This is a genomic window from Winogradskyella psychrotolerans (assembly GCF_018860545.1).
Taxonomy (GTDB): domain Bacteria; phylum Bacteroidota; class Bacteroidia; order Flavobacteriales; family Flavobacteriaceae; genus Winogradskyella; species Winogradskyella psychrotolerans_A.
Map to the genome: position 1 here is coordinate 576,714 of NZ_JAHKPN010000011.1, position 57,671 is coordinate 634,384.

Here is a 57,671-nt window from a genome sequence, read left to right on the forward strand (position 1 = left end):
CCCGTTTGCCAACGTTATTGTAATAACTATTAAAGTAATAGGCGAAATCATCGTTAAACACTTTATAATCTGCTTTATATTCAGAAAGTATAAATTGCTCAAAAAACCAAGTCGTATGTGCCAAATGCCATTTGGGTGGTGACACAAATTCTGCGGGTTGGATGGATACATCTTCCGCCTGAAGCGATTTACAAATCAGTTCTGTTTGATGCCTAACGTCTAAGAAGCGTTCTTTAGTTATGGTATGGTTTGTTATTGTTTCCACGTCTAATCTATAGTATTTCAGTTTCAAAAATGACTTCGCTTGCAATGGTTTTGTGCACAGGGCAACGCGAGGAAATTCCTTTTAAACGGTCTTTTTGTTCAGTTGTTAAATCACCAATCAGTTTTAATTTTTTGCTAATGTGGTCTAAGTATTTAGGCTGCTCTGTAACAAGATTTAAATCATCACTATGTTTTCTTGAGTGTGAGATATAAACATAGACCTCTCTTAAATCCCATTTTTTTCGTTCGGCATACATTTTCAAGGTCATTACCGTACAAGCTGCTAATGCGGCATTGAGATATTCGTATGGTGAGGGACCAAAATCACTTCCACCAACACTTGCAGGTTCATCGGCAATAAAGGCGTGATTTTTAGTTTGGATTTCCGTGGTAAAGTTGTTTTCAACAATGTTTAAGTGTCCAACGAGTTGCTCACCTTCGGTACTTAACATTTTATTTTTAGCCTTAGGAAAATAACGCTTTGCCCACGTGCCTATAAGTTCACCAACATATTGGCTATCTTCTTCTTTAGTTAATAAATGATCCGCATTATCTAAAGTTACAAAACTCTTTGGATGGTGTGCCTTTTTGTATAATTGCTCAGCGTTTTCAATACCCACTATTTTATCGAAAGGCGCATGCATAATCAATAAAGGTTTACGCAAATCTTTAACTACGGTAGGCAAGTCCGTTTTATCAAATTCTTCAACAAAATCTTGGTTGATAACAAATGGACGACCACCAATATTTACTTCTACATCTCCTTTTTCTGCAGAGTCCTCAACCTGATGCGAAAATAAATGCTTTACATGATTTACTGCTGATGGCGCACCTACAGTAGCAACTGCTTTTACTGTTTCAAGCTTTGAAGCCGCCACTAATACGGCTGCTCCGCCTAAAGAATGTCCAACAAGTAAACTTGGCGCTTGATAGTGTTGTTCCATATATTCATGAACATCTAATAAGTCATCTACATTTGCAGAAAAATGACTGTCCGCAAATTCGCCTTCACTTCGACCTAAACCTGTAAAATCGAAACGCAACACCGCAAATCCGTTTTGAGTTAATGCTCTACTCACATTTCTTACAGCACTTAGACTGCTGCTGCAGGTAAAACAATGTGCGAAAATGGCATAGTAATTTGGTTTTTGATTGGCTGGCAATTCTAAATTGGCATTGAGAGTAATTCCTTTTCGATTTTTTATCTTGAGTTTTGTGCTTTTCATAACCTAATTTTAATCTTCAATTGTTACACCTCTCCAAAAAGCAACATGGTTTTTAATCCCTTTTGCTAATTCTGACACTTCTGGATAAAACCAAGCAGCATCTTTATTTTCCTTACCATCAACCTCTATAGTATAGTACGACGCTGTGCCTTTCCATGGGCATACAGAGTTTAAGTCACTTGGTTTAAAAAATTCCTTTTTTATACTTTCGTGAGGAAAATAATGATTTCTTTCTATGACTATAGTGTCATTACTTTCTGCTATGACTTTATTATTCCAAATTGCTTTCATCTTTATTGTTTTTTATCAAACAGAAACTTTAATCTCGCTCCATTTGTGGATGCTTAATTTCTATCTATATTCCGGATTTTCAAAAGACCAATGTGTACCACTGTCCCATGCTTCTCGAGAATTACCGTAATTACTATAGCCTTTATTTTCTTTCAATAGCTTTGCCAAGTGTAAAAGATTATAAGTCATAAATGTGGTGTTTCTATTGGTGAATTCAGAATCAAAACCTACGGGTGGATTAATGCTTTTATCTTTCCATTTGGTATCGCCATAACTTGGTCCAGGTCCTACTTCTCCAATCCAACCACAATCGGCTTGCGGTGGAATAGAATAACCGACATGCTGCAGCGAATACAATATTCCCATAGCACAGTGTTTTACGCCATCTTCATTACCCGTTACCATACATCCTCCTACTTTACCGTAAAACACATATTGGCCTTTATCATTCGTTTCTCCACTCATGGCGTACAAACGTTCAATTAACTTTTGCGCTTCAGAAGATTTTTCTCCTAACCAAATTGGTGTTCCTACGATTAAAACATCGGCTTCACTCACTTTTTCGTAAATACTTGGCCAGTCATCTTTCTCCCAACCATGCTCCGTCATATCTGGATACACACCAACGGCTACATCTAAATCTATAAGTCGAACCGTTTCAAAAGATACGTTCTCCTTTTTTAAAATATTTTGAGAGACCTCCATCAGCGTTTCGGTGTGGCTTACCGCAGGTGATTTCTTTAATGTGCAATTGATGTATAATACTTTAAGTTTTGAAAAATCCATAGTTCTGTTTTTTTAAATTAAAAATTAAGAGCTGCAACTCAGCATAGAGCAACCTACTTTATGTCGTGCCCATTCTGGCCGTTTAGTAAACCATTTTTCGTGCTGTGGTTGCTCATCATATGGTTTTTTTAGTAATTGAAACAATTCATCTACCATACTATAATCCTCTTTATCTGCTTGGTCGATGGCTAACTGCGCCATATAATTTCTAAGCACATATTTTGGGTTTACAGCATTCATGTTTTGTTGGCGTTCTGAATCTGTAATTGTATCCTTCTCTAAGCGTTGGTCGTAAGCTTTGAACCAAACTTTCCATGTCATGAGGTTGTCACCCTTTATTTCTTCGGGCTTATAAAATGCTTTTTCAATGATTTCAACACCGTTTTCAGGATTGCCTTTCTTATAGTTCGCTAATAATCGGAATGCTATCGTCATATCGGTTTCAGACAACAATAAACAATCTTCAAAATTTTGTATCAATTTTGCATCGTCCTCAAGTTCTACTTGCAACCCTAATTTAGAGCGCATCATTTGAAGGGATTGCTTTTCAAAATCAACTTGATACTGATTTAAAATAGCTTCAATCGGTTCGGCTTCTTCAATTAACGGATATAAGGCGTTAGCGAGTTGTAATAAATTCCAAAGCCCAATGTTGGGCTGATTCCCAAAACGGTACCGTTTGTTTTGTTTATCTGTGGTGTTTGGTGTCCAGCCAAAATCAAAATCTTCGAGCCAACCATAAGGGCCGTAATCTATAGTTAAACCAAGAATGGACATGTTATCGGTATTCATCACTCCATGCACAAAACCAACGCGTTGCCAATGGATAATCATATCTAACGTGCGTTGTGTCACGGCTTCAAAAAGTTTGATATAGGTTTCTTTTGAAGGTTTACCCAATTCTGGATAAAAGTATTTTATAGTGTAATCGGTTAGTTTTTTGAGGTTTTTAATATCGTTTCGAGCCGCAAACAATTCAAAATTACCAAACCGAATAAAAGTCGGTGCAACTCTAGCGACGATAGCGCCTTTTTCGTAATCGGCATTACCGTTATAAAGCATATCGCGTAACACGTCATCACCAGACAACATTAAACTTAACGCTCTTGTAGTGGGCACACCCAAATGATACATAGCCTCGCTACATAAATACTCACGAATGGAAGAACGTAAAACCGCCAATCCATCACCTTGTCTTGAATAGGGTGTTTCACCAGACCCTTTTAGTTGAATTGCCCAACGTTTATTGTCTTGCTCAACTTCGAATAAATTAATTGCTCTACCATCTCCCAATTGCCCTGCCCAATTGCCAAACTGGTGCCCTGCATAGGCCATAGCATAAGGTTTTGTTTTTGGATAAACTTTAGAGCCCGAAAAAACCTCTAAAAAGTCTTTTGAATTGATATCTTCTTCCTCTAAACCAATGGCATTTGCCATCTCTTTTGACGCATGAATTAATTGAGGATATGAAGGTACTTTTGGATTAACATAAGAGTGTGTGGCTTCTGATACTTGACGTCTGCTATTATCCGTATTAGAATCTGAAGGTAACTCTTTACTAAAGGTGTCTTTTATGTGTAACTTCATCTATCTAATTTAGCATTTGAGTGACTTAAATATGGTACGTAATTTTAGCATTGCAATAAACCATTTAATATTACAATTGTTTATAAAAATACGATTTCATATTAACTCAAATGCTAATTCAACGGATTGAGCACTGTAATTTTTTAGTTAAAATTCTAAAATTATGAAGCAAAAAAGCCTCTAATGAGAGCGTTAGTTACACTACAAAACGATTAAAATATTGAACAACAGTATAGCTCCGATTTCAAATTACTTTTTCATAAGACTAATTGCAAATCCACCACCTTCGGCTAATTGTACGCTTAATGTCGAACCCTTTTTAACTTCAATTTTTTCAATAGAAATATCTAATGGATTGTTATCCCAATGCGCGTTTTCGCCATCTTTGTAGATAATCACTTCGTAGTCTTGGTTCTCATCTAAAAAGTTGAAATCTATATCTAAGGTTCTTGCATTTTCATCGGTGATACCTCCAACAAACCAATTGCCTGTTTCACGTTCTTTTCTAGCAATGGTTACATAATCGCCTACTTCGCCGTTGAGTACTTTAGTAGTTTCCCAATCGACACCAACAGCTTTAATAAACTGAAGTGGTTCAGGGTTTGCCTCATAATGCTCTACTAAATCCGCAGCCATTTGTACTGGACTATAAATCACCACATACAAGGCTAATTGTTGTGCAATCGTGGTGTTGACTTGATTGTCTTTTTTGTACTCGTCAAATTTTATATTGAAAATACCTGGTGTAAAATCTATTGGTCCTGATAACATTCTTGTAAAGGCTACAATCGGTAAATGCTCTGGTGGATTACCGCCATCATTTGCCCAAGCGTTAAATTCTTGCCCTCTTAACCCTTCTCTCGAAATTGTATTAGGATACGTACGTCTTAAACCTGTAGCTTTAATAGGTTCGTGAGCATTAATAGCCACTTCATATTTCGCTGCTTTTTCAACGGTATTATTATAATGATTCACCATATATTGGCCATGGTGATACTCCCCTTTTGGAAGAATTTTACCCACATAACCTGTTTTAACCGTATGCATCCCGTACTTCTGCATCAATGCAAAAGCGGTATCTTGTTGCTTGGTGTAAGTTTCAGTAGCTGCAGACGTTTCGTGATGCATAATAATATCAACTCCTTTTTCCTTTCCGTAACGGACTACTTCATCAATATCATAATCCGGATAGGTAGTTACAAAATCGAAAACACCTTCGCGGTCTTCAAAACCAATCCAATGTTCCCAACCGGTATTCCAGCCTTCAACTAACACACCGCCCATATTATTTTTTGCTGAAAAATCTATAAATCGCTTTACGTTTTCGGTATTGGCGCCATGGGTGCCATTAGAGGTCCCTCCGTCTGTCCAAGTACTCATATCTTGAGTCATGCCATAATCCCAAGAAGATTTACCTAAGTGCATTTCCCACCAAACACCTGTATATTTCATAGGTTTAAACCAAGACACATCACCTAGTTTATTCGGTTCGTTTAAATTAACGATGAGTTTAGATTCAATTAAATCTGGTGCATTGTCTGCAATTTGAATCGTACGCCAAGGTGTATTAAATGGCATGGTACGTTTCACTTTATAATCGGTATTTTCTGAACCTACAAGGTTACTAACTAAGTTTAAATTTTCGATATCAACCTTTAAGGTCATGCCCGAATAATCTACTAAAGCGGCTTCATGAAAACTTAAATGTGTGCCATCAGAACCAACCATCGTTACAGGTGTATTCACGGCATTTTCAGGAATATAAGTTTGGGCTAAATTTTCATGGTTAGCGAATTGTAAAGCGTCAATTTCAGACAACTTCGAGGTGTTGTATAAATGTTCGTAGATATCCCAATCGCCAGGAATCCAAAAGGTTTTATAATCTTCAGTCAGATTAAATTCGGTATGTTCTTCTGTAATAAAAACATCGCCTTTTAAGTTGGGTTGTTCAGGGAATTCATATCGAAATCCGATACCATCATCGTACACTTTAAAAACGATATTTAGTTGTCGGTTTTGTTCAGAAGTTTCTTCGAGTTCAATCTTTAATTCGTTGTAATTATTGAACACATCTATCTGCTCTCCCCAAGGCATTTGCCAAGTTTCGTTAAACGTTGATGTACTTGTATTTTTAATACTAAAATTCTTATTAAAGGCTGGTGCATCTTTAAATTCGAAACCTAAATAAGAGGTGTCAACAACCGTTTTGTTATTGAATTTCACGAGATAATAGGGTTGACCTTCTTTATTAACATTAAAATCTACTATCACTTTTTCGTTAGGTGATTTGATTTCTGTGGTTTGTTTTTCTTCGGAATTGCATGAGACTAATGCTAATGCCATTACTAAAATTGAAATGTAGATTTTCATGTATATATATTTTTAGTCCTATTAGATTTTGCGATGACTGAGCGTCGTCGAAGTCAAAACCTAATAGGTTAAATTTAGCTTATTTATTCATTTTTATATTAGACCTGCTAGGTTTGAAAAACCTGCTAGGTCTGTAGTTTACACCTACACGGTTTTTGAAACCTTGTAGGCTATTATATTCACTATTGTCTTTCTAATAGAATGATTTCAAACTCTGTATTTAAAGTAACTGTTCCATTTTCTACGGTTGCTATTTCTCCAGAATAGGCATCACGGAGCATGACGCGTTCTTCAAAAACTTTAGAGACATCGATTACTTTTTTACCTTTTTCAAGATCTAAACCTATAACGACTTTATCTTTAAAATCTTCGTTTTCGTAGCTTCTATTGAAGTAATATGGTTGTTCAGTTATCATTTGATGGGTTCCTGCACCAATTGCAGGATGCTTAGCTCTAAATTGACCTAATTTTTGCCAATGCGATAAGACTTCTTTTGGTCTTTTTCGTTTGGCAATAGAATCCCAATTCATCATAGAACGCAACGTCGCATCACCTTCTGTTCCTGGCACAACAAGTGAACGCGATGATTCATCTCCATAATACACTTGAGACGTTCCTGGTGACAACAATAGTTTATTAGCCGTTTCAAATGGTTTTTTTCTTTGGGCATCAAAAGGTTGACCATCATCATGCGAGCTTAAATAGTTTACGGTGCCGTAACCTTTTAATTCATCATGTAAAATGGCATTATAATGCGTGAATAAATCTTCATAACCTTTGTCTTTTGAGTTGTATTTAAATTCAAAATTAATTAAACTTTGAAAACTTGGTGGATCAAAATAATTGACTTTTCTGTCCCCAAAATCAAATTCCTGACCTGTACTAACTCCATAATTATAGACTTCACCAAGCAGATAAAAATTGTTATCATCCAATACTTGTTCAGGATTGTTCTTTTTGTATTCGGCAAAGGCAAAATCACATTCCACTTTAAATTCCGTCCAAACATATTCTTCTACATGTTTTACCGTATCTACTCTGTAACCATCAACCCCAAATTCTGTGATGTAATCCGTTAGCCATTTCATGATGTAAAAACGAGGTGCTCTTGGGTGACCAGTTCTTTCAAAAAATGCATCGAGTTCTTTTACTTCTTGTTCGTAACGACCCTCTGCTTTCCATTTTTCTACTAATTGTGGTGGTAAGTCTACATTGGCATTACTTTCCGTTCTAATATCTGGAAGATTAGCAACTAAGGTACAACTTACTGTATTTTCATAATTATCGTAAGAACATTGTTTATCTGTTCTCACCCATTCTTCTGGCCAAACCGGATCATTATTAGTTACAGGTCCTGTATGATTGATAACGGCATCTAATACAATTCTAATACCTTTAGCATGTGCTTCTTTCACCAATTCATGTAAATCTGCTTTGGTTCCAAAGTTGGGATCAATCACTGTCCAATCTTTAGTCCAATAGCCATGAAAACCATAAGTCACTCCTGTACCTTCATCAGTACCTCCGTGGATTTGTTCAACAATTGGTGTCATCCAAATGGCATTGATACCTAAATCGGTAAAGTATCCTTCCTTTACCTTTTGAGTAATCCCTTTTATGTCTCCTCCTTTAAAACCTCTTAACTTTCCTGTTTCTTTGGTTCTATCGAAATTAACATCATTAGACGTATCTCCGTTATTAAACCGATCCGTTAATAAAAAATAAAGGTTAGCACCTTCCCAAACAAAAGGTGTTTCAATAGTGTGTTTTGGCTCTGCAACTGCAACCTTTTGTTCCGTATCGGTGTTTTTACAACTCAAAGTGATTAGGATTAAGGTTAATAAAAATAGTTTTTTCATATGTATTTTGCCCACATAATTAGGGATCTTTTTTGGTTAAATCAACTTTTTAAAACCTACAAGGGTTTTGAAATCTTACAGGTTGGATAATATATTAGACCTCTCAGCTTTTCACAACCTAAAAAATCTTGTATGTTTTCTTAATGACTTCTCGATACAAATTTGCTCATACTTTACAAATTCACACGAAGTGACGATTGCTTATTTCTTATTTTATTATCGTACGTCCTGCAAGGTTTTTTAAACCTCCGAGGACTAGAACCTGCTAAGACTTTATTTAATTTTTAATATAAACGACTCTAGAGGTTTAAGATCTATTCTGACTTCTGCTTTACCGTTTTCAACTTTTAAGGTTGACGTATATTGATTATACAATTGGTCCTTTACCTCATAGTCTCCGTCTTGAAGTTCTAATTTCGGAACTAAATCTTCAGGTAATTGCAATTCGAAGCCATAGGTGTTTTCTGCATTGAAATTTGAAATAATAATCAGTTTTTCATCAGCACTCCAACGGACAAATGATAACACTTTATCATTATACCATTCCGTATGTTGTTGGTTGTAATGCTGAATATCTTGATAGTCGCCCATTAAAGCCGAACTATTGATGGTGAAATTCAACAGGCGTTTGTAAAAATCACGAAGTTCTTTTTCGGCTTCAGTTAATTGGCCGCCATCAAACTTTTTATCGTTAACCCAACGCACCTGACTTGGCACTGAGCCATAATCGAAAATAGACGTTCTTGTTGGATCTCCAAATCCTAAATCTTCAGCGCCTGGCTCACCGAACTCTTGACCGAAATAAATCATGGTTGGTGCTGTTGATGACGTTGCAGAAACCACCATGGCAGGTTTTCCTTTAACTGCGTTTCCAGCAAAGTCTGGACTTGCAATACGTTGCTCATCATGATTTTCTAAGAAATGAAGCATATTGTGCTCAATATCCCGTAAATCATCTAAAATTGGTGGCACATTATCTGTACTTCCATGCCCTTGCATCACGTGTTTTAAAGTGTCGTATAACTGAACTTTATCGTAGAGATAATCCATTTTTCCTTTTCTGATATAATCGCGGTACAAGCTTGGATTGTACACCTCAGCTAATAAAAAGGCATCTGGATTTTCCATTTTTATAGCTGAATTCATATAACTCCAAAATTCAACTGGCACCATTTCTGCCATATCATAACGGAAACCATCCACACCTTTAGCCGTCCAATACAACGCGATATCCTTGAATTTCATCCAAGAACTTGGAACGGTTTTATCTTTCCAGAATTCAAAGTGCTTTTTGTAATCTTCATTATCAAAACCTTCTGGTAACTCGTCAAAATCTTTTCTTCCGTCAGGACTTACTCCATAATTAACTTTTACCGTTTCGTACCAATCGTTAATATCTGGTTGCGATGCTCGCGAGCCATTTCCTGTCCATTTTGCAGGAATTTCTTCAAACTTACTATCTGCCATTGGATGCTGTTCTCCACCTAAAGGTTGGTAGCCATTCTTCCATTCTGGTACTTTAAAGGCTTCACCCGGATTGTAGTAAAAATTGTTATTAACGTCGTAGGTTTTTGTTTTATCATCTTCTGCTCCAAAATCGGTAGTTCCTTCCGGATTAGTGATACTATGGTAATTACGAGCGACGTGATTAGGAACGATATCTATAATGACATTTAAACCTGCGTTGTGAGAACGCTCAATTAAGGCTTCAAACTCTTCTAATCGGTTGTCTACATTGACTGCTAAATCTGGATTCACATTATAATAATCCTTAACCGCATATGGTGAACCTGCACGACCTTTTACGATATCAGGGTCATCGTTAGAAATGCCAAATTCGGTATAATCTGTAATGACATCGTGATGCGGCACTCCTGTATACCAAATATGTGTTACACCTAAGTCCTTGATTTCGTTTAAGGCTTTGTCTGTGAAATCATTGAATTTACCAACACCGTTTTCTTCCAAAGTTCCCCAAGGTTTATTTGTAGTATTGGTGTTTCCGAATAAACGTGTAAAAACTTGATAAACGACTTCTTTTTTCTTCATTTCTGGTATAATTTCTTTTGATTTAGGCAACTCTTTTATGTCGTTTTTACAACCCACAAACACCATAAAAACTAAAACAATTAAGATAAGATTTTTTATATGCATTGCATTATTTTTTTAATTTGATTTTGATTTCTTTTTCAGTTGAAGCTTTCCATGCTATAGGAATATTTAAAGTTTTGGTTTCTGAATTCCAGTTTACTTCAACTTTTTTACCGTCTACTTTAATATTTTTTGGTTCTTTTAGGATGTTGTGAACCACTACTTCAACTGATTTATTTCCAGATTTTAAAATAATACCAGAACCATTTTCTTTATTAATTTGAAAATCATATTCCTCTTTGTAATCCAGTTTCAATTCTAGATTATTTCTATTAAATTCAGATTCGAATTCTAATATTTCAAACGCGTTTTTTTGAAATACATTTGAGGTTTTTCCATCATCTAGATAAATATCTCTTTCTCCTCCTTGCACAGTTGAGTCATGATAATAGTGCAAATCCATATCATTATTTTTATAATCTGATGTCGTTTGCATCGATTTAGCCATTGGAATAAATGCACCAGCTCTAACATACGTCGGAATAGAATTTTCTTTTAGTTGAACCGTTTTTGTTTGTCCGCCTTCAATCTTTTTATCAGTATAAAAATCAAACCACACATTATCCTTTGGAAAATAAACCTCCTGCTCTTTTTTACCAGCTTCCAAAACAGGTGATACCAAAATATCATTTCCCCATAAATAGGTTTTTGAGTAATTGAATAATTCAGGATTATCAGATTCTTCAAAAAATAATGGTCGCATCAACGGTTTCCCGAATTGGTTATTTTCATAAACCAAATTGTAATTGTAGGGCAGCAATTTATAACGCAACTCAATCGCTTCTTTAGCTAAAGCTTTTGCTTTCTCGTTTCTAAAAACAGGCTCACTTGGCACATCTTCTTGAGCATGTGGTCTAAAAATCGGGTTGAACACACCGTATTGCAACCAACGTACATACAATTCATCATCTAAATTATCTCCTGCAAATCCACCTAAATCCGAATGCATATAAGCTAATCCTTGCATGCCCATTTGTAGGGCAATTTCTGGTTGAGATTGTAAACCACCCCAAGTTCTATTCACGTCGCCAGACCATGGAATCATACCATAGCGTTGCGAGCCCGAATAACCTGCACGCATTAAAATGAAGGGTCTTGTATTTAGGAAATCACGCTGATAACCTTCGTGAATTAACCGTGCCCAATCGTGACCGTAGATATTATGAACTTCGTCTGCAGAACCTGTGTGATGTTGTACCCAACTTGGATGCACTTCGGGTTCTCCTAAATCTCCCCAAATGCCTGCAACTCCCATATTGGCGATGTCTTTATAAATATTCCAGAACCACTGTTCGCCTTCGGGTTTGTAAATATCTATGAGTCCGGTGTTACCAAAATAGAAATCGTATTTGGCCGGATTCCCAACAGAATCTTTAGCCAACACATCTTTTTCAACAGCTTCATCCCATTTTTTAGACGTGGTTAAAACAAACGGTTCAGTAATCGTAATGGTTTTTACACCTTTATCATTTAGCCGTTTTACCATGCCTTCAAAATCTGGAAACGAATCTCTAAACACTTCCAGATTTCCCATGGTGCCTTTTAGGTCTTTTCCGAACCAATATAAATCGAGAATAATAGCATCCACGGGAATTTCTTCTTCTTTGAATTTAGCAATGGTCATTTCTACTTCTTCCTGAGAATGGTAGCCAAAACGACTTGAGAAATTCCCTAAAGCCCAACGTGGTAACATGGGTTGCTTCCCAGTTAAGTCGGTGTAATTATTAGTAATGTCGTACCAAGAATCACCGACAATCACTTGATATGTTTTTCGTCCTGAAATGGTTTCGTACTTCAACGTATTATCTCCTTTGCTATCCAAGTCTAAAAAGCCGATAGGTGCGTTGTCAAAGTGAATCATGTATTGTTTTGAGGATAATACGATGGGCATGGTAAAGTTCATTAATTCACTATGGGTTTCGTAACCGTAATGTGCTCTGTTGTAGAGTTGCAGTCGATGTCCACGACGATTCATACCCAAAGCTCTTGCGCCTCCTCCGTAAAGCACCTCGTCTTTTGTAAGGTTGAATTCTATAGTTTCTAGACTGTCGTTTTTAACGTAACCTGCTTTTTCGGAAATGATTAGTTTGTCTTTGTAATAATAGGAAATTTGAAATGGGGTTTTGGTGATGGTAATGTTCACACCAGAAGTTTTCACTTGAATATCTTGAACACTTTCTATTACCTCGTAATTTGAATATTTTGGTTTTTTGACTACTGCATGCGAAATAGTGTCATAGGGATTTTTATCCCATTTAGGTCGAAAAATTGTTTCCACAATTTCTGAACTATAAAATCTAAAAATATAAATACCGTCATTTACCATAACAACAAAATTGTTGTCTTGTTTAGCAGTTTCAATAAATTGTCTTTCTACATTTTGAGCCGTAATTGAAACCGTGAAAAATAGACTTAGGATTAAGAAAATATATGTTTTCATATTTAGCTTTTATACCTACAAGATTTTGGAAACCTTGCAGGATATGTTTCTGTGATACTATTTTAGATCTGCTAGGTTTTAAAAACCTGCTAGATCAGGTCTAATTAATTTAATTAGTTTTTACTTATCTAATAAAAATGTTAACGGTTGATCTAATCGTTTATTCCACGAATTTTCAGAATGATCTGTACCTTCAAAAAATAAATTTTTAGAATCCTTATCTGTATAGCCTTTGGCTTTTAAAATGGCATCAATTCGTGGTGCGTATTGCGGATAATGTTCGTCTAAGGTTTTGTTACCATAATCGAAATATAATTTATGAGAACTAGCCTGTGGTAAGTTGGCCTCCATGTATTTAAAAATAGCTTCAGGAAAAGGGTTATTTTCTCTTGGTGCTGCACCAACCCAATGAGTTGATAAACAGGCTGCACCACCAAAAATTTCAGGATATTCTGAAACGGCATACATTGACATTAGACCTCCCATACTAGAACCCATTACAAACGTATTGTTCTTGTCTGTAGCTACGGGATAGGATTTATCAATAGCGGGTTTTAGTTCTTCGACAATAAATTTTAGATAGTTATCACCATTAAATTTTGAATCTGCATTAGCATTCACAGCCTCCTTTAATAAGTTTTCTTGAACAGATTCATCTAACATTTCAAATGCCTTTTCTGGAAACAAATCTTGCCAGCGAATTTTAGGAATATTATGGATTCCAACCACGATAAAATCCTTTACGCTTCCTTCGGCCATTAACTTTGATGCCCACTCATCTACTTTCCATTCTTGCTTATTCCAAGTGGTGGTAGCATCGAATAAATTCTGACCATCATGCATGTACAACACGGCGTATTTTTTAGTTTCAACATAACTTTCAGGAATCCAAATATCTACTGCTCTGGGTTGAATATATTTTGAAGGAAAACTATCAACACGTAAAATATCTCCTTTAAAAAGAGAAGCACTCTTTACGTGTATAAAGTTGGGAGTTGGTTTAGCCACTACAATTTCAGGTTCAGTGTCATTGACCTCAATAGTTTTTGTGTCTTCTTTGCATGAAACCATGAACAAACAATACAGCAAAAATGATAATACGATTCTCATTCTAATTAGTTTTGGTGGTTAAAATTACACTTCCCTTTTGATTTAATTCTAATGTTGTACCCCAAATTATTTCTTCATCGGAAATAATATTTTTTAAGGTTTTTCCTTGGAGTTCTAATTCTTCAAACCGTTCCAAACTGAGTTCTATCGGATTCTCATTTTTATTAATCACATGAACAATAGTTTCATTTTCAAAAATCCTGGCCAAAACATAAACTCCATCTTGTGGTGCAAAATGTATAGTTTTTCCATTGTGAATGGCTTCACTCGTTTTTCTGTAATTCAGTATTTTTTTGAGAAAAGATTGCATCTCTTTTTGAGCATCTGAAAGTCCTTCCCCTGTAAAAGCATTAATTGTATCACCTTCCCATCCGCCAGGGAAATCAGTTCTTATTAAACCATGGTCTCCGGGATTATCAAAATCGTCCATTAAGATTTCAGTTCCGTAATAAATTTGTGGAATTCTTGGTAGCATTAATAAATAACTTAACGCCATTTTGGTGTTCGCTACATCACCATTAAATTCTGTAAACACACGACTTTTATCATGATTATCTAAAAATGCCATAATAGCTTTTGGCGACGTATAAGCAAAGTCGTTAGCCAAACCTTCATACATTTTAACAAGACCTTTGTCCCACGACTCTTCTTCATTTAAGGCATCTACTATATGTTTTTGCATAGCAAAATCCATAGTCGACTTTAAGTTAGAATCGTAACCATCTACATTTTTATGACCATCTTGCCAATACCCAATTAACAATGGATTATAACTCCATTCTTCTCCTACGATTGAAAAATTCGGGTATTCTTCCATAATTGAACCTGCCCAATGACTCATGAAATCTTTATCTGGATAAGGATAGGTATCTTGACGAATGCCCCCAAGTCCTATTGTTTCTACCCACCAAATACTATTTTGAATAATATAGTTGGCCATAAACGGGTTGCGCTGATTTAAATCTGGCATACCAGAAACAAACCAACCATCTGTCATGCCTTGATTATCCTTTTTAGAAGCGTATAAATCTTGGTTAGACGTTCGTCTGTGATTAGAAATTATGGTTGTTTTACCACTCCAATTATCTTTGTTTTTCTCATAATTTTCTTGATAATTTACCCAGTCCTTAAATGGCAAATCTTTCATCCACCAGTGTTCTAAACCACAATGATTGGCTACTTGATCCATGATGAGTTTCATATTTCGCGACCTTAAATCATCGGCTAAATTTCGATAGTCATCTAAAGTTCCAAAACGTGGATCCACTTTATAAAAATCGGTCATCGCATAACCATGATAGGATCCACTTGGCATATCGTTAATTAATAGTGGACACGGCCATACGGCAGTAAATCCTAAATCTTCAATGTAGTCTAAATGATTAGTGATGCCCTGAATATCTCCGCCATGTCTTGCATAATTATCTGTTCTATTTATGCCTTGTTGAAGTAATCCTTCTACGCTATCATTTTGAGGAATGGCATTCGCAAAACGATCAGGAGTGATTAAATAAATGGCATCTGAACTGTCAAAACCAACGTAATCTTCTGCCGGTTTTTCACGAGATTTTAGTTCGTAAGTTTGAATTAATTCTGAACCGTCTTCATGTTGGAATTTAATATTGAATTGCCCTGCTTTTGCCGTTTCAGAAATCTCTAAATCTAGAAAGAGATAATTAGGACTGTCTGCTTTATGAACTTTAATTATAGAAACACCTTGATAAGACATTTTAGGTGTAGCCGTTCCTATATTAGGATGCTTAACTAAAAGTTGAAGGTTTTGATTTTTGAAGCCAATCCACCAATGAGGTGGCTCAACTTTTTCGATATCGTTTTGAATTTCAGTTACAGGTTCTGAAACCACTTTTACCTCAGATGAGCTTTCTTGACAGGAAAACACGGTTGCAACTAGTAGCGTTAATAGGGTTAGTTTTAGCGTTTTCATTGTAATTTATTTAAAAAATGAAACAAATCGTTATTGCAACCTTAAACAAATACCTACAAGTTAGATACTGAATCAAGTTCAGTACATGTCTTGCAGGATATTTATTTTTTATTTTAGACCTTGCAAGTTTTAAAACATGCAAGGTCAGTTAAATTAGACAGTGACCATATTATTAGGACTTAAAGTCACTTCTTTTCCATCCACAAAAATGGTTAAATCTTTATCGCCTTCAAGCTTAAATTGTGTTTTATTCTGACTAACACTCACGGTGATAATTTGATGTCTAAAATTCACTTTAAATGAATAGCCTTCCCATTGTTCTGGAATCTTAGGCTCAAAAGATAAGGTATCATTTTTAATACGCATGCCACCGAAACCTTCAACGATACTCATCCAAGTACCAGCCATTGAGGTAATGTGTAAACCTTCGTGAACTTCATGATTATAATCATCTAAATCTAAACGCGATGTTCTTAAATAAAACGTATAAGCCTGATCCATACGATCTAACTTCGCTGCCTGAATACTATGTACACAAGGTGACAATGAACTTTCGTGCACTGTGAATGGTTCGTAAAAATCGAAATGACGTTCTAGTTCTTCGGTTGTAAATTGATCTTCAAAGAAATACATGCCTTGAAGTAAATCGGCTTGCTTAATATAAGGTGAACGTAAAATTCTGTCCCAAGACCATTTCTGATTAATTGGGCGTTGTGATTTATCTAAATCGGCAACTGTAATTAATTCTTTATCTAAGAAACCATCTTGTTGAAGATAAATATTGTGTTCTTCCGAGTATGGGAAATACATGTTATCAGCTACTTCTTTCCAAAGTGCTAACTCTTCATGTGTGATTTTTGTTTTCCCTGAAATTCTTTCAAAATCATTACTATGACCTTCTTTTACTTTTTCAATCGTTTCTAAGGTATAATCGATACACCATTTAGCAATGTAATTAGTGTACCAATTATTGTTGATGTTGTTTTCATATTCGTTAGGTCCTGTAACACCAAGAATCATGTATTTGTTCTTATGGGAAGAGAAATTAGCTCTTTGATGCCAAAAACGTGCAATTCCGATTAAAACTTCAAGTCCCATTTCTGGAATATAACTAAAGTCACCTGTGTATCTGTAATAGTTGAAAATGGCAAATGCTATGGCACCATTTCTATGGATTTCTTCAAAGGTAATTTCCCATTCGTTATGGCATTCTTCACCATTCATAGTCACCATTGGATATAATGCTGCTCCATTGGTAAAGCCTAATTTCTCCGCATTTTCAATCGCTTTTGGTAAATGATTATATCGGTATGCCAATAATTTCCTAGCGACACTTTGGTCTTTTGTAGCCATGTAAAATGGAATACAATAGGCTTCGGTATCCCAATAGGTGCTTCCTCCGTATTTTTCTCCAGTAAATCCTTTTGGACCGATGTTCAACGTTTCATCAGTACCTAGATACGTTTGGTTCAGGTGGAAAATATTAAACCGAATACCTTGTTGTGCTTTGACATCTCCTTCAATAGTGATATCTGCCATGTCCCAAATTTGGGCCCAAGCTTGCTTTTGATCGTCTAATAACTTTGAAAAGCCAGCTGTTTTCGCTTTAACTAAGGTGGCTTTTGCAGCGGACACTAATTCATTTTTATCGTGATCACGATCTACAGTATACCCACCAAATTTGTGAATGGTATAGGTCTCATTTTGCTTTACCTTATACGAATATTTAAAAGACGCTAAATTGGCATCTGAAGTAAAATCTGGTTCTATTAAAACAGATTTCCCATCAATAAAAACCTCAGATTCCATAAACGTACAGGTATAAAAATCTGTTTTCATAGTTTTAGCCTGAATAAAGGCTTGATGATTCTCATGACTGACATTTAAAGTATCCCAAAACTTATCATCCCAATTGGTATCTTCATTGGTAATACCTGAATCTAAATACGGTTCGAAAGTAATTTCGGCATCCGAATTTAAAGATGTAATATTAAATTGAATCGCACCAACTTCATCCAAATCTAAACTTAAAAAACGTTTTGTTTTAACCTCAACGTCAATATCATTTTGAAGTGTTGCCATAAAACTACGAGACAACCAACCTTCTTTCATGTTTAATTCTCTACGGAAGTCTTTCACGTTTTTACAAGCGAATAGATCGAGTGGCTCGTTATTGATAGTGATGTTTATACCAATCCAACTTGGTGCATTTAACACTTTAGCAAAGTATTCTGGATATCCATTTTTCCACCAACCCACTCTGGTTTTATCTGGATAGTAAACTCCAGCGATATAGCTACCTTGAAAGGTTGGCCCTGAATACTTTTCTTCGAAATTAGCACGTTGTCCCATCGCACCATTTCCGATGCTGAACAAACTTTCTGATGCCTTAACCTGATTTGGGTCGAATCCTTCTTCTAAAATTGACCAGTTGTTTGGGATGATGTAATCTAGGTTCATTATTAAATTGTTTAAAAATCTCTAATTGAGACGTTTGATTTTTGATTAATTTTCTATCAGAGATTTTATAAAATCGTCTGAAATTTCAGTAAAATCACTGAATACATATGTTGCATGTCCTAAGACCTCTTTGCTTCCTATTCCGATGGAAATCATATTTGCTGTATTAGCAGCAGTAACACCTGCCACTGAATCTTCAAAGACGATACAATCTTCTGGCTTTACATTAATCTCTTTTGCAGCGATTAAAAACACTTCAGGATCTGGTTTTGCTTTAGTGACATCGTTTCCATCTACGATAGCATCGAAACTAGATAGTAAATTCACGCGTTTTAAAATTGTTCGTGCATTTTTACTTGCTGAACCTAAAGAAATCGGTTGTTCCATCTCTTTTAAAAGATTCAAAACTCTAGGAACATCAGGTAAAATTTCGTTGTCGTCCATCTCAGCGATAAAGCTTAAATATTCCTCGTTTTTTTTCCCCATGAGTTCGTTAAACAACTCTTGGGATATGGTTTTATTCCCCCAAGCCAATATTTTTTCTAACGAGCGTACACGGCTAACTCCCTTTAATTGTTCGTTTTCTTCTTCCGTAAAATCAATATCTAAATCTTTAGCCAGTCTTTGCCATGCTAAAAAGTGATATTTTGCAGTATCTACAATGACACCATCTAAATCGAATATGAATCCTTTTTTGTTCATTTATTTATTTTTGAATAACGTCATCAACATCTTTAACTTTTGATACTAGTGCCGCTGCAATTAAAAAACTAAGACCACTCATCATTAACGCAAATATGGCTTGATTTCCATAAGCATACTTCACTAGTGGTCCGCCAATTAAGGCATTGATTATTTGAGGAATTACAATAAAAAAATTAAAAATCCCCATGTAAACTCCCATCTTTTTTGGACTGATAGAACCTGCTAGAATAGCATAAGGCATTGCAAGAATACTAGCCCAAGCAATTCCGATACCTATCATAGAAACGATAAGCCAGTTTTTATCTGGCATAATGTAAATAGAAAGTAATCCTAGACCACCTATGACTAACGAGATAGCATGTGTATTTTTCCTTCCTATCTTCTTAGCTATATAAGGTAGTGCAAGAGCAAAAAATGCAGAAACAAGGTTATACACTCCAAAAAGAATACCAATCCAATCTCCAGCATCTTGATATGTAGAACTACTACTATCCGTATAAGGCAAACCATAAATATGTTGTGCAATTGCTGGTGTTGCGAATACCCACATTCCAAAAAGTCCAAACCAAGAAAAGAATTGCACCCAACTTAATTGGCGCATCGTAGCAGGCATTTTTTTGAAGTCCTCAAAAATATCAAACAAGCTAGACTCCTTTTCTGCATCATTAACTGACACTTTAGAACCTAAATGTTCATCTTCAAAACTATTAAGTTCTTCTGGTGAATATTCTTTGGTAGTTATAACTGTTACTAAAATGGATACAATTAAAATAATCGCACCAATAATAAAGGACCAAATTAAATTGGTAGGAACTACTCCTGCAACTGTTTCATTTGAAATACCAAACCAATTGGTTAAAGCATAAGGTAACCACGACCCAATTACGGCACCAAAACCGATTAAAGCTGTTTGGATACTAAATCCAGCGGTGCGTTGATCTGTTCTTAGATTGTCACCAACTAAAGCACGAAACGGCTCCATGGCAATATTAAAAGACGCATCCATAATCATCAACATTCCTGCTCCAACCCAAAGTGCTGGTAAAAATGCAATAAACATGTCTGCTTGTGGCATAAGCACAAGACCAATAGACGCTAAAATAGCACCAACTAAAAAATAAGGTTTTCTTCTGCCTAATTTTCCCCAAGTTTTGTCACTGTAATGACCAACTATAGGTTGAACAATTAACCCCATTAAGGGTGCAATAATCCAAAACCATGACAGCTCGTGGACATCAGCTCCGAAAATTTGAAGAATTCTACTTGCGTTGGCATTTTGAAGGGCGAAACCCATCTGTATTCCTAGAAATCCAAAACTCATGTTCCAGATTTGCCAGAAACTCATTCTACGCTTTTCCATGAAATAGTATATTAGAGTTAATACTATTCTGACAAGCTTAGCTTATCAAAACTTATTTTCGTTGAGAAGTGAAAATATAAGTTTCGATTATGGTACAAAGATATAAAAGATTTTAAAACAACAAGAAAAAAATTTATTTGGTCGATTCTCGCTCTACTAATTCGGTGTTAATTACCACAGTTTGAAACTGTTCTTCTTCAATTTCAAATTCTGCTTCAATTTTATCAATTAATAGGTCCGCTGCACGTTCACCCATTAACTGTGCGTGTTGACTAACTGTAGTTAAACTCGGTGTTGAATGCTTAGAAAGCACTCCGTCCGTAAACCCAATAACCTGTATATCATTTGGCACATTTAGTCCCATCCTTCTCGCGACTTTCATAGCCGATAACGCATACAATTCATTAACCGCAAACACACCATCAATCTCCTTATGAGCCTTAAAAAGTTGCTCAATTTCACCTTCTAATTTCTCTAAATGAACTTCATAATCTAAAGTGTCATCCATTTTTAGAATTAATTCTGCCTGGGGTGTTATATTATTGTCTTCCAATGCTTCTAAATACCCTTGGGTCCTAAGCCTACCAACGCTAACGTAATCTCTAGTTGTGATTAGGGCTATATGCTCGCATTTGTTTGAAATTAATTTCTGTACAGCATTTTTTGCACCGTTAAAATCATCAACTATAACCTTATCACATTTAATTTCAGAGACAACTCTATCAAACATAACGATGGGCATCCCTTGATTCATAGTTTCGTTGTAGTGATGATAATCTTGCTGTAATAAAGTTTCTTTGGACATTGACAAAATAAACCCATCAATACTGCCATTGGCAAGCATTTCCATGTTTATAACCTCCTTAGAAAAAGATTCATTAGACAAACCTATAATAACATTATATCCTCTTTGATTAGCCACTAACTCTACACCTCTAATAACTTTGGAAAAAAAATGATGCACTATTTCCGGAATTATGATCCCAATGGTGTTCGTTTTTCTATTTTTAAGACTTAACGCTATGTTATTTGGCCTATAATTATATAATTTAGCAAATGCCTGTACTTTTTGAATTGTATCTGCACTAATTTCCTTACTATTTTTTAGTGCTTTTGATACCGTAGATATTGAAACATCTAATTCTCTAGCAATTTGTTTTAAGGTTATTTTTTTTCTCATTTCTCGCTAATAATTTGCAATTAATAAAGTTAAGAACTAAGTTCGGAATATTATTAATATCCCAATATTACTTCTAAAAAGTATAAATCTTATATTTTTTCCATTATTTTCTTAATAATATCATTTTTATTTAAAAGTTTTTAACACGCAAACGTTTTCGTGACTTTCGTCATGTTATTTTAATGTTAAGTCACACTAAATTTACATAGATTTATCCCGAGAAGTGAAAATATAAATCAAATAACTAAGCAATTAATTTAAAAACATTTTATGAAAACAGTTTTAAATGCTTTACTATTCTGTCTCATTATGCTGCCGGCAACGTTGCTGGCACAATCTACCGTCACGGGTACTGTTACAGACAAAGCAAACGCCATGCCTCTACCAGGTGTAAATGTTATTATTAAAGGTACTTCCAGAGGAACCGCTACGGATTTCGATGGTAAATATACCTTAGAAGTAAATCAAGGTGAATTTTTAGTCATTTCTTACCTTGGTTATACAACTCAAGAAATTGAGTTCACAGGACAAGCTAGTATTGATATCGCCATAGAAGAAGACGCTGCACTATTAGATGAAGTTGTTTTAATTGGATATGGTTCTGTTAGAAAAGAAGATTTAACAGGAACAGTTGATCTTGTCACTGAAAAAGACTTTAATGATGGTCCTATCGTCTCTGCACAACAACTTATTAGTGGTAAAATTGCTGGTGTTTCCGTAACTTCAGGCAGTGGTGCTCCAGGAGAAGGACAAGACATAAAAATTAGAGGAACAGGATCTCTAAGCTTAACAAGCTCTCCTCTTTACGTTATCGATGGTGTCCCTATTAATAATGATGGCATAGGAGGAACACGTAACCCTCTGAATTTAATTAACCCTAATGATATTGAAAGCATTACGGTATTAAAAGATGCCTCTGCAGCAGCCATTTACGGTTCACGAGGTGCTAATGGTGTTATTATAGTGACAACTAAAAAAGGTAAAGACAGAGAATTTCAATTTAACCTAAGTTCTTCAACTACTGTACAGAATTACATTAAGACAGTAGATGTCCTAAGTGCTGACGAATTTAGAAATATTATTAATTTAGATTCTAATGCTGATGCCACAACTGCATCCTTATTAGGAAATGCTAACACCGATTGGCAAGATGAGATTTATACTGCTGCATTTGGACAAGACCACAGCATTAGTGCTTTAGGTAGTGCTTATGGTGTACCAATGAGAGCATCTGCATCCTACTCTAATTATGATGGTATTCTTAAAGGTGATAATTTTGAACGTCTTACAGGATCATTAAGTTTTTCGCCTAAATTATTAGATGACGATTTAAAAATAGAATTAAACGCTAAAGGAAGTTATACCGAAAATCAATTTGCTAATCGTAGCGCCATTGGTAGTGCTGTGGTCTATGACCCAACACAACCGGTATATGATAGCGCTTCTCCTTTTGGAGGTTATTCTGGCTGGATACAAGAGAACTCTGCCGCTCCACTGGGATATTCTCAAATTGCGCTTTCACCTACAAACCCAGTTGCATTATTAGATTTAGTAGATGATACAGCAGAAAACAGACGTTTCTTAGGAAATGCTAAGGCGGATTACAATTTACCATTTTTAAAAGAAGTTACTGCGACTGTAAATTTAGGATTTGATAAGTCTAACAGTCATGGTAGAACTAGAACATCACAGTATTTATCATCTGTAGATACAGATTGGAATGGCTCATACACAACCTACCAACAAGAATCTACTAATAAGTTATTAGATGCTTACTTAACATATAGCAATACCTTTAATGATAAGCACAATTTAACAACTGTTGCTGGATATTCATATCAATCTTTCGAATACGAAGGGTATAGTTATAATAGTGAAAATGAAGAAGACGGTACTGAATTTGAATTCATCGATAAGAGTAAAAGTGTGTTACTCTCTTATTTTGGACGTTTAAACTATGATTTTGACGGTCGTTACTTGTTAACAGCAAGTTTAAGAGCTGATGCCTCTTCTAAACTTAATCCTGATGATCAATGGGGATACTTCCCTTCGTTAGCGATGGCTTGGAACATCTCAAACGAATCATTTATGGATGGTTCAATTATGAACAATTTAAAACTAAGAGTCGGTTATGGTGAAATAGGTAATGTTAATGGTTTAGGTGATTATCTCTACTTAACTAGATATACAGGAAGTACTGACACCGCTAATTACCAATTTGGAAACTCTTTTTACCAAACGTATCGACCAGAAGCGATTAACGAAAACCTTAAATGGGAAGTTGGTAGAACGCTAAATATAGGTATTGATTTTGCGTTCTTTAATAGCCGTATTAATGGTTTATTTAATGCGTACATCAGAGAAACTCAAGATTTAATTGCTACGACAACTGTAGATCCTTTCACAAATTTCTCAAACACTATTCAAGCGAATATTGGTGATATGGAAAACAGAGGATTAGAGTTTGCTTTAAATGTGATTCCTGTTCAAACCGATGATTTTGAATGGTCTATTAATTACAATGTAGCCTTTAATCAAAATGAGGTAACCAATTTACCAGACGATCAGCAAACTGGAGGCATTTCTACAGGCACTGGTAATACAGTACAACTTAATCGTGAAGGAGAATCTCCATATAGCTATTACGTCTACAAACAAGTTTATGATGTTAACGGTAGACCAATTGAAGGTGCCTTCGCAGATTTAAATGGAGACAACATCATTACCGACGCTGACAAGTACTTATATAAAGACGCACTTGCTGATGTTACCATGGGTATTAACACAAATTTCAGGTATAAAAACTGGGATTTAGCTGTGGTCTCAAGAGCGAGTATTGGTAACTATGTTTATAATGATAATAATGCTTCAAAAGGGTTCTTAAATAATGTGGTGCCAACAACAAACGATTATCTAAGCAATATTGTATCAGATTTTAACAATACTGGATTCTATAATGTTGAAGAAACCAATGCATTAAGTGATCATTTTGTAGAGGATGGATCATTTTTTAGAATAGACAATATAACGTTAGGTTATAACGCTAGAGAAATCCTTAATGGTATTGATGCAAGATTTTATGGTTCACTACAGAACGTTGCTCTTTTCACTGATTATAGTGGAATTGACCCAGAAATTTCAGGTGGTATCGATAATAGTTTCTACCCAAGACCAAGGTCTTTTGTCTTAGGTGTTAATTTTGATTTTTAAAAAAAGATAAAAAATGAAAAATATATTTAAAAAATTATTCCTATCACTGGCTATAATGACTGTTGTTGTTAGTTGCCATGATGATTTAGATCAGTCTCCTATTGACCCAGATAGTTTTACAGAGGAGGATGTATTTGCAAATGCAGAAGAAGCTAAAAGTGCCCTTGCAAAAGTTTACGCAAGTTTAGCACTTACCGGTCAGCAAGGACCTTCAGGTCAAGCCGATATATCTAACGTAGACGAAGGTTTTTCTCAATTCACCAGAATGTTATTTAACCTTAATGAACTTACAACCGACAATGCTGTCGTTGCATGGGGTGATGCTGGTTTACAAGATTTACACGGCATGTACTGGACGTCTAGTAACGATTTTACTGATGCCATGTATAATCGTTTAGCACAATCGGTATCATTTGCTAATTCGTTTATTGAAAATGCCTCTGGTTTAGGTGACGATGTTGTTATAGAATATATTGCAGAAGCTAGGTTTATTAGAGCTTATGCGTATTATAACTTAATTGATTTATATGGTGATGTGCCATTAGTCACTCAAATTGAAACATCATTACCTTCACAAAATACTCGTGAAGAAGTCTTTAACTTTATAGAAGCTGAATTATTGGAAATCCAAAATGATCTTGCTGGTAGTGGTTCTAATGAATATGGTCGTGTAGACGAAGTCGCGGCATGGGCATTACTTTCTAAATTATATTTAAATGCAGAAGTATGGACAGCGACCTCAAAATACAATGAAGCGGTAACGTATTCAGAAGCTGTAATAAATTCTACTTACAGTATTCATACAACCGATGTTAATAATAATGGCTCTGCATACGACGATTTATTCTTAGCTGATAACAATACAAATGGTTCACAAATTGAATTTATTTTTACGGCGAACTTCGATGGTATCAATAGCCAAACTTATGGTGGTTCAACCTTTTTAGTGCATGCTGCCATTGGTGGAAGCATGGATGCTAGCGCCTTTGGTGTTAATGGTGGCTGGGGAGGCAACAGAACCACAAGTGCTTTGGTTAATAAAATGGGAGCTGGAGATTCACGAGCTATGTTCTACACAGATGGTCAAAGTTTAGAAATTTCAGATCTTACGTCATTTACTGATGGCTATGCTGTTACTAAATTCTCTAATATAGATTCTGAAGGAAACCAAGGTAAAGATGCCTCTGGAAACTTTACTGATATTGATTTACCTTTAATTAGACTTGCTGAAATTTACCTTAATTACGCTGAAGCAACCTTAAGAGGTGGTAGTGGAAACACCACAACAGCTGTAAATTTAATCAATGAACTTAGAGAAAGAGCTTATGGTGACACGTCTGGAAATATTTTAACAGGTGATCTCACATTAGACTTTGTATTAGATGAAAGAGCGAGAGAACTTTATTGGGAAGGACAACGTAGAACTGACTTAGTAAGATACAACTACTTTACTACAAATAGTTATCTATGGCCTTTTAAAGGAAATTCTGCAAATGGAACTTCTGTTTCAGATTTTAGGAATTTATTTCCTATTCCTTCGAATACAATTCTTTCTAATCCAAATTTAACTCAAAACACTGGCTATTAAACAAAAACTAAATAAACATGAAAAATAAAATAAAAACACTCGCAATTTTCTTTACACTTCTTTTGAGTTTTTCATCTTGTGAAACTGATGACGACTTAACTTTTGTTGCGGCTCCACAGGGAGATTTTGAATTCAATAATACTTTTCTTTCAGACTATGTATTACCAGCGGAATCTACTACCAACAGTAATATTGGTGCTATATTCTCTTTTAACGAAGCCGATTTTGATGTACAAACCAATGTGTCTTATGAATTACAATCCTCAATATTAGGGGATTTTACAGATGCAACAATGGTATCTGCATTATCTAACGCTAACAATCAAATTGAAGTTTCTATAGGTACGCTAAAAACATTAGCGGAAGAATACGGAATTGTAGCACCTAATTCTGGAGTTTTAAACTTTAGAGTTCGTGCATATCCTGGGGATACTTCATCTACTACAGAAATGTTTACCTCTGTACAACAACTAAATGTGACTTTATTAGAAGAAACTACAGGTGGAGGTTCTGATATTGAACCAGCAACTTGGGGTGTTGTTGGATCAGGATATAATGATTGGGGAAGTGCAGGTTCAGATGGCCAGTTCTACACCACCACTGAAGCCGATGTTTATGTGGCTTATGTAACGTTAATTGACGGTGAAATTAAATTTAGAGAAAACAACGATTGGGCTAGTGATCTTGGTGATAATGATGCTGATGGTACAGTAGAAGCTGGTGGTGCTAATATTACCGTTACTGCAGGTACATACAAAATCACATTAAATACAGCCGCGGCAACATACACTATGGAAGAGTTTTCTTGGGGAGTTGTGGGTGATGCTTATAATGATTGGGGGGCGACTCCAGATGCAAAATTTTACTATGATTATACTACTGATATGTTTAAAGTAGACGTTAAACTATTAGATGGTGAAATGAAATTTAGACTTAATAATGCCTGGGACACTTCATTTCCAAATGATAATATTACTGTTGCGGCAGGACACTATTCTATTTCAATTAATTTAACAGATAACACATACACAATGGAAGAATCTGATGTATGGGGTATTGTGGGATCTGGTTATAACGATTGGGGAGCTACTCCTGATTTCGCATTGACACAAATTCAACCAGATTTATATGTTGGTGAAATTGCAACCTTATTAGATGGTGAAATTAAATTTAGATTAAATAATGATTGGGCATCTGATTTTGGTGATACTGGTGCTGATGGTACATTAGATGCAGGTGGAGACAATATTGTAGTTACTGCTGGTTTATACCGAGTACAAATGGACACAGCTAATGGGACTTATATGTTGAATAAAATTCAATAATTAAAAAACATTCCCTTAAATCCTAAAAGGGCTGATTTTTATCAGCCCTTTTTTTTAAATATAAAAACTTATGAAAAAAATTTACTTAGCACTTTTATGTATAAGTGCATCGTTATTTACTTTCGCACAAGTTACAATAACACCTAATCCTTTTGAAATAGATGAAAGTATTACAATCACTTTAGACATCAATAGTAACGACACTGATTGTAATGGGTTTAGTAATCCATCTAAGGTATACATGCACTCTGGTGTTGGTGATGGATCTAACGCTTTTGGTATAAGCGTTGTTGGAAACTGGGGCGCAGATGATGGTATTGGAGAAATGACTAATGAAGGTGGTGGCATATTTAGTATTACAATAACACCAGAGACTTACTACAGCTTAACAACAGTACAGGCGGCAAATGTTATTCAGATGGGCATGGTATTTAGAAGTGCAGACGGCTCTGAAGAATTAAAAGCTAGTGGATGTAGTGATTTTATTTTTGAAGTAGGAACATTTCAGGTGAGCTTAACATCTCCAAGTAGTGATACTACTATTTTAAATTCTGGTGAAGATTTAACCATTTCTGCTACGAATATTGGCGGCAATGCAAGTTATACATTAACAGCAGATGGTTCTGTAATAGACACCAACGCTTCAACTAATAATTACAGTTTTGTGGATACTAATATTACCACAAATAAAAACTATGAATTAACAGCCGAATTTAATGGGACTGTTATATCTAAATCGTTCAATGTCATTGTAGACCCAGGAACTAACATTGGCATAATGCCAACAACCTACGAAGATGGAATTACCTACATAGATGACAATACAGCTGTACTAGTATTATATGCTACAGGAAAAGATTTTGTATACGTCGCCGGAAGTTTTAACAATTGGCAACCAGACGCATCGTATGCCATGAGAAAAGACCCAACTAGAAACAATAAATTCTGGATAGAATTGACAAATCTTACTCCAGGACAAATTGAAACATATCAATATTGGGTTGTGGATAAAACTCCTCTTGCTAACTCACCGTCATTAGTTAAAACAGCAGACCCGTATTCAACATTAGTTTTATCCCCTTATGATGATCCTTATATTTCTGCAACAACCTATCCTAACTTGCCTACATATCCTGTAGGTCAAGAACGAGAAGTAACGGTTTTAGAAACCGGTCAAACAGCGTACGATTGGCAAATAACTGATTTCAATAAACCAAGTAAAGAAGATTTAATTATATACGAAGTATTAGTTAGAGATTTCGATGCTAACCGAAATTTCCAAGACATCATAGACCGAATCAACTACTTTAAAAACCTTAATGTTAATGCTATACAATTAATGCCAGTTATGGAATTTGAAGGTAATGAAAGTTGGGGCTACAACACCTCTTTTCATATGGCATTAGACAAATTCTATGGTACAGCGGATAAGTTTAAAGAATTAGTAGATGTTTGCCATGAAAATGGTATTGCCGTAATTCTAGATATCGCATTTAATCATGCCTTTGGAAGAAACCCTATGGTTAGGATGTGGATGGATGATCCTGATGGCGATGGTTGGGGATCACCAAGTTCTGAGAACCCTTACTTTAATGAAATTGCATTACACAGTTATAGTGTTGGAGAAGATTTTGATCATTCTAATGTTAGAACTCAAGATTTTGTAGAACGTACAGTAGAATATTGGATAAATGAATTTAATATTGATGGGTTCCGTTGGGATTTAACTAAAGGGTTTACACAAAGCTGTACTGCTGGAAACGACAATTGCACTAATAGTTATCAGCAAGATCGTGTAGACATATTAAAAGCATATGCTGACTATTCTTGGTCAATAGATTCAGATCACTACGTAATTTTTGAACACTTAGGCTCAGATGTAGAAGAAAAAGAATGGGCTAACTATCGTTTAGATGAAGGTAAAGGTGTTATGATGTGGGGAAAAATGACAGAACCATATAATGAATTAACTATGGGCCAAGATGGAGATAAAAACATTGATAGAATAGGCCACAATGCGCATACAGGTTTTGATGGACCTCGAGTTGTTGGTTATCCTGAAAGCCATGATGAAGAACGTTTAATGTATAAAAACGTTGCCTATGGCAATACGAGCAATGCTGCTCATAATGTTCAAGATTTAAATATTGCATTATCAAGAATGTCTGCATTAGCAGCTGTTTCTACCATGGTACCAGGCCCAAAAATGATTTGGCACTTCGGCGAACTTGGTATGGATAACTCAATTTTCACATGCAACGATGGAAGCTACAATAATGATGGTTGTAAATTAGATACAAAACCTCAACCACAATGGGTAGAAAACTGGTTAACAGAAGCGTTACGAGCTCAGATTTATGAAGATTGGTCTAAACTCCACAAACTTAAAACTGATGAACCTGTTTTTGAAGGAGATTATGAAATCACTTCTGGAAATTTGACTCCAAGAATTGATATTTTTGATAACTCTATACCAGCAACACAATTAAAAAATGTAATTATTCTTGCAAATTTTGATGTGGTGTCACAAAGTATCGACACTAATTTCCCAACTGGTGTTACTTCAACATGGTATGATCTCATGGATGCAACAGGAAACACAACCGTTAGTAATTCTACCTCAGCAATAACAATACCTGCCGGTCAATTTAGAATCTTAGGAAATAAAGCTTCAGATGTCCTTAGTGTTACTAATGAAGTCGTATTAGGTTTTAGTATTTATCCGAATCCTTCACAAACAACATTTAGTATAAACGCTAATGTTTCAAATGTTGAAGTTTACGACTTAACCGGAAAATTAGTGAAGTCATATAAAGGCAATTTTACAAGTGTAGATACTTTTAATGTCTCGTCTTTAAATTCTGGTATCTATATGGTTAAAGTCCAAAATGATAATAACCGTACATTAACAACGAAACTAATAAAACTTTAATTAGTGAAATCTCTATAGTATTTAAACTAAAAGGTGCTCAAATGAGCACCTTTTTTATATCCGTTAACTAAAATTAACTCTAATATTATACTTGGAATGTATTGGTAAAACTTCTAGAATTATCACTTACAGTTCCCGCGACAAATGTTTTAAAAACCATATAAAATTTAGAGTATAAATTCTCTAATCCTAAATACACTTTATTAGATGTCTGCTTTTTTTTCATTCCTTTAGAAGATTCTGATGTATTTTCAGTTTTTGTTCCTAAAGTTACAGGCTGCCAAATTGTTGGGTTAATTGTTATATTTTTCATAATGTATACTTTTAAATTTATTAAAGAAATATGAAATATCTCTGGGACAAATTTCGGAAGATATAAGCAACTAGAACATTACACCATTATCGTATTTATATATTATTTTAACTATTTGTAAACCACAAATTCACAATACGGGTAATATTGCATAGTTCTATGGTAATAATGTAAAGACCGAGATGAATTCCTATGTTTTATGAGTAGATAGATTAATAAAAATTAAACGTCATTTTCACTGAGTCTTTTTAATTCCGTAATAAATAAGAATCCTTCTCTCTATTTTCACAAATAACAGTGAAAGGTCGGGTTTAGCTCTTCGACTTACATAAAAGTCATAAATGATATAACTCAACAGAACCACTATTAACCTATGTTATTCATATAGCAAGAATAAAAAAGGGGTTATAAAGTTCATAATTTCTTTAAATGATTTCGTATATTAAAAACTACGTAACTTTGTAATATGGAAGAAAAGCTTTTACTCGATGTAGAAATATATGTTGCCGAATTGTTAAATAAACAGCTCGCCCCAACAAACTATTATCACAATGCTATTCATACTAGAAAGGTTGTTGCTAGTATAACTGAATTAGCTAAAAGTGAACAATGTTCAGAACAAGAGACTTTCGTTTTGTTATTAGCTGGATGGTTTCATGATACTGGATTTATTTATACTGATGTAGGTCATGAAGAAGAAAGTGTAAAGATTGCGCAATCGTATTTAAAAGAGCAAAACTTACCACCAGACACTCTATCCCAAGTTGAACAATTAATATTGGTTACAAAAAAAGGCATTAAACCGACCAATATGTTAGAAGCTATTATTAAGGATGCTGATTGTGGTCATATCACTTCCGATAATTATTTAGACATTTCAGAAAATCTATTAAAAGAACTGAATGCTAAAAATGAAGAGCCTCTTTCTGATAAGGAATGGATGCAACAAAATCTCGAGTTTCTTAAAAACCACACCTTCTATTCCGATTCGGCTAAACAACTTTGGCAATCTAAAAAGGAAATCAACCAATTAGAAATTCAAAAAAAATTACACAAGCTATCTCAAAAGAAAAATAAAAAAAATAAAAAATCAAGATTTGGCAGAGGTGTCGAAACGATGTATCGTGTACAATTAAAAAACCACATAGAATTAAGTGCTATTGCAGATACCAAAGCGAACATCCTACTCTCTGTAAATGCTATTATCATTTCTGTTGCTTTGTCTAATTTAATACCTAAGTTAGATAACCCCTCAAATTTATTTTTGGTATACCCTACTTTAATCTTAATGCTTTTTAGTGTGGCATCAGTAGTATTATCGGTATTATCGACGCGTCCTAAAATATCTAATGTCGCCATTACAAAAGGTATGATTAAGGAGAAAAAGACAAATATTCTCTTTTTTGGAAATTTTCATAAGATGAGTTTGAAAGATTTTGAATGGGGAATCGACTACTTAATGGACAATGAAGAAACATTATATAACTCGCTTACTAAAGATTTGTATTATTTAGGATTAGTGCTTAATAGAAAATATAAATTACTACGAATCACGTATACCGTTTTTATGTTCGGAATTATTATATCGGCAGCATCATTTATCTATAGTTACTATATAAACATGCCTTTGTAATTTTAATTTAAACACTATGAAAAATAAAACTACAGGACCCTTTAAGGTAAATATATCTTTACGTTTATTAAAGGATAAGTTTGAAGATTTATTAAAATCTAATAATGCCGCGATTCAACTGCAAGCCAAGCAAGCTTTAGAATTATTTGACAAGCATCCTATACTATTAACGGGAACATCTTCTACTGAAGAGTTTTTAAGTAATATGCCTGTTATAGATCAGTTGATGTCCTATATTTTCCCACCTGCTTTAACTGAGAATGAAATCAAAGCTGCTGTAACACCCTATACAAGCGATATTTTGCATTGTAGCTCAAGATTAGAACATATAATAGCGAATGCTGATACACAAGAAAATATTTTCAATAATCTTTACAAGGATTACGAAGACTCTTTCGATTTATTGACCTATGCTATCATATTAAATGTTTATTACAAATTTAATGTCGATTTTGAACGACCAAAAACCTTATCTATTACTGATAAAAATGGAGAAAGTAAGCGCTATCGTGTAGCCTTTAATGCTGATTTTCTCAACATCTATCCCAATGAAAACGCGATTGACATTACCGAGGATATTGTAGACGAATTATTAAGCAACGCCAATACAATTGAAATCTGGCAAAAATACTTTCCAAAAGATTCTTGGACTATTGACGGCTTCGGAATTATAAACCTCATAGACACCTCGCTAGATGAACGCATAGATGATTTTAAAACGCATTTAATACAACCTAACAGCGAAAGCTTTCAATACCTTATACAAGATATTAGACGCATTTTTAATATTCCAGATTTGCAACTCGGTAGTTATAGTGTGGATCATAATAAAATTGTTTCACCATTTGACAGAAATTTCAATACGTTAACCTTAGTACAAAACGAAGATGTTAGCATTAACGACTATGGTTGCGAACATATTAATTGTCAACTTTTTAAGGACTGTAAACCGATTATTATTTCAAATGTAGAAACGTATCACAACCAGACTAATGGCAATAGACTTAGCCGAACATTATTAAACAAAGGGTTAAAAAGTGTGGCGCTTATTCCTGTTCCTATTAACGGAGCATTAGGTTTTATTATAGAATTAGCGGCCTTTAAAGTGAATCAACTCAATGCCGTTAATATGGTGAAGTTAGATTCTATTTTGCCTTTTATTTTAAGCTATTCTAAACGGACATTTTCAGAACATCAGAACGAAATTAGTGCTATTATACAACAAGAATGTACTGCAATTCACCCTTCTGTGCAATGGCGTTTTGAGGAAGAAGCCAACAAATACATTCAAGAAAGAAATTATGGTGAAAACCCTGTGTTTGAAGAAATTGTTTTCAAAGATGTTGTACCGCTTTTTGGTCAAATTGATGTCGTTGGTTCATCAAACGCTAGAAATGAAGCCATAATTGTAGATTTAGAAAGACAATTAGAAAAAAGTAAACAAATACTTCGCCATAGAATTAAAATAAATTTACCGTTCTACGAACAATTAATTTACCAAATTGATAAATATTTACTGGAATTAAAACAAAATTTCCATACCAATACAGAACAAGAAATTAATATCTTTTTTCAAAAACAACTGTTCCCACTTTTTGAATTTTTTCAGAGTAGTTCTAAGAGTAGTACAGACGTTGACGACTTCTTAAAAACAATCGATAGAACAACTAGTAGCTTATACGATGCCAGAAAGGCTTATGATGTAACCATTGAGCTAGGAAACAAAGCGTTGTCTTCATTTTTAGATCAACAACAACTAAAGGCACAAGACATATTTCCGCATTATTTTGAAAAATTTAAAACCGATGGTATAGAACACAATCTCTATATTGGACAATCTATTACTAACCGTCTAAACTACCATCCTACGGTTTTATACAACTTGCGCTTATGGCAGCTGCAAGTGGCTTGTGAAATGGAGGCGATGTATTATGAAAAACAGAAAGAGTTTCCTTTACAATTAGAAGTGGCCTCATTAATTCTTGCTTATGACGTTCCTATCACCATTCGCTATCGCATAGACGAAAAACAATTTGATGTTGACGGTGCTTATAACGTCCGATACGAAATGATAAAAAAACGCATCGATAAAGCTCTTATAAAAAACACCAATGAAAGGCTTACACAACCGCATAAACTTTCTGTAGTGTATTCAAGCAACGCTATGGAAAAAGAATATTTAGCTTATTTCGAATTTTTACAAGCTAAAAATTACATCGGAAATAATCTAGAAATCGTAGAGTTAGAAGAACTTCAAGGAGCTAGTGGCATAAAAGCTATTAGAGTAGATATAAATAGAAAGCTTCAAAAAGTATCCGATATTTTTACCATAGAAGATTTACAAAGCGTGTAAAAACGGACGATTTTATGAAAGCAAAATTACTATTCGGTTTTATGATTACTGGATTTCTTATCAGTGGTTGTGCCACCTATAATCCCTATAATGCGAATTCAAGTTATGATGAACTTAAACGTATAGATAATACCACGACCAACGTTTTTTTAATAGGCGATGTAGGTAAACCTGAAGCAGATGGCACCGCACCAAAATCATTACTAAAATTACAGCGTCAATTTGGTAAGGCTAATAAAAATGATGTGCTTTTATTTCTTGGCGATAACATCTACCCTAAAGGGATTCCTCTAAAAAATGATACAGCCATTAAAGAAGCTGAACATGCTTTAAACCTTCAATTAGAAGTCGCTAAAACATTTCCTGGAAGTGTTTATTTTCTTCCCGGAAATCATGATTGGTACAGCGGCTTAAAGGGCTTGAAACGACAAGAAAAAATGGTCGAGAAGGCCTTAGGAAAAAACACGTTTCAACCTGAAAACGGCTGTCCTATTGAGAAAGTAAATCTCAGTGACGATATTATTATGCTCATTGTAGATTCGCACTGGTATATTACCAATTGGAATAACCACCCTACTATTAATGATGATTGTGAAATTAAAACAAGAGCTGACTTTTTAGACGAATTCAGAAGTGAAATAAAAAAAGCACGCGGTAAAACAACTTTAGTTGCTATTCACCATCCCATGTATAGTAATGGGCCACATAATGGACGCTATGGTGTAAAGGAAAACATGTCACCAATTCCTGTGCTTGGTACCATAAAAAATATTTTAAGAACCACTACCGGAATCGTAAATGCCGATTTATCCAATCAATTTTACAATGAACTCCGAAAAAATCTTGTAGTCGCTGCACAACAGAATGAGAATGTTATTTTTCTTTCAGGTCATGAGCATAATTTACAATATTTAGAGCTTGAAAATGTGACGCAAATTGTAAGTGGTTCTGGTTCTAAAACAACACCTGTAAGAATGCGTAATCCAAATAATTATGGCCATTCGGTTCCGGGTTATGCGGTATTAAATATTGGAAATGACAAAGCTATAGATGTTCAATATTATAATTCAGTTACAGAGCAAGTTGAGTTTTACAAACAAATAAAACAAGCTGAACAAGGTACGACTATTAAATATCCTGAAATAGTTTTAGACTCTGTAAGCGCCTCAATTTACACCAAGGACGACACCAATAAATCTCGTTTTTATAAATTTCTTTGGGGCGAACGTTATCGCGATGATTACAGTACTAAAGTTAAAGCCAAGACCGTTAGTTTAGACACCTTAATGGGTGGCTTAAAACCCTTTAGAAAAGGTGGAGGCACACAATCTAAGACACTACATTTAAAAACTGCTGATGGCAAGCGCTATGTTATGCGCGCCATGAAAAAGCAAGCCGATCAGTTTATGCAGGCTGCAATTTTACAAGATCAATATGTAGAAGGTGAATTTATAAATACCACTACCGAAGATTTATTAGAAGACGTTTTTGCTGGCGCTTATCCATATGCTCCATTCACCATAGGAACGCTTTCAGATGCCATTAATCTTTCACATTTAAATCCTAAATTATATTATATCCCAAAACAAAAAGCTTTAGGTTCATATAACGACGATTTTGGAAATGAGCTCTATCTCTTTGAAGAACACCCTTCTGATGGCCATACAGAATTAGGAACGGGAAATTTTTCAGGAGACATTGTAAGTACCGTAGATATGCTACAAGATGTGCTAAGTGATGAATCTAAAATTATTGATGAAAAAGAATTTATAAAAGCACGATTATTTGATATGCTTATCGGTGATCCTGACAGACACCAAGACCAATGGCGATGGTTAGTTTATGAGAATGACAAAAAAACAATTTACAAACCGCTACCACGAGATAGAGACTTCGCTTTTTCTAAAGTTTCTGACGGATTTTTATTTGGAGCAGGCGTAAAACTTATTCCCGCAGCAAGAAAATACAGAAAATACGAACCAGATTTAAAAGACGTCAAAGGATTTAACGTCTCTGGGTTTTCCTTAGATGTCGCCTTTATTAAAGAAGCTAATATAGCTGATTGGGATGAACAAGTACAATTTATTCAAGCTCAAATAACAGATGACGTTATCGATAGTGCTTTTAGTGATATCCCAAAAGAAGTCAATGCCCATAATATTGCTGCTATTAAATCAATTTTAAAAGATCGACGTGCTAATCTTCAAAAAATTTCTGATCGCTATATTAAGTTAATTAACAAATATGCCGTTATCACCGGAACCAATAAAGATGACTATATTAATGTGAAAGCCTTAAAAGATGGAGCAGTCGAAGTATCACTTTACCGCAAAAAAGATGACACCATTAAAGATCGTTTTCATCATAAAATCTATCAACCACAAACCACAAAAGAAATCTGGATATACGGATTGGACGACGATGATAGTTTTGAAGTTGAAGGCAAAATTTCTAAAATTAAAGTGCGTTTTATTGGTGGACAAAACAATGATGATTACAAAGTTGAGCATGGTAAAAACATAGTGATATACGACTACAAATCGAAGAAAAATGATTTAACAGCGGCTAAAAACGCGCGAATTAAACTAACCGACGATTACAACACCAATGTGTACGATTATAGAAAGCTGAAAAATAATACAAATCAAATTGTTCCTATAGTCGGCGCCAACCCTGATGATGGACTTAAATTAGGTTTTGCAGATACGTATACGACTTATGGATTTGAACGTAATCCGTTTACATCACAACACCAATTTAAAGCCGCTTATTATTTCGCAACTGAAGGCTATGAATTAGATTACAAAGGTGAATTTGCAAATGTTATTGGTGGACTCAATTTAGGATTTCAAGCACATTTCCAAAGTCCAAATTACAGCGTCAACTTCTTTGGTTACGGTAATGAAACTGAAAATTATGATGACGATTTAGGTTTAGATTACTATCGCGTTAAAACTCGAATTTTTAGATTTAGTCCTCAACTGATTTGGAATTCTAAACGCGGAAGCATAATCCATTTTGGTATTAGTTATGAAGTGAATGAAATTCATAATACTGACAATCGATTTGTATCGGATAACAACTTATTACCTGAAAACATTTTTGACGAAGAACATTTTGGGGGCGTAAATGCCGCGTATAACTATGCTAATTACGATAATAATGTCTACCCAACCAATGGTATGCATATCTCAATGGAAACAGGTTATAAAAACAACCTAGAGGTCAGCGATCGCAGTTTTGGATATTTGATAACAGATTTAGGGTTTGCAAGACAACTAAATCCATCCGGACGTTTAGTTTTCGCGACAAAATTTAAGAGTCATTTAAATTTTGGAGGTGGTTTTGAATTCTATCAAGCGGCTTCCATAGGAGGGCTTAATGGTTTAAGAGGTTATAGAAACGAACGTTTTACTGGCAAGAATGCTTTTTATCAAAATACCGATTTGAGATATAGTTTTAATCGTATTAAAACACAATTAATTCCGATCAAATTAGGACTTTATGGAGGCTTTGATTATGGTCGTGTGTGGACTGAAGATGATACATCTGAAAAATGGCACAATGCCTATGGTGGTGGCTTCTTCATTAATGCCATTGATATATTAGCTGCTAATTTAGGTGTATTTAATTCTTCCGATGGTGTTAGAGTTACCTTTGGAATGGGTTTTGATTTTTAAAACAACAGTATCCGACTACATTATTCTGATCTTAATAAAAAAGCTTTTCAAAATGAAAAGCTTTTTTTCGTACTACATGCAGAGAAACTGACTTCGACTGTACATAGCCTAAACTTCTTACATACACTTTATGGCATAAAAAAAACGTTTCTTAAAAAAGAAACGTTTTAGTCAAGTTGTACAGGCGGAGAGACTCGAACTCTCACACCTCGCGGCACTAGATCCTAAGTCTAGCGTGTCTACCAATTCCACCACGCCTGCATTCACCCAATAATTATTGGGTTGCAAATATAAACAATAGTTTGAATATACAAATAGTAAATTTTCAAGAATTCTAAATCATTTCTTAAATTTTTAAACAGATCCATATATTCGTCTTTAAATTCATATTTTTGAGTAAAATCAAACACTATTATGCAATCCATAAAATCTTATATCGACGATAATAAAGACCGTTTTCTTAGCGAGCTTATCGATTTACTAAAAATCCCATCCATCAGTGCAGACTCTGCTTATAAAGGAGATGTTTTAAAAACAGCAGACGCTGTAAAACTAAGTCTAGAAAAAGCAGGATGCGACCATGTGGAAATTTGTGAAACTGAAGGCTATCCTATTGTTTATGGCGAGAAAATTATAGATAAAAAATTACCCACCATATTAGTATACGGCCATTATGATGTGCAACCACCAGATCCATTAGATTTATGGAATTCACCTCCTTTCGATCCTATCATCCAAAAAACAGAATTACATCCGGAAGGCGCCATTTTTGCCAGAGGAGCTTGTGACGACAAAGGTCAAATGTACATGCACGTTAAAGCTATGGAATACATGACAACGAATAACGAGTTGCCATGTAATGTGAAATTTATGATTGAAGGTGAAGAGGAAGTTGGAAGTGTTAATTTATCGACATTTGTAAAAAACAATCATGAAAAACTAAAAAATGATGTCATTCTTATTTCAGATACAGGAATGATAGCGCCAGATGTTCCATCCATTACAACCGGTTTAAGAGGTTTAAGTTATGTTGAAGTTGAAGTTACAGGACCAAACCGTGATTTACATTCTGGACTATACGGTGGAGCTGTCGCCAATCCGATTAACGTATTAACTAAAATGATTGCGTCGCTTCACGATGAAAACAATCATATTACCATTCCTGGATTTTACGATAAGGTTGAAGATCTATCAGATGCTGAACGTGCTGAAATGGCAAAAGCTCCATTTTCATTAGACGCTTATAAAAAATCTTTGGATATCGATGCTGTGTATGGTGAAGCAGGGTATTCTACTAACGAGCGTAATTCCATTAGACCAACATTAGATGTGAATGGTATTTGGGGAGGTTATACAGGTGAAGGTGCCAAAACAGTAATTGCTAGTAAGGCTTATGCTAAAATCTCTATGCGGTTAGTACCACACCAGGAATGGGAAGAAATCACCGAATTATTTAAAACACATTTTGAAAATATTGCTCCAAAAGGCGTTACTGTAAAAGTAACACCACACCATGGAGGACAAGGTTATGTAACTCCTATTGATAGTTTAGGTTACAAAGCTGCTTCAAAAGCATATGAACAAACGTTTGGAAAAACGCCAATCCCTCAACGAAGTGGAGGAAGTATTCCTATTGTCTCGCTTTTTGAAGAAGAATTAAATAGTAAAACCATCTTAATGGGCTTTGGCTTAGATAGTGACGCCATTCACTCTCCAAATGAACATTTTGGCGTATGGAATTACTTAAAAGGTATTGAAACCATTCCGCATTTTTATAAATATTTTACAGAATTATCAAAATAAACCACGACGGACTAGAAGTCCGTAGTTTTGATAAAGAATGAATTTCTTTTTAAAAATCGTTTGTCATTCCTGCGAAGGCAGGAATCTAAAAATGTAGGATATTAATGGATTCCTGCCTTCGCAGGAATGACAAGTTGCGGTTAAAAGTTTATAGAAACTAAATTAACTGCAATGGAATTGCCGGGTTTTAATCTTTAACTAGATAAAAAATGATCAGTGGTTCAGGATTGCTAAAACCTATTTAACACAATACATTTAGACCCAAAAAAACAGAATCCGTTCCGCGTGAACGGATTTTTTTATTGATATTTTAACTCTACACTTGTAGAATTAAAACATATACTCTACATTTGTAGAGTTAATTCTAAATACATAGAGCATGCAACTTTCAAAAACCGAAGAACAATTAATGCAGTACCTCTGGAAGCTCGAAAAAGCTTTTATGAAAGATCTCTTAGATATCTATCCTGATCCAAAACCGGCCACCACAACAGTTGCCACTTTGCTTAAACGTATGATTGGTAAAGGTTTTGTAGATTATAAAACCTTCGGGAAATCTAGAGAATATTATCCTTTAGTGAAGAAAGAAGATTATTTCTCAAAGCACGTTAATGGACTCATTAAAACATTTTTTAATGATAGCGCTTCGCAATTTGCTTCCTTTTTCACGCAAAAAACCGATTTAACTAAAGAAGAGTTAGAAGCACTAAAGAAAATTATAGATACAGAAATAAAAAACCGATAATTATGGAAACGTATATTTTAAAATTTTCGGCGTGTTTAGCTGTATTTTGGTTAGTCTATGTGCTCTTTTTAGAACGGCAAAACATGCACCGTTTTAAACGTTTTTATTTACTAGGTGTATTAATCTTGGCATTAGTAATTCCTACGTTAACCATAACAGAATATGTTGAACCTTTTGTTACCAGTTTTGAAACGGCTCCTGAATATTTTTCAATAGAATTAGCAATAGAAGAAGTAACTATTGAAGAAGCGCCTTTCTTCAATTTAGAAACCACACTTTGGTTAATTTACGAACTTGGCGTTTTAGTATTTACGTCACGGTTTATTATAAATCTTATAAGAATGCAACGACGCATTTCTAAAAATGAAAACATCAACAAGCGCCCTTTCATTTATGTTTTATTACATGAAAATACAATTCCACATTCCTTTTTTAGATATATCTTTTTCAATAAAACAAGATATGAATCTGATAACATTCCGAAAGAAGTCTTAGTTCACGAAGAAACTCACGCTAGGCAATTACACAGTTTAGACATTATCATTCTAGAGTTGCTTCACATTATATTTTGGTTTCATCCCTTAATTTACATATTAAAACATCATGTAAAACTTAATCATGAATTTTTAGCAGACCAAGCCGTTTTAGAACAAGGAACGGACACTAAAACCTATCAAAATATATTATTACAATTTTCATCAAACACTCAAAATCATCAACTATCGAGTGCCATCAATTATTCATCCATCAAAAAACGATTTACAGTTATGAAAACACAAACATCAAAAACTAGAGTTTGGTTGAGTACCATATTAGTACTGCCAATTATTGCTGTTCTTTTTTACAGTTTTGCTGAAAAGGAATATGTTGAAAGAGAGACCACTGCTACTGTTAGTGCTATACAAGAGGAATTACAGAAGGCTAACTCCTTAAAAATGCAATATGTTGATGAAGCTTCTGAAAAACTAATGCAAGAGTATCGTGATTTTATGACAAAATTTAATGACACCAATGTCATTATTGGTCATACATATGAAAGAGCAGTTATTATCTATGATGAGTTAATGTCTAATGCACAACGTGCTACAGTTAAAAAATATCCTGAACAAAGGTTTCCACTAAGAAACTTATCTAAAGTTGAACCTAAAAAGCCAACATCTGCTCAATTTGAATCCTTTAAAAACTCTCAAGAATATGCAATTTGGATTGACAGTAAACTCGTTCCTAATTCTATTTTAAATAACTATTCAGTAAATGACTTTGTTCATTTTATAGGCTCTAAAGTTTATAAAAACGCTCGCAGTGAAAAGTTTCCACAGCCAAATCAATATCATTTATATACAAAAGCTGGATTTAAAGCAACATATCAAGATTCACAATTAAATCGTTATAATAATGCTTCCTCAAAATACTCAAATGCAATATCAAAATACTTAAAAGGATCACAAACAGATAATTCTGAACTTAAAATATTAAAGGCACAAATTGATAAACTCTATAATTCATTTACAAAAGAGGAGATAGAAAAGCATAATATTTTAATGGCACCACCTGTGCCAGCCCAATACACCAATTCTAATAATCAAGAAAAACCAATCATGGAAATCTTGATAAACAGAAATGGGGAATTAATGGTAAAAGACAATAATACTTCTATAGAGCGCATTGCGTCGAAACTAAAAACATTATCGAAGTCCTTTGATGATTCTAACTCAGTTTTCGTCAGAATCGATAAAAGTGATGCTTCAGAAAAGATATTAGAAAACGTAATCGCTTTGGTTAGAAAATATGACTTTAAGATTATTCAAGCTGATGCATCCTTAATAGCACCTCCTCCACCGCCTGTAAAACAAACATCTAAAGGAGGTCCAAACGTTGGTGACACTCAAAGTATATACAATCCTTCCTTTTTAGAATTTATAATAGAGATGGAAAACGAAGGTGCTTCTTTCTATTTAGATGATGAAGAAATTTCTGCTAAAGAAGCAAAAGCTATTGTCATAAACAACAAGGGCAAACGCACCAATATGACAACTCAAAAAGATGCTAACGGCAACTATTTAGTTAAACTTTCAAGTGCTGAGAAAAAAAAGATCTACGCAAGAAGTATTGAGTTAAAAGTTTTAAATGAAAATTCATATTTGATAGATGGTATAAAAGCAACAAAAGAAACATTTGTAGATGTATTTAATCAATTACATCAAGATATTACTCCAGAGCAGCGTAAAAATTATATGAATATTCATGTGAAATCTTCCAAAGAAATTTCAAATAAGGAAGTTTGGTTTATATATAATTCGCTTCAGGATTACGGATTTTATCGTATTATAGCACCAAATCAAGAAATAAATAGAGCGAAAGGTAATACGCCTTTTGCCATTGAAAGTCACGTTACTATTCAAGATATACCAACAGCAAAAGAAGTTGCAGAATACAATGATTGGGCTAAACAACTAAAAAAAGAAACGCTGGCTGCTCAAGAAGACGAACGCAATGGCAAAACTGCCAACTATCCTATTGTAAAACAAAAAGACTTAATTAAATATGTTGGAATCTACAAACGTAAGACTTCAACCCAGAAAGAAAATTCTGTAGAATTACCAATTGCGGATGATGAATTAAAAAATACAGGTTTAAAATTTCCACCACCACCTCCTCCTACTAAATCTCAAGATTTAAAAGAGAAGATTGTAATAGGTTATTCTTCTCCTAATAAAGCCAAAGAAAATAATGCAGAAGCATATTCTTCTTCAAGTAAACCTGAAGACCTAGAACCAATCACAGTACAAGGGTATCCGAGTAAATCTGCAGCAACATTAGACTATGTCATTAAAATGGCTAAAGGCAATGCAAAATTCTTTAATGAGGGAAAATCAATCTCATCTGATGAAGCTATTGCTTTGTTAAAAAAGAATCCAGAACTGAATGTCAATGCTCAAAAAACCGATACAGATCAACCTTTGATTTATATATCCAAGAAACCAATTCTTATCGGAGTGAAAGAAAAAGTTAAAAAACAAGAAAGCATTTTACCCATCATTAATGGTAAAACAATTAAAACAGGAAAAATAGCTTTAACAAGAAATGAGATTAAGGATATAATACTCAGCACTAAAAATGGAAAAGTAACTGAATTTAAGTTTAAAATTCCTGGTCAACCAACGCAGTATATAAAGAGTAATGTGTTAAATGCTGAAGCCCTAAAACATCTTGAAAGTGCAAAAAAAGATGATCAGCTTGTGCTGTTTGCGCTCAAAGATGGTTCTAACTCAGAGATAGCACCTATAGTTATTACTGTCACGGATTAAATATAATTGCAGTACCACTATTTTTAAATTTTCATGACTAAAGTCTCTTAATTGAGGCTTTTTTCATCTAAACATGTAACAAAAAGTATGTTTTAGCGTTCTAATAGTCAATCAATCAGCCTAATTTTTAGGTCAATCAAAAAACAAACACTTATGTTAAAGCAATTCTTTATCCTTTGCTCTGGCGCTGACACCGACATTTTAAACGACTGCTCCATTGGTGAGCAGAACAAATATGCTGGTATTGGAGCTACCGTTTTCTTTACCGCTGTTATGGCAACCATTGCAGCCAGTTATGCGCTTTTTACCGTATTTGACAATCTCTATGCTTCAATTTTCTTTGGACTCATTTGGGGTTTACTCATTTTTAATTTAGACCGCTATATTGTTTCAACGATTAAAAAGCGTGACAATATTTTAGATGAAATCCTTCAAGCGACTCCACGACTTTTTTTAGCACTTATTATTGCTGTCGTCATTTCAAAACCATTAGAATTAAAGATTTTTGAAAAAGAAATCAATCAAGTTTTATTGGAACAAAAAAATGATTTAACCTTAGCGAACCAGAATCAAATCGCTGAACAATTTAGTCCAAAAATTGCTGCGCTTGACAATGAAATTTCAGGCTTAAATGCTCAAGTTGATGCCAAAGAAGCGGAAGTCAATGGTTTATATGATACTTATATTTCAGAAGCTGAAGGCACAGCGGGTTCTAAACTTTTAGGCAAAGGTCCTGTGTATAAGGAAAAACGCGACAAACATGATGCTGGACTAGCCGAGTTACAACAATTAAAATCTGATACTAAAACTAAAATCGAAGCGCTTGAAACCCAAATAGCAACGCTTCAAGACGATTATGCTGCTAACGTTGAAATCACACAACCCATTATTGATAATTTTGATGGATTAATGGCGCGTATCACCGCTTTAGGAGAATTACCTTGGCTACCATCCTTCTTTATTTTTCTATTGTTTTTGGCGATTGAAACCTCGCCAATCATAGCCAAATTATTAGCACCAAAAGGCGAGTTTGATTATAAACTACAAGACCAAGAAACCACTATTCAAACCTGGACCATGCAAAAGGTTGCTGAACGCCAACTCCTTTTAAAAACCGATAACGACATTAACAATAAAGTTTACACTGAAATTGCAGATGAAGAAGACGTGATGAACTATAAGCGAAAACAGGCAAGAATTCTTATGCAAAATCAAGCCGATGCGTTTTTAAAACAACAAAAAGGTATACTTTAGAAAATTAGTTGTTATTTTTAAATGATAAACAACAACCAATTCTTATGAAATATATTCTCGCCATTGCCATAGTCCTATCGTGTTTTAGCTGTATTAGTATTAAGGCTGATGTGACCACAGAAACAACGCACAAAAGTGAATCTAACGAACTTGCTGAGGCAGGCATACGCTTAGTAATGGAAGCACAAGAGATTGCTTGGAACAATCATGATTTAGAAGGTTTTATGCAAGGCTATTGGAAAAGTGATTCCCTAAAATTTTACGGCAGTAGTGGGCTGACATATGGTTGGGATCAAACTTTAGCCAATTATAAAAAAGGGTATCCTACAAAAGCAGAAAGCGGCACCTTAAAGTTTGTCATTAATGATATTTCAAAAATTGAAGGTGATAATTATTGGGTGATGGGTGAATACCATCTAAAACGTGAAGTTGGAGATGCCAACGGTGTTTTTATGATAATCTTCAAAAAGATACAAGGTGAATGGAAAATTATCGCTGATATGTCTTGTTAAGTAAATTCAACAAGCAAAAAAATAAAGTGCATCCGAAATAGCCATCTATCACCACAGCGGTCTTGGAAACACTTTATAGTAAAATTTACTTATAGTTAAGCCGCAACCACAGCATGTGAATCAACCATGGTTTGTTTTGGTTCCTCAGATTTAAAATGCTCGTATAGTTCTTTACAGCCAATACCAATTATAGATAGTTGTTTTGATTTTGTAATGGATTCATTATGTAATTTTGCTAAGGCCATTACACCTGCTCTATCAATACTATGAACCTGTTCAATATCCAGTAGAATACTATCAAGTTTATCAAATACGTTTGAAAAATGTGCGTCAAAGGTTTTTAGATTCAGCTTATTTAAAGCTCCCTTAATTTGAAAACGATTGTTGTAATTTGAAATTTGTAAATCCATAATAAATAATGTTTAAGCGTTCACACTAATTTGAGGCTATTAATCAGTAAACTTTGTGTTATTATTTAGAGGGATGACCACAATATCAGACATTTATATCATTATTTTAAGATATATTCGATGAACCGTTACATTGAATGGATTATTTGAAATAGTCGGTTGATTGTCTCGATAAACAGCATGTTTTAAATCCAATAAATTGTAAGAAAATAAAGCTTGAATCAATTCAGAATCAAGCTTTTATAGATGTATTCACATAACCATAGGTTAGACCACAATGATTTCAAAAACTATATACTTTTTAAGTACATTAGATGATCGAACAGGTCGTTTTTAAACATTACCGACTATAATTTAACTTACAATAAGACGTCGTCTATACAATAAGTGCATTCGCATATGCGAATCCTTACTTCTGCAGCGTCTAGAGACAATGAATTAAGCAGTTTTCGCGTATGAGTCTTATTTGTCGCACAGCTCAAAATTTATATTTTTGCATTATGCAATACAAGTATAAGATTATAATAATGGTAATATTAGCCGCAATTACAATTTATGGATTAGTAACTGGGCAATATTTGTTTATGGTATTTTTAATACCATTGAGTTTTGATTTTTTTAATAAGAAGGATTCTGATTAAGTTTTCTTAACGTATTCTGTAATGATTACAATTTGCTGTCCATCCACTCGACCTTCAATATAAGTTTCGTTTTCGTGATCTAATCTAATGTTTCTAACCGCAGTACCTTGTTTAGCCACCATACTAGAGCCTTTTACCTTAAGGTCTTTTATTAAAACGACAGAATCACCATGTTCTAAAATTACCCCATTAACATCTCTGTGAATTAATTTATCAGCTTCATCTTCGTCATCACCAGAAGCTTTAGCTAACTCTAAGACCTCATCTTCCATATACATCATACCTAACAAGTCTTGTGTCCAGTCGGCTTTAATACGATTCAGCATTCGCCATGCCATAATCTTCACAGCATCGTGCTCACTCCACATACTATCATTAAGACACCTCCAATGGTTAGGGTCAATAGCATCTGCATCATTCATTTGTTCTATGCAGGTTTTAGACGCGTATAATGCTGTTTTCAATCCATTTTCTGGTATATCTGGAACGATATAAACAGATAAATTCTCTTCGCTTCCACTAAGCTCACATTTTGAGCCACTTCGTTTTTGTAGTTCTCTTTCTAATGACATAATAAAGTATAATTATACTGCAAATGTAAAATTAATTAAGACTTTTTATCATTTTTTCAGAAAGGCTTTCAAACTATACTACAATTTCCTTAAATATAGACTTCAAGTAGTTTTGCGCTTTTAGAATTAAATATTACTGAATCTGTATTTGCTGGTATTAAAATGGTTTCTCCCATGTCTACAATTTCAGTCACATTATTTATGGTAACCTCCGCAGTACCTTCAACACACATAAATATGACAAAAGAATCTAAACTGCGATAATCTCGTTTTTGATTTGATTTGACTTCAAAAATATTAGTCGTGAAAAAATCACAATCCACCAAATTACTCGTTTGATCTGCCTTTAATTGGTAATTACGTTTTCCATTAGACGGAAATGATTTTGTTGCGGCTATTGCAAAATCCGTATGTAATTCTCTTTGATGACCATTAGTATCCGTTCTATCCCAATCGTAAACACGATAAGTTATATCACTAGTTTGTTGGATTTCGGCAGCTAAAACACCTGCTCCGATAGCATGAATTTTTCCGGCTGGAATAAAATAACTATCTCCTTGTTTTACTTTTTCTGTATTAAAAACAGCATCAACATTAGATGCATTTATAGAATTCAACACATTTTTATCGACGTCATTATCTTTCAATCCTAATACAATCTCGGCATCTTTATCGCTATTCATAATGTACCACATTTCTGTTTTGCCAAAAGAATTATGTTGTGCTTTTGCCATGTGATCATCTGGATGTACTTGCACAGATAAATTGGTTTTAGCATCTAAAAACTTAATAAGTAAAGGGAAGTTTTCACCAAAAACGGCAATATTCTTTTCTCCTAAAAATTCACTTTTGTGCGATGCAATTAGATGGTTTAACGATTGACCTTTGTAAAGTCCGTTTGAAACTATAGAAATATTGTCTTCAACACCAGAAATCTCCCAGCTTTCACCAACATTATTTAAATTGGTTTTTTTGTGTAATAGTTTAGACAACTTTTCACCTCCCCAAATTTTTTCTTTAAGTATAGGTGCGAATTTTATTGGATATGCTTGCATGATGCTTTTATTTAAAGCTGTTTTTGAAATTGAAGATTCACAAAATGGTTGTCTTCTATTATTTTTTTGAGATAATCTAGTAATGAGAATATACTCTGAAACAGCGTTGGTCTCTTTTTTAGTGTCTTGATTTTATAATTTAAAATAGCATTTTGATTTTCGCTAATAAGCGCTATTAAACCATTTAACCCATGTTCATTAAGATTTAACAAGTTGACGGAAACATAACTTAAATGCTTTAAATCGAATTCGCTATACATAAATCGTGCTCCAGCTTTAACCGCGGCAATATCTGATTTAAATTTTCTCACATTAACGACAGAGACATTACTACACTCTTCTTTGACTTCTTTCAACATGTCGTAAGTAGCATCTTTACTATCATTATTAACCAGACATAATTCTAATTTAGGCGTCTGTTGAATTTGTTCAATAAAATAAGTGGTGTCCATATCGTTTTCATTATTATGAAATATTATAATGATACCTGCTTTCATGACGTATAAATTTGATAAAGACCGTAATTAAACGACTTCTAAATGGTTTGAAACGGCTACTTTTTTACTTTCTTTTTTTCCACCGTAAACCCACGCTATTTGTCCTAGTTGAAAAACGATTTTTACTGAATCCTTCATCGATAATTTAGAACCATCCGCATGAATCCAACGTTTTAAAGGTTGCTCACATAACATAGCCTTTGCTTTTTTCAGTCCGAAATGAATACTCATTCGTTTAAATATTTCGACATCAAAAATCCATTGGGTTACAAATTTTTCACTGAACGCAACATCAATAACATCCTTACTAAAGATTTTTGCACCACATTGTGTGTCTTTAAAATCCATTCTTAAGATTTTTCTAATGATAAAGTTGATGGTTAAACTGATTATCTTTCTTGCGGATTCTTTCGTAATGTTTGCTCCCATTCTAGAGATACGCGAACCACTTACAATTTTAAAATCTGATGTTTCAATGGTTTTAACTAAGTCATCAAAATCGGCTAAGTCAGTCGATAAATCCGCATCTAAAAAACCTATATAATCTAAATCTTCTTTTTTAGCCATATGCAACATACCTAAACGAACCGCTTCAGCCTTACCTCCATTTTTTTCACAATCAAAAACTGTAATAAAATCCTCTCTTCCTTTTTGAAGGTCTTTTAAAACACTTAAAGTATTATCCTTACTACCATCGTTTACAAAACATAAGTGATATCCTGAATTTTTATCGATATAGGTTAAAAACTCATCACTCAACAAACGCTCTTCTTCATTATAACAAGGAATCACAACACCAACACAACGTTCTTGAATCATTACATCACTATTTGTAATGCTGTTTACAACTTCGGGTGCACCAATTAACCGTTTAACGCGAGCACTAATTTCATTAAGACTCAAAGGTTTTTTCATGTAATCATTAATTCCTAATTCAAAACCTTCTGTTATAATATCATCTTGTGTATTTCCTGATAAAACCATGATTGGCGTTCCTGGATTTTTAGAAGCTCTAATATGTTTTACCACATCTAAACCTGTTACACCAGGCATATTAATGTCAACAATTACTAAATCTGGACTAAAAGTTTCATATAATTCTATACCTTTAGTAGCATTGGTTTCAATTTTTACATCATAACCCAGTTCTAATAATCTTTTCTCTAAAGGCAATAAAACTAATTGTTGATCGTCGATGGCTAATATTTTCATAATGAATGCGTTTTTATTTCTTATTTACAGGTCAAAATTACCTAACAAGACGCTTGTAAAAATTAAATTTAGCTGAAGCTCATACTTAGTGTAGACGAATGGAAGTTTTCTGTAGTTAATTAAAAAACGAAGCCCTATTTAAATTATATATCTTTACCCTATCGTTATCGCTTAGGCTTTAAAATGAAGGAAACCTCAAATAAATACTTAATTGCAGCCCTACTTTTAGGATTGGCTTTTCATGGCAGCTCCATATTTTTTACTTTGGAAACTACTTATGATGCCTTAATCCATTTGTTCTTTGCAGACCATTATGCGAATAGTTGGTTTGAACCTTGGAACTACGAATGGTATACGGGTTTTACAGTGCAAAGTTATCCGCCTTTAGTACATCAATCTATTGCCTTACTCTCTATGATTGGTGGCTTAAAGTTTGGAATGTTTAGTGTCGCCTTAATTGCAATAGTCTTATTTATTACTGGTGCCTATCGGTTTTCATTACTCATGACGGGTAACAAAACCGTAGCGGGTTATGCCGCTCTTTTGGCTGTATTTTCATCTTCTTTTGTAGAAACCCTTCATATTTTTGGGCAATTGCCTAGCATTGTTGGTGTCTCGGTGTTAATGCATGCCTTACCCGAAATTTATTTATGGTTAAAAACCGGTAAGAAATGGTATTTAGCAACCAGTTTGTCTCTTATTGCCGTTACCGTAACATCACATCATGTGACTCCTATTTTTGGGATGGTCTTTTTTATCTTTCCGTTAATAGGTATGGTAATTATGGATGTCTCGAGAGCGCAAGTGAATTCTATGAAAGAGGTCACCTTCAAACTCTTTTTAAATAGCTTTTTCAAACTTTTTAAACGGATTGTAAGCTTCGGCATGTTGTCTTTAGTTTTAATTATTGGTTGTATTTTTCCGTATTGGTTAAACTCAAAAGCCAATCCTATAACACAAGTGCCGATTCCGCATGGTTCTCGCGATAATTTTTTAGAAATCACATCCTCAGGACTCGTGTTCTTTTTAATTCCTTGGGGAATCTTGTTAGTCTTATTACCGTATATCTTTTACAGATACTACAGTAAACGCTATCTGTTTTTTGGGTTATCGGTTACCATTTGTACCATTTTAGGTACTGGTGGCACCACGCCTATTCCTTTAAAAATGTTAGGTGAAACCGCTTTTAATATCTTGACTTTAGACCGCTTTACACTTTGGGCGTCTATTTTATCTATCCCATTAATGGGTGAATTTACCTATCGCTTTGTTGAAGGCGATTTAAAAGAATTGATTCAGTCTAAATTTGGTGCGGTCTATCACCGAATTATAGGTGGCATTTTAGCCGGATTAGCTGTATTTATGGTGGTGTTTACCATGAGTTTAAATTACTTTAGGCCATCGCAACCTCAGAAAATTAAGATGTTACCTATTGTGAATTTCTTAAACCAAGATGACCATGATAAATGGCGTTTTTTAACGCTTGGTTTTGGCGACCAAATGGCTTGGCTTAGTGCACAAACCAATGCTATGACAGTAGATGGCAATTACCATTCAGCGAGACGTTTACCAGAACTCACCACACGACCTATTGAACGTTTAGAAAACTCGAAGTTTAAAGGCGTGGCCGGCATTGGGTCCCTACAACAATTTTTAACGACGCCTGAAAAATACAATCTCAAATACATTTTTTCTAACGATAAGTTTTACGACCCTATCCTCTACTTCTGTGGTTGGCAACGGTTACGCCAATTAGAAAACGGCATCATGGTTTGGGAACGGCTTAATATTCCGCCAGTGTCATCTATTTTACCCAAAGAAGATGTGGCTAAATGGCTTAAAATTCATTGGGGAATAGTACCATTTTTAACTGTATTAATCGCTTTTGTGTTAAACATACAAATGCTATGGGTAAACATGCTAAAAACGCGCTTTAAACCTATTCCAGATTTTTTAAAATACTCGGTGAGCTACCATAAATTTAACAGGAACGTTCTGCGTGTCACGCATATTTGGTCGGTGTTTTTGGCGATTATACTATGTTATGGTCTCTATATATTCTACCTTAAAAATGACTCACAACGCAGTCCTGAAAATGCCATTATCGCCTATTACGATGCTTTAGATTTTAAGGAATTTGAAAAAGCTCACCAATTGATAGATCCCAATAGTAATTTGCCAATTGCACAGTATATGTTGGAAATTTCTGTGACTGATGGTTTATTAAGCAGTTATGCTAAAATGGATGCCATTGAAACAGAAATCACACAACTTAACGATAGTACGGCTTCTGCAAAAGTGACCACCCAATGGATAACACCTTTAGAAAAAATTGAAAAGATAGATTATAAAACCCTATCTAAACATCGTAAAAAATGGTATTTACACCCCGACGATTTAAATAACGATTTACCACCAGACCAATTGTACTCGGCTAATGCCACTAAATATTTTAATCAAGGGCGACGCCGTATTACCACCGAACAAACCCATCACGAAGACATTTTAAAACAACCTGTTTTAGAAGTCGTTTTGGCTAAATTGGTGCAATACGATGGACATTATGCCATTATTGGTGAAATTCAAAATATAGATAATGTGCCAGCAGACGTGATTTTAAAAGGCACCTTATATAACGACGATAATAAAGAACTGGCGACTTACAATGCTAAATACCATATGAAACATAAGTTGATGCCTAAAGAGTCGACCAGTTTCCGTATTAATTTTGAAGGTATTGCCTGGTCTAAAACACAAGATTCTATTCCAGATACGTTTAATCCGGATGAATTTACACCTGTAGAGTTTGAAGAACAACCTACCAAATTTAACTTACAAGCGGCAGGAAATGTCTCTGGGTCCGATTTATATAAAAGTGTCGTGTTAAGCGCTATCAATATTAAAGATAAAACCATAAGTGGAAACTTATTTAATAGCGGCATTCAAGAAATTACGATACCTCAGCTATTAATTACGTATTACGATGAGCAGAAAAACATGCTTTGGGTAGACCATGCTTTTGTAAAAGAAGGGGTACGACAACAACGGAAACAAGATTTTGAATATCCGATATTGCATGCAGGCAAAGTGACGTTGATAAATGATGATATGACTAATATTTTTGTCAACGGCTTACCTAACGCTGCTATTTCTGGTAAAATAGTACCCAATAGAATTGAAAATCATTCAGCATCTCAATTACAAAAAATTGAACATCCCGATTTTAGTTATATTAAAATAGACATAAACACATATATAGGAAGTCCGAATTAATGCCATTTAAACACACATATTTGTTCCTTTTAGGATTGATACTATTATCATCTTTTGCTGTAGTACAAGACAGTGAAACGACTCAACCTATCCAATTGATTACCACACAAACCGATTATAACGTTGGTGATAGTGTAGTTTTAAAATTCTCTACTTCGGAAGGCGAACACCCACTACTCTATTGTTCTAACAGTTATGGGTCTACTTTGGTGACTGCCGAATTAAATGCAAATACCCTTCAATATAAAATTCCAGAAAACATCACTAAAAAGATAGGTGCTGTGAGTTGGAAATTACTAGATAAAACAACGTCACTATCAGGGACGTTTACCATGAATCCAAAAGCTGAAGTGGCAACTATGGAAACCTATATTGGACCGCCAAGTATAGAAGCTGGTGGTACAGATTATACCATGTTGGTCGTCATTCCTACCGATTCATTAGACAATCCGGTGCCGACAAATACTTTGGTAAATGCTAAGCATCAATTTTTAGCATCAGAAGAAACTACAGACATTTTCACTAAGAATCTAATTGCGTATAAAAACATATATTCTAAACAAGAAAGCGGACGTATGTTAGTGTCTTCAGAAAGTTTAGGCATCAACTCTAAAGAATTCACGATTAATGTTTCTGCTGCCATTCCTACAGATTTTACTATTTCGGCAACACGTCCTCATGCCTATGCCGACGGTAATCAGATTACAACATTTTCAACATCTATTATAAAAGACAAACAGAATAATGTAGTGAGTGATGGTACATATGTTACGTTTTTTATCACCAATCAAAAACAAAATATTCTAAAAACCACAGGAACAACTATTGATGGTATTGCCCAAGCAAAAATTATACATCCAGATTATAAAGATGCTTGGACTGTTAAAGCCTACGTCGATGGTATGGCAGAAAGTGAAAGTATTGCATTACAATACAAATCTGTTATTGAAGATTATAATGTAAAATTTTCAAAGCAAAACAGAAGCATTACGGTTGGGCCTTTACAAAGTTTTATGGGACAAATGATTCCGGATGGTTTACATGTAAAACTTCATATCTATAAAGCAAATAAACACATTGAAACTCTGACCAAAACATCGTTTAATGGGTATGCCAATTTCAATTTAAAACCCGCTATTTATAGTAATGGCAACTATAATTTCAGTATAGAAACGGCTGGAATAACAAAACAATTCAATACTAAAAAACTATGGTAGGTCTTAATAAAAATATACTACGTACCATTTTAATTATCTCTTATATTATGGTTATTGCCTTAATTATTTCGGGCCTTAGCGCTGTATTTAGCTACCTCAATACAGGTGCAGACCGAAGCAGCATGTTACATACCGAAATTCAGAAAGTTGAACAATACATGCCTCAATTGGTGTGGGAACCTTTACAAAACGAGGGTCGTCCCATGGATAACGAAAACTTAAATGCTTTACAAAACGATTATTTAGATGCGTGGTATGTAAAACAAATTGCTTATAAAACCAATAAAACAGCAGGCATCAAAGACTATTATACCGATAGTGCTCGAAAAAACCTGTTCGACTTTATAGCCTTAAACAAAGCGGAAGACATCACAATTGATGCTACCACTTTAAAGCACAATCCGACTTTAGAATTTTTTAGTGAAGATGGTCAATTAGCTGTTATTACAGATAGAAATGTGGTAGAATACAAACGCGTGTTTAAAGCGGAACAATTGGTTTTGGAAACCACAGAAACTTCGACCTATAAAATGGTGGTTTTACTAGAAGATGGTTTTTGGCGCATTCGGCATTTGGTTAAAGAACACAGTGAACCTTACACATTTGATACCGAACCAATCAATACGGCTAATTTAGATATTAAAGGTATAAATTACTATCCGCAAGCCAATCCTTGGGATATGTTTGGCGACGATTTTTCGACCTCAATCCTATCAAAAGATTTTGACATTATTAAAAATGCTGGACTAAATTCGGTGCGTATTTTTGTACAATACGAAGATTTTGGCAAAGCAAACGTAAAACCCGAAAAGCTAGAAAAACTAAAACAAACTTTAGATTTAGCTGAAGCTCATAGTTTAAAAGTTGTCTTAACTTTATTCGATTTTTATGGGGATTATTCGGTGATGGATTGGACATTAAATCAGCATCATGCCGAAGCTATAGTATCAACATTTAAGAACCACAAGGCACTTCTTGCTTGGGACATTAAAAACGAACCCAATTTAGATTTTGAATCGAGAGGTAAACCTAATGTTATTGCGTGGTTAGATAATATGATAGATTTTGTAAAATCTGTAGATGCTTCGCACCCTGTAACTATTGGCTGGTCTAATACCCAAAGTGCACCAATCTTAAAAGATAAAGTTGATATCGTTTCCTTTCATTATTACGAAAATTTAGAGCATTTAAATGACGCTATAAAAACCCTGAAAACCGAAATCCCGAATAAACCATTGGTATTACAAGAATTCGGGCTATCCTCTTATTCAGGATTATGGAAACCTAATGGAGCTTCAGACGAAGACCAAGCTAATTACCACAAAAAAATCCAAGAACATATTGCAGCTAATAATTTGCAATTTATGTCTTGGACACTTTACGACTTTGGTAAAATACCAAAAGAAGTCGTAGGGAGACTTCCTTGGCGCCAAAATGCTCAAAAGCACTTTGGATTTATAGATGAAAATGGAATTAGAAAACCTTCTTTTTTATTTATTACTAATAAGAAGGCTTCTGCGCAGCAGCATTAACATTAGGGAATGTTATGCGTTTTTCATCTATGATATCTTGAAAATTCTCTAAATACATATCTGCTATTTGAGACATTGGATGCGCTGTTGCAGCATCATAATTAATTTTAGAAAGCTTAACTCTATATGCTTCATCTGTTACTATCGCTTCTATAGCAGAAGCCAAACTTTCAACACTTGTAGGCTCAAAAAACTCGCCTCTATAGCCTTCATCTTTTACTAATAAGGCTAAGTCACCTAAATCTGGCATCACTACTGCTTTTCCGTAACTTCCAGCTTGATGCAACACTCCTGAGCTTCCTGTTGTAGCCGTATAAGGGAAAACTACCACAGCACTTTCGTTAAATAAGGTTGGGACTTCATGTTCTTCAACATAACCCGTAAAACGGACTTGAGGCACATGCTTATAATCTTCTTCTACTTTAGCTAAATATCCTGGTACATTTGGGTTATCTGTTCCGGCTATTACCACTTCTAAATCTAAACCTGTTTTAGCTCTCACCATTTCAACAGCTTCAATCATACCTTCTACTTTTTTGTAGGTTCCAAATTTTCCGAAGGTCATAATTTGTAATGGTCCTTTTGGTAACCTATAATTTGGTTCTTCTGGTATTTCAAAGGTGCCGTGTGGAATTAATTTTACATTAGGTGACAAATATTTTATCTCTAAAATATTCACATACTTTTGCATGGTTACTGCAACGATATCAGCTTTTAAAATAAGCTTTGTCAAACTTGTGCCAATAAATCCGTAGATCTTCTGCATGATTTTATTTGAGGTAAACCCTGCACTTCCTAAATCGACTTCTTCTAGAATATTGTGTAGCAACACGATGTTAGGAATCTTTTTCAACTTGCATACTAATGGTAAC

Annotated in this window: 37 protein-coding genes and 1 tRNA gene (2 of these 38 cut by a window edge); 15 read left to right on the forward strand and 23 right to left on the reverse strand. The window is 34.5% G+C overall.

Annotated elements, in window-relative coordinates; translation table 11 throughout:
- The 15 genes from egtB to KO515_RS05945 all read right to left on the reverse strand — a co-directional run.
- A protein-coding gene (egtB, locus tag KO515_RS05875) for an ergothioneine biosynthesis protein EgtB (protein ID WP_354668267.1) crosses the window boundary here: on the reverse strand, window positions 1-265 show its start. It extends 902 nt beyond the left edge of the window; 265 of the gene's 1,167 nt are visible here — the first part of the coding sequence; the start codon lies at window positions 263-265; the stop codon falls past the left edge of the window.
- Between the two features lie 7 nt (window positions 266-272).
- Window positions 273-1,490: a bifunctional alpha/beta hydrolase/OsmC family protein gene (locus KO515_RS05880; RefSeq protein ID WP_215935438.1), complete on the reverse strand. Its 1,218-nt coding sequence runs from the start codon at window positions 1,488-1,490 to the stop codon at window positions 273-275.
- A gap of 9 nt (window positions 1,491-1,499) precedes the next feature.
- Window positions 1,500-1,781, reverse strand: coding sequence for a DUF427 domain-containing protein (locus KO515_RS05885; protein WP_178983266.1), 282 nt, complete (start codon window positions 1,779-1,781; stop codon window positions 1,500-1,502).
- 60 nt (window positions 1,782-1,841) lie between these two features.
- Window positions 1,842-2,567 carry a flavodoxin family protein gene (locus tag KO515_RS05890; RefSeq protein WP_215935439.1) on the reverse strand — a complete coding sequence of 242 codons (726 nt, stop codon included), beginning with the start codon at window positions 2,565-2,567 and terminating at the stop codon, window positions 1,842-1,844.
- A gap of 24 nt (window positions 2,568-2,591) precedes the next feature.
- Window positions 2,592-4,154, reverse strand: coding sequence for a protein adenylyltransferase SelO (locus KO515_RS05895; RefSeq protein WP_215935440.1), 1,563 nt, complete (start codon window positions 4,152-4,154; stop codon window positions 2,592-2,594).
- A 249-nt stretch (window positions 4,155-4,403) separates the two neighbouring features.
- Complete coding sequence (locus tag KO515_RS05900) at window positions 4,404-6,524, reverse strand: glycoside hydrolase family 97 protein (protein ID WP_215935441.1); 2,121 nt, start codon at window positions 6,522-6,524, stop codon at window positions 4,404-4,406.
- Between the two features lie 182 nt (window positions 6,525-6,706).
- A complete protein-coding gene (locus tag KO515_RS05905) occupies window positions 6,707-8,383 on the reverse strand; it encodes an alpha-amylase family glycosyl hydrolase (RefSeq protein ID WP_215935442.1) in 1,677 nt (558 codons plus the stop codon).
- A 273-nt stretch (window positions 8,384-8,656) separates the two neighbouring features.
- Window positions 8,657-10,537, reverse strand: coding sequence for an alpha-amylase family glycosyl hydrolase (locus KO515_RS05910; protein ID WP_215935443.1), 1,881 nt, complete (start codon window positions 10,535-10,537; stop codon window positions 8,657-8,659).
- A gap of 4 nt (window positions 10,538-10,541) precedes the next feature.
- Window positions 10,542-12,974 carry a TIM-barrel domain-containing protein gene (locus tag KO515_RS05915; RefSeq protein ID WP_215935444.1) on the reverse strand — a complete coding sequence of 811 codons (2,433 nt, stop codon included), beginning with the start codon at window positions 12,972-12,974 and terminating at the stop codon, window positions 10,542-10,544.
- A 120-nt stretch (window positions 12,975-13,094) separates the two neighbouring features.
- Window positions 13,095-14,084: an alpha/beta hydrolase gene (locus KO515_RS05920; protein WP_215935445.1), complete on the reverse strand. Its 990-nt coding sequence runs from the start codon at window positions 14,082-14,084 to the stop codon at window positions 13,095-13,097.
- Between the two features lies 1 nt (window position 14,085).
- Window positions 14,086-16,029 (reverse strand): glycoside hydrolase family 13 protein, encoded by a 1,944-nt coding sequence (locus tag KO515_RS05925; protein WP_215935446.1) that lies wholly within the window; start codon window positions 16,027-16,029, stop codon window positions 14,086-14,088.
- 153 nt (window positions 16,030-16,182) lie between these two features.
- A complete protein-coding gene (locus KO515_RS05930; RefSeq protein ID WP_215935447.1) occupies window positions 16,183-18,489 on the reverse strand; it encodes a glycoside hydrolase family 65 protein in 2,307 nt (768 codons plus the stop codon).
- Window positions 18,490-18,534: 45 nt separating this feature from the next.
- Window positions 18,535-19,191 carry a beta-phosphoglucomutase gene (gene pgmB / locus KO515_RS05935; RefSeq protein ID WP_215935448.1) on the reverse strand — a complete coding sequence of 219 codons (657 nt, stop codon included), beginning with the start codon at window positions 19,189-19,191 and terminating at the stop codon, window positions 18,535-18,537.
- Between the two features lie 4 nt (window positions 19,192-19,195).
- On the reverse strand, window positions 19,196-20,554 hold the full coding sequence (locus KO515_RS05940) for an MFS transporter (RefSeq protein WP_215935449.1): 1,359 nt from the start codon (window positions 20,552-20,554) through the stop codon (window positions 19,196-19,198).
- 133 nt (window positions 20,555-20,687) lie between these two features.
- Window positions 20,688-21,734, reverse strand: coding sequence for a LacI family DNA-binding transcriptional regulator (locus tag KO515_RS05945; protein WP_215935450.1), 1,047 nt, complete (start codon window positions 21,732-21,734; stop codon window positions 20,688-20,690).
- Window positions 21,735-22,004: 270 nt separating this feature from the next.
- Here KO515_RS05945 and KO515_RS05950 point away from each other — a divergent pair, with 270 nt between their 5' ends.
- From KO515_RS05950 to KO515_RS05965, 4 genes are all read left to right on the forward strand, one after another.
- Window positions 22,005-24,944: a SusC/RagA family TonB-linked outer membrane protein gene (locus tag KO515_RS05950; RefSeq protein ID WP_215935451.1), complete on the forward strand. Its 2,940-nt coding sequence runs from the start codon at window positions 22,005-22,007 to the stop codon at window positions 24,942-24,944.
- Between the two features lie 13 nt (window positions 24,945-24,957).
- A complete protein-coding gene (locus tag KO515_RS05955) occupies window positions 24,958-26,532 on the forward strand; it encodes a RagB/SusD family nutrient uptake outer membrane protein (RefSeq protein ID WP_215935452.1) in 1,575 nt (524 codons plus the stop codon).
- A gap of 17 nt (window positions 26,533-26,549) precedes the next feature.
- The gene (locus tag KO515_RS05960; protein WP_215935453.1) at window positions 26,550-27,857 is read left to right on the forward strand and encodes a SusE domain-containing protein; all 1,308 of its coding nucleotides are present in this window, start codon (window positions 26,550-26,552) and stop codon (window positions 27,855-27,857) included.
- Between the two features lie 70 nt (window positions 27,858-27,927).
- Entirely contained in the window at window positions 27,928-30,789 is a 2,862-nt protein-coding gene (locus KO515_RS05965) for an alpha-amylase family glycosyl hydrolase (protein WP_215935454.1), read from the forward strand.
- 85 nt (window positions 30,790-30,874) lie between these two features.
- On the opposite strand, the gene KO515_RS05970 is transcribed toward KO515_RS05965, so the two are convergent.
- Window positions 30,875-31,102, reverse strand: a complete 228-nt coding sequence (locus KO515_RS05970) for a hypothetical protein (RefSeq protein ID WP_215935455.1) — start codon at window positions 31,100-31,102, stop codon at window positions 30,875-30,877.
- A gap of 466 nt (window positions 31,103-31,568) precedes the next feature.
- On the opposite strand from KO515_RS05970, the gene KO515_RS05975 reads away from it, so the two are divergent.
- The 3 genes from KO515_RS05975 to KO515_RS05985 are packed head-to-tail and all read left to right on the forward strand — an operon-like array spanning window position 31,569 to window position 38,768.
- Complete coding sequence (locus tag KO515_RS05975) at window positions 31,569-32,735, forward strand: Pycsar system effector family protein (RefSeq protein WP_215935456.1); 1,167 nt, start codon at window positions 31,569-31,571, stop codon at window positions 32,733-32,735.
- Window positions 32,736-32,751: 16 nt separating this feature from the next.
- Window positions 32,752-35,088, forward strand: a complete 2,337-nt coding sequence (locus KO515_RS05980) for a hypothetical protein (RefSeq protein ID WP_252723788.1) — start codon at window positions 32,752-32,754, stop codon at window positions 35,086-35,088.
- Window positions 35,089-35,102: 14 nt separating this feature from the next.
- Window positions 35,103-38,768, forward strand: a complete 3,666-nt coding sequence (locus tag KO515_RS05985; RefSeq protein ID WP_215935457.1) for a metallophosphoesterase — start codon at window positions 35,103-35,105, stop codon at window positions 38,766-38,768.
- Window positions 38,769-38,947: 179 nt separating this feature from the next.
- Here KO515_RS05985 and KO515_RS05990 read toward each other — a convergent pair.
- Window positions 38,948-39,029: transfer RNA gene (locus KO515_RS05990), tRNA-Leu, on the reverse strand.
- A gap of 153 nt (window positions 39,030-39,182) precedes the next feature.
- On the opposite strand from KO515_RS05990, the gene KO515_RS05995 reads away from it, so the two are divergent.
- The 5 genes from KO515_RS05995 to KO515_RS06015 all read left to right on the forward strand — a co-directional run bounded on the left by KO515_RS05995 (window position 39,183) and on the right by KO515_RS06015 (window position 46,390).
- Entirely contained in the window at window positions 39,183-40,571 is a 1,389-nt protein-coding gene (locus tag KO515_RS05995; protein ID WP_215935458.1) for a dipeptidase, read from the forward strand.
- Between the two features lie 379 nt (window positions 40,572-40,950).
- Window positions 40,951-41,316: a BlaI/MecI/CopY family transcriptional regulator gene (locus KO515_RS06000; protein ID WP_092445140.1), complete on the forward strand. Its 366-nt coding sequence runs from the start codon at window positions 40,951-40,953 to the stop codon at window positions 41,314-41,316.
- Between the two features lie 2 nt (window positions 41,317-41,318).
- Entirely contained in the window at window positions 41,319-44,624 is a 3,306-nt protein-coding gene (locus tag KO515_RS06005) for a M56 family metallopeptidase (protein ID WP_215935459.1), read from the forward strand.
- Window positions 44,625-44,777: 153 nt separating this feature from the next.
- Window positions 44,778-45,878: a DUF4407 domain-containing protein gene (locus tag KO515_RS06010; protein WP_215935460.1), complete on the forward strand. Its 1,101-nt coding sequence runs from the start codon at window positions 44,778-44,780 to the stop codon at window positions 45,876-45,878.
- 44 nt (window positions 45,879-45,922) lie between these two features.
- Window positions 45,923-46,390: a YybH family protein gene (locus KO515_RS06015; protein ID WP_215935461.1), complete on the forward strand. Its 468-nt coding sequence runs from the start codon at window positions 45,923-45,925 to the stop codon at window positions 46,388-46,390.
- A gap of 95 nt (window positions 46,391-46,485) precedes the next feature.
- Here the strand turns inward: KO515_RS06015 and KO515_RS06020 are convergent, their stop codons facing one another.
- From KO515_RS06020 to KO515_RS06040, 5 genes are all read right to left on the reverse strand, one after another.
- A complete protein-coding gene (locus KO515_RS06020) occupies window positions 46,486-46,800 on the reverse strand; it encodes an STAS domain-containing protein (protein WP_215935462.1) in 315 nt (104 codons plus the stop codon).
- A gap of 637 nt (window positions 46,801-47,437) precedes the next feature.
- A complete protein-coding gene (locus KO515_RS06025; protein WP_215935463.1) occupies window positions 47,438-48,013 on the reverse strand; it encodes a PhnA domain-containing protein in 576 nt (191 codons plus the stop codon).
- A gap of 89 nt (window positions 48,014-48,102) precedes the next feature.
- Complete coding sequence (locus KO515_RS06030) at window positions 48,103-49,068, reverse strand: type I phosphomannose isomerase catalytic subunit (RefSeq protein WP_215935464.1); 966 nt, start codon at window positions 49,066-49,068, stop codon at window positions 48,103-48,105.
- Window positions 49,069-49,079: 11 nt separating this feature from the next.
- Window positions 49,080-49,565: a glycosyltransferase gene (locus KO515_RS06035; RefSeq protein WP_215935465.1), complete on the reverse strand. Its 486-nt coding sequence runs from the start codon at window positions 49,563-49,565 to the stop codon at window positions 49,080-49,082.
- A 27-nt stretch (window positions 49,566-49,592) separates the two neighbouring features.
- Window positions 49,593-50,777: a response regulator gene (locus KO515_RS06040; RefSeq protein ID WP_215935466.1), complete on the reverse strand. Its 1,185-nt coding sequence runs from the start codon at window positions 50,775-50,777 to the stop codon at window positions 49,593-49,595.
- A 183-nt stretch (window positions 50,778-50,960) separates the two neighbouring features.
- Here KO515_RS06040 and KO515_RS06045 point away from each other — a divergent pair, with 183 nt between their 5' ends.
- The 3 genes from KO515_RS06045 to KO515_RS06055 are packed head-to-tail and all read left to right on the forward strand — an operon-like array spanning window position 50,961 to window position 56,799.
- Window positions 50,961-54,050 (forward strand): hypothetical protein, encoded by a 3,090-nt coding sequence (locus KO515_RS06045; RefSeq protein WP_215935467.1) that lies wholly within the window; start codon window positions 50,961-50,963, stop codon window positions 54,048-54,050.
- Window positions 54,050-55,267 carry a hypothetical protein gene (locus tag KO515_RS06050; protein WP_215935468.1) on the forward strand — a complete coding sequence of 406 codons (1,218 nt, stop codon included), beginning with the start codon at window positions 54,050-54,052 and terminating at the stop codon, window positions 55,265-55,267. Before KO515_RS06045 ends, KO515_RS06050 begins: the two co-directional genes overlap by 1 nt.
- Entirely contained in the window at window positions 55,261-56,799 is a 1,539-nt protein-coding gene (locus tag KO515_RS06055) for a glycoside hydrolase family 2 TIM barrel-domain containing protein (protein WP_215935469.1), read from the forward strand. The genes KO515_RS06050 and KO515_RS06055 overlap by 7 nt, the downstream gene beginning before the upstream one ends.
- On the opposite strand, the gene KO515_RS06060 is transcribed toward KO515_RS06055, so the two are convergent.
- A protein-coding gene (locus KO515_RS06060; protein WP_215935470.1) for a glycosyltransferase crosses the window boundary here: on the reverse strand, window positions 56,768-57,671 show its 3' portion. The gene runs 323 nt beyond the window's last position; 904 of the gene's 1,227 nt are visible here — the last part of the coding sequence; the start codon falls outside the window, past its right edge — the gene reads right to left on this strand; it ends in the stop codon at window positions 56,768-56,770. The two genes, KO515_RS06055 and KO515_RS06060, sit on opposite strands and share 32 nt — an antisense overlap.

What these genes read in the sequence shown, in the direction of transcription:
- KO515_RS05880 (WP_215935438.1), bottom strand. Translation starts at nt 1,490, where the DNA reads ATGAAAAGCACAAAACTCAAGATAAAAAATCGAAAAGGAATTACTCTC.
- KO515_RS05885 (WP_178983266.1), bottom strand. Translation starts at nt 1,781, where the DNA reads ATGAAAGCAATTTGGAATAATAAAGTCATAGCAGAAAGTAATGACACT.
- KO515_RS05890 (WP_215935439.1), bottom strand. Translation starts at nt 2,567, where the DNA reads ATGGATTTTTCAAAACTTAAAGTATTATACATCAATTGCACATTAAAG.
- KO515_RS05895 (WP_215935440.1), bottom strand. Translation starts at nt 4,154, where the DNA reads ATGAAGTTACACATAAAAGACACCTTTAGTAAAGAGTTACCTTCAGAT.
- KO515_RS05900 (WP_215935441.1), bottom strand. Translation starts at nt 6,524, where the DNA reads ATGAAAATCTACATTTCAATTTTAGTAATGGCATTAGCATTAGTCTCA.
- KO515_RS05905 (WP_215935442.1), bottom strand. Translation starts at nt 8,383, where the DNA reads ATGAAAAAACTATTTTTATTAACCTTAATCCTAATCACTTTGAGTTGT.
- KO515_RS05910 (WP_215935443.1), bottom strand. Translation starts at nt 10,537, where the DNA reads ATGCATATAAAAAATCTTATCTTAATTGTTTTAGTTTTTATGGTGTTT.
- KO515_RS05915 (WP_215935444.1), bottom strand. Translation starts at nt 12,974, where the DNA reads ATGAAAACATATATTTTCTTAATCCTAAGTCTATTTTTCACGGTTTCA.
- KO515_RS05920 (WP_215935445.1), bottom strand. Translation starts at nt 14,084, where the DNA reads ATGAGAATCGTATTATCATTTTTGCTGTATTGTTTGTTCATGGTTTCA.
- KO515_RS05925 (WP_215935446.1), bottom strand. Translation starts at nt 16,029, where the DNA reads ATGAAAACGCTAAAACTAACCCTATTAACGCTACTAGTTGCAACCGTG.
- KO515_RS05930 (WP_215935447.1), bottom strand. Translation starts at nt 18,489, where the DNA reads ATGAACCTAGATTACATCATCCCAAACAACTGGTCAATTTTAGAAGAA.
- pgmB (WP_215935448.1), bottom strand. Translation starts at nt 19,191, where the DNA reads ATGAACAAAAAAGGATTCATATTCGATTTAGATGGTGTCATTGTAGAT.
- KO515_RS05940 (WP_215935449.1), bottom strand. Translation starts at nt 20,554, where the DNA reads ATGGAAAAGCGTAGAATGAGTTTCTGGCAAATCTGGAACATGAGTTTT.
- KO515_RS05945 (WP_215935450.1), bottom strand. Translation starts at nt 21,734, where the DNA reads ATGAGAAAAAAAATAACCTTAAAACAAATTGCTAGAGAATTAGATGTT.
- KO515_RS05950 (WP_215935451.1), top strand. Translation starts at nt 22,005, where the DNA reads ATGAAAACAGTTTTAAATGCTTTACTATTCTGTCTCATTATGCTGCCG.
- KO515_RS05955 (WP_215935452.1), top strand. Translation starts at nt 24,958, where the DNA reads ATGAAAAATATATTTAAAAAATTATTCCTATCACTGGCTATAATGACT.
- KO515_RS05960 (WP_215935453.1), top strand. Translation starts at nt 26,550, where the DNA reads ATGAAAAATAAAATAAAAACACTCGCAATTTTCTTTACACTTCTTTTG.
- KO515_RS05965 (WP_215935454.1), top strand. Translation starts at nt 27,928, where the DNA reads ATGAAAAAAATTTACTTAGCACTTTTATGTATAAGTGCATCGTTATTT.
- KO515_RS05970 (WP_215935455.1), bottom strand. Translation starts at nt 31,102, where the DNA reads ATGAAAAATATAACAATTAACCCAACAATTTGGCAGCCTGTAACTTTA.
- KO515_RS05975 (WP_215935456.1), top strand. Translation starts at nt 31,569, where the DNA reads ATGGAAGAAAAGCTTTTACTCGATGTAGAAATATATGTTGCCGAATTG.
- KO515_RS05980 (WP_252723788.1), top strand. Translation starts at nt 32,752, where the DNA reads ATGAAAAATAAAACTACAGGACCCTTTAAGGTAAATATATCTTTACGT.
- KO515_RS05985 (WP_215935457.1), top strand. Translation starts at nt 35,103, where the DNA reads ATGAAAGCAAAATTACTATTCGGTTTTATGATTACTGGATTTCTTATC.
- KO515_RS05995 (WP_215935458.1), top strand. Translation starts at nt 39,183, where the DNA reads ATGCAATCCATAAAATCTTATATCGACGATAATAAAGACCGTTTTCTT.
- KO515_RS06000 (WP_092445140.1), top strand. Translation starts at nt 40,951, where the DNA reads ATGCAACTTTCAAAAACCGAAGAACAATTAATGCAGTACCTCTGGAAG.
- KO515_RS06005 (WP_215935459.1), top strand. Translation starts at nt 41,319, where the DNA reads ATGGAAACGTATATTTTAAAATTTTCGGCGTGTTTAGCTGTATTTTGG.
- KO515_RS06010 (WP_215935460.1), top strand. Translation starts at nt 44,778, where the DNA reads ATGTTAAAGCAATTCTTTATCCTTTGCTCTGGCGCTGACACCGACATT.
- KO515_RS06015 (WP_215935461.1), top strand. Translation starts at nt 45,923, where the DNA reads ATGAAATATATTCTCGCCATTGCCATAGTCCTATCGTGTTTTAGCTGT.
- KO515_RS06020 (WP_215935462.1), bottom strand. Translation starts at nt 46,800, where the DNA reads ATGGATTTACAAATTTCAAATTACAACAATCGTTTTCAAATTAAGGGA.
- KO515_RS06025 (WP_215935463.1), bottom strand. Translation starts at nt 48,013, where the DNA reads ATGTCATTAGAAAGAGAACTACAAAAACGAAGTGGCTCAAAATGTGAG.
- KO515_RS06030 (WP_215935464.1), bottom strand. Translation starts at nt 49,068, where the DNA reads ATGCAAGCATATCCAATAAAATTCGCACCTATACTTAAAGAAAAAATT.
- KO515_RS06035 (WP_215935465.1), bottom strand. Translation starts at nt 49,565, where the DNA reads ATGAAAGCAGGTATCATTATAATATTTCATAATAATGAAAACGATATG.
- KO515_RS06040 (WP_215935466.1), bottom strand. Translation starts at nt 50,777, where the DNA reads ATGAAAATATTAGCCATCGACGATCAACAATTAGTTTTATTGCCTTTA.
- KO515_RS06045 (WP_215935467.1), top strand. Translation starts at nt 50,961, where the DNA reads ATGAAGGAAACCTCAAATAAATACTTAATTGCAGCCCTACTTTTAGGA.
- KO515_RS06050 (WP_215935468.1), top strand. Translation starts at nt 54,050, where the DNA reads ATGCCATTTAAACACACATATTTGTTCCTTTTAGGATTGATACTATTA.
- KO515_RS06055 (WP_215935469.1), top strand. Translation starts at nt 55,261, where the DNA reads ATGGTAGGTCTTAATAAAAATATACTACGTACCATTTTAATTATCTCT.